This window comes from Gordonibacter pamelaeae (assembly GCF_003340385.1).
GTDB lineage: Bacteria > Actinomycetota > Coriobacteriia > Coriobacteriales > Eggerthellaceae > Gordonibacter > Gordonibacter pamelaeae.
In genome coordinates, this window is sequence record NZ_PPTS01000001.1 from 115344 (window position 1) to 173014 (window position 57671).

Consider the following 57671-nt stretch of genomic DNA (forward strand, 5'->3'; position numbering starts at 1 on the left):
AGCACCTCTTCGAGATCGGCCGCCAGGGCGTGTGCGGCGTGCTTGCGGGCCAGCGCGGCCTCATCGCGCAGTACGCGGCCGACTATCCCGAGATCAACTACCTCGTGAAGATGAACTCCAAGACCAACATCGTGCCGGGCAGCCAGGACGACCCCTACTCGCCGCAGCTCTACGACCTGGACGCCGTGCTGGCCATGCGCGAGGCCGGCGTGAACGTGGTGGGCATCGGCTACACCATCTACCTGGGCAGCGAGTACGAGTCCACCATGATGGCCGAGGCCGGCGAGCTCATCGCCCAGGCCCACGCCAACGGCCTGCTGGTCGTGCTGTGGATCTACCCGCGCGGCAAGGCCGTCAAGGCCGAGAAGGACCCGGCGCTCATCGCGGGTGCGGCGGGCGTGGCCCTGTGCCTCGGCGCCGACTTCGTGAAGGTGAACCCGCCGAAGCCCGAGGACGGCACGGCTCCGGCCGAGGCCCTCAAGGTGGCCACGATGGCGTCCGGCCGCACGGGCCTCGTGTGTGCCGGCGGCTCCACGGTGGATGCCGAGACGTTCCTCACGCAGCTCTACGACCAGATCCACACGGGCGGCGCCGTGGGCAACGCCACCGGCCGCAACATCCACCAGCGCTCGCTGGACGAGGCCGTGCGCCTGACGAAGGCCATCAGCGCCATCACGCTGGCCGACTACTCCGTCGCCGACGCCCTGGCCGTCTTCAACGGCGAGAAGGATTTCTCGCTGTAGGACGACCTGCACGCAACAGCGGTACCCTTGAAGCGGACGCCTCGGCGCCCGCTTCTTTTTCCGAGGCGTATCATCGAAGCTAGGTTCACTCGATGCTCCTTAGCGTCCTAATCTTCGGCGTGTCTTTCAAACGAACACCACATCATCCCAGCTTATAGGATCTGTTTCACGTGAAACACGGAGGGCAACCTTTTCCCGTCGATGTCCCGGCACCCCCGTCGCCACATCGCCCCCTTGTCATCACTGCAGCGCTGCGACGCCACATTGCATCGGTGCGTCGCTCCTTCGCTTCACTGCTTTTTCGCGCCTTCGCTCACTCTCTTCTCCCTCCTTTCTTGCGGAATGAAAAATTTATTGCAAGTAATGAAACTATGGACTAATTGAGAATTAATATCAATTAGTATAGCAAGGTGAACTTCTCGGGTGCTATGATCGCGGAAAGCGATTACGTGAGGAAGCCCGTCCGGGCACCCATCAGGAAGGGGTCACACCATGGCCAGCGAATTCGACACCACCAAGCTTTACAGCGAGAACGGCTCGCCCGTTGCCGATAACAACCACACGCTCACAGCGGGCGAGCGCGGCCCGATGATGCTCCAGGACAACTGGATGATCGAGAAGCTTGCGCACTTCGACCGCGAGGTCATCCCCGAGCGACGCATGCACGCGAAAGGCTCGGGCGCGTACGGCACGTTCAAGGTGACCGGCGACATCAGCCAGTACACGAAGGCCGCCGTCTTCCAGCCCGGCGCCGAGACCGAGGTGTTCGTCCGCTTCTCCACGGTCGCCGGCGAGCGCGGCGCGGCCGATGCCGAGCGCGACATCCGCGGCTTCGCCATGAAGTTCTATACGCCGGAGGGCAACTGGGACCTCGTGGGAAACAACACGCCGGTGTTCTTCCTGCGCGACCCGAAGAAGTTCATCGACCTCAACCACGTGGTGAAGCGCGATCCGAAAACCAACATGCACTCGGCCCAGAGCAACTGGGACTTCTGGTCCAGCCTGCCCGAGGCGCTGCACCAGGTGACCATCGTCATGTCCGACCGCGGCATCCCGGCCAGCTACCGTCACATGCACGGTTTCGGCAGCCACACGTACAGCCTGATCAACGAGCAGAGCGAGCGCGTGTGGGTGAAGTTCCACCTCAAGACCAACCAGGGCATCAAGAACCTCACCGACGACGAGGCCGCCCAGATCATCGCGGGCGACCGTGAGAGCCATCAGCGCGACCTGTTCGGCGCCATCGAGCGCGGCGAGTTCCCCAGCTGGCGCTTCTGCATCCAGGTGATGGACGAGGCCACGGCGAAAAACTACAAGGAGAACCCGTTCGACATCACGAAGACGTGGAGCCAGAAGGAGTTCCCGCTCATCGAGGTGGGCACGCTGGAACTGAACCGCAACCCCGAGAACTACTTCGCCGAGGTGGAGCAGGCTGCGTTCGCACCGACGCACCTCGTGCCGGGCATCGGCCTGTCGCCCGACAAGCTGCTGCAGGGTCGCCTGTTCGCCTACGGCGACGCGCAGCGCTACCGCCTGGGCGTCAACCACAACCACATCCCGGTGAATCGTCCGCGCTGCCCCTACGCCGAGTTCCATCGCGACGGCGCCATGCGCACCGACGGCAACTTCGGCGGCGCCATCGGCTACGAGCCCAACAGCTACGGGCAGTGGCAGCAGCAGGCCGACGCGGCCGAGCCGCCGCTGGACCTGTTCGGCCCGATGGACGCGTGGGATCCGGCCGACGACCCCACCGACGACACGTTCTACCAGCCGGGCGACCTCTATCGCCTGATGGAAGAGCCGCAGCGCGCCGCGCTCATCGGCAACACCGCGCGCAACATGGAGGGCGTGACCGAGAACATCCGCCTGCGTCACGCCGCGCACTGCTACAAGGCCGACCCCGAGTACGGCGACCGCCTGGCCGAGGCGCTGGGCGTTGACGCCGTCCGCGTGCACGAGCTGGCACAGATGACGCACGAGGAGCGTATGGCCGCCACCGGCCAGCAGGTTCCCACCCGGAAGAAGGGCGGCGTGATTCGCGCGTAAATCGTCCGAAGGGGCAGCCCTCCTTCGAGGCATCGAGCGGGGCCCGTCGTGTTCGGCGGGCCCCGCTCGCGTGTCGTCACTGAAAGCATCACTCGCGTCACTGCAAATCGTCACTGAAAATATCAGTGACGATTTGCAGTGAGAAGTGAGTAATTGCAGTGACGATCGATAGTGACGTTTTCTTCTTTCAAGCGGTAGTCGGGTTGTGAGCGGGTTCGACACGGTTGGGGAATGCGCGTAACGCGGTAGGCAGTTCGGCGTATGATAGTCCTTTCGTCAAGCGAAAGGAGCCGTCATGCGCGAGATATCGGGTTTGGCCAAGTTCGGGTACTTCTGCGTGGGCTTGTTCGGCGGGCTGTTCGGCGTGCTGGCCGCGTGGTTCATGGGCAAGGACGGTTGGGGCTGGAGCGAGGGCGGCAAGCTGTTCGCGTGGTTCGGCTGCCTGTTCTGGCTCATCGTGTGGGTGATCATGGTGGTGACCGGCGGCATCGCGACGTTCCTCGCCTTCCTGTTCTAGCTTCCCGACAATCGGGCGCGTTGGATCGTGTTACCCTGCGAAGGAACGAACGCGATCGGCGCGCTGCGCCGTTGGGGAAGGCGGGGAGCATGCGGAGAAAAAGAGACACGCAGATAGAACCGAGCGTGCGTGCGGCGCGCATGCAGGCGAAGGCAAGCATACGTGAGGCAAGTGCACAAGCGCAGGCGGAGGCAAACGCCCAGGCGCGCGCAGGCATACAGGTCGAGTTAGGCGTGTTGGCCAAGACGGGCATGCAGGCGAACGCGAAGGCGAAGTCCCTGCGCAAGGCCATGTTTGCGACGGTGCTCGCGCTGGCGGCCGCCTTGGCGCTGACTGCCTGCACCCAGACGGGGGACGCGCCGCAACCTTCGGGGTCGGACTCCTACGAGGGAGTGACCACCGTCGCGCGCGCCGAGCTCCCCGCGAAGCCAGCCGCCGACGACTACGAGGCGCAGGACGAGCTCTTGGGCGCGAACGCGCTGGACGGGTCGTTCGCAGACGGCCTCTCCGCATTCTCCTACCGCAGCGCCGCCGCGGTGCTCGGCGAGGAGCCGCAGGCCAACGGCAACTTCTCGCCGGTCAGCCTGTACCTGGCGCTCGCTATGGTGCAGATGGGCGCTGCCGGCGAGACGCGCGACGAGATCGCGGGGGCGCTGGGCTCCGCCGACGCGGCGGCCACGGCGGTGCAGTGCGGCAATCTGATGCGCCTGCTGGCCACCGACCCCCAGTCCGATGTCAGGCTGGCCAACTCCGTGTGGATGCGCCCCGATGCGCAGTTCGAGCAGCCGTTCGTCGATGCCATGCGCGACCAGTTCTACGCTTCGTTGTTCCTGGCGGACTTCGGCACCGACACGGCCGACAAGGCCATGGCGCAGTGGATCGCCGACAATACCGAGGGCACGCTGAACCCCACGTTTGAAAGCCAGGAGGGCCAGCTGCTCTCGCTGATAGACACCGTGTACTTCAAGAGCGAATGGGCGAAGGCCTTCGACGCGGAGGCCACCGAGCCTGGCATGTTCGCGGCCGAGGGCGGCGCCATGCAGGCGGCCTTCATGGCGCAGCGACTCGACCGTCCGCAGGAGATCCGCCAGACCGAAACCTACACGCGCGCGAGCCTCGGGTTCATGGATGGCAGCGAGATGACGTTCGTGCTGCCCGCCGAGGGCAAGGGCGTGCAGGACCTATTGGCCGACGGGGCCCTGCTCGAGGAGGCGTTCGCGGGCGAGACCACCGGCGAGGCGTTCGTCACCTACCGCGTGCCGAAGTTCGGCTTCGACAGCTCCTACGGCCTGATCCCCGCGCTCGAGCGTCTGGGCATCACGGCGGCGTTCGGCGACCGGGCAGACTTCTCCAACCTCTCTCGCACTCCCGCCTACGTGTCGAGCGTGGCGCAGGAAAGCCACATCGGTTTGGACGAGAACGGCGTGGAGGCGAGCGCCTACACGAAGGTGGACATCATGGAGATGTCGGCATTGCCCGACCCTTCGGTGATAGGGGAGCTGGAGCTCAACCTGAACCGGCCGTTCCTGTACGAGATCCGCACGCGCCAGGGCATCCCGCTGTTCATCGGGGTGTGCACCCAGCCCGATGAAGCCGCGTAAAGCGCGCGGGCTCGCATTCGCGACACGATCGGCCAAGGCCGGCGAGCGGATTCGCGCTGCCGGCAACAAGAACGGCCCCCTGACGGGGGCCGTTGGGTGCGAAGTGGTGCCCGAGGCGGGATTTGAACCCGCACGTCTAGGACAACGGTTTTTGAGACCGCCGCGTCTGCCATTCCGCCACTCGGGCGCACCGTGAAAGTATACCGGAAGCCCCGGGGGCCGTCGAGGGCAAACTGGCGCGAATTGTGCGCCAGCGCTCCCTGCACTCGCAGCGCCGCTACGGTCAACATATGCATGACGATCTGGCGCACCGATGCTGCTTGGCGCATAATGGAGGGAACGTTGCCGGACGGCGCAAGCGCCGCTGCGGCCTGCAAACGCATCCTCGGATCGAGAGGCGGACACGCAATGGACCAAACGGAACTAACCAAGAAGATAGACGCCTACCTTGAGAAGAACTGGGACGCCATGGTGGACGACATCGCCACGCTCGTGCGCATCCCCAGCTTCCAGGAAGACGACAAGAAGGCCGACGGTGCCCCGTTCGGCCCCGGCCCCAAGAAGGCGCTCGCTGCGGCGCTCGAGCTGGCGGGCGGCATGGGCTTTACAACCCACGATGCCGAGGGCTACATCGGCTTCGCCGACTTCCCCGGCGCCTCGGACACGCAGCTGGGCATCATCGGCCACATGGACGTGGTGCCGGCCGGTCCCGGCTGGACCTTCGAGCCCTACGAGGTTACGCGCAAGGACGGCTACCTCATCGGCCGCGGTACGCTGGACGACAAGGGTCCCAGCGTCATGGCGCTGCACGCCATGAAGTTCTGGAAGGACCTGCAGGACCAAGGCGAGGCCCCGCAGTTCCCCTACACCGTGCGCTTCCTGTTCGGCGCGAACGAGGAATCCGGCATGGCCGACGTGGCCTACTACCACCTGCACTACGATGATCCGGCCTTCCTGTTCACGCCCGACGCGGAGTTCCCCGTGTGCTACGGCGAGAAGGGCGGCTACGACGGCATGCTCATGAGCAAGCCCATCGAGCCGTGCGCGCGCGTCATCGTGGAGTTCGAGGGCGGCGCGGCCACGAACGCGGTGCCGGGCCTGGCCCACGCTATCGTGAACGCCGACGCCCACGAGCTGAAGAGCACCGACCGTATCGTCGTGACCGAGGCCGGCCCCGGCCGCGCGCGGCTCGAGGCCACCGGCAAGGGTGCGCACGCCTCGCTGCCCGACGACGGCATCAACGCCATCGGCCTCATCGTGGACTACCTGCTGGAGAACGGCTTGTGCGGCGCCGACGAGCGCGCGTTCCTCGAGTTGGACCAGAAGCTGCTCAACCACACGGACGGCAGCGGCGTGGGCATCAAGAGCTCCGACGAGTACTTCGGCCCCCTCACCGTCATCGGCGGCACCATCGCCCTCAAGGACGACCGTTTCGTGCAGACGGTGGACAGCCGCTTCCCCACGTCCATCACGGCGGACGAGATCACCGAGCGCCTGCGCCAGCTGGCCGAGGAGATCGGCGGCTCGTTCGAGAACACCCTGCTCATGGAGCCGTTCCTGGTGAAGCCGGACAGCCCCGTGATCCAAGCGCTGCTCAACGCCTACAACGAGGCCACGGGCGAGGACGCCAAGCCCTTCACTATGGGCGGCGGCACTTATGCGCGCGAGTTCAAGAGCGGCGCGAGCTTCGGCCCCGAGAAGCCGTGGGAGAAGAACCCGGACTGGGTGGGCACGATGCACGGCCCCGACGAGGGCGTGAGCGAGGACCTGCTCCGGCAGTCGTTCAAAATCTACGCGCTCACGTTGGACAAGCTCATGCAGCTCGACCTGAAATAGAAACCCTGCGCGAGCGCCCCGCCGCCGGTTCGGCGCGCGGGGCGCTTCCGTCTTTGGAAGGAGCATCGCCATGGTCGACACCGTGCCCGATGATTTCTCCCCCTCGCTCGGCATTGCCGACGCGGAGGGGCTCGAGAAGGAGTCCGACGGCCATATCGAGCTGGAGGGCCTGCCGAACACGCGCGACATCGGCGGCATCCGCGCCGCGGACGGCCGCTACGTCAAGCATGCGCGCCTGCTGCGCTCGGGCGCGCTCGCCGGCGCCACGGAGCGCGACCTGGAGGTGCTGCTGGACGACTTCGACGTGCGCACGGTCATCGACCTGCGCACGGAGGAGGAGCGCCGCGAGAAGCCCGACCCCGAGGACGGCCTGGAGGGCGTGCGCTTCGATGACGCGCCGGTGCTGAACACGTCCACCCTCGGCGTGACGCGCGAGGGCGGCATCAAGGGCGCGCTCAAGATGCTGCGCGCCGTGCAGGACGATCCGGCCCAGATCATGATGGACATCTACGAGCGCATGGTGCTGGACGAGGCCAGCCAGCGCGGCTTCGCCTCCTTCTTCGACGACGTGCTGGACACCCCGGATGGCGCGGTGCTGTGGCACTGCACCATCGGCAAGGACCGCGCGGGTCTGGCGGCCATGCTGCTTTTGCACGTGCTGGGCGCCTCGCACGAGGACATCCTGCGTGACTACGAGGCTACGAACCGCTACGTGGCGTCGCGCACCGAGGACATCATGGACGCGCTGGCAACCTACCATCTGGCCGGCAAGCTGGACAAGAGCATCCAGGTCATCAACGCGGCCGATCCGCGCTTCCTGCAGGCGGCGCTCGACGCCATCGACCGGGAGTTCGGCGGGTTGGACGCCTATGTGGAGAAGGCGCTGGGCATCACCGACGAGAAGCGCGACGCCCTGCGCGCCCGCTATCTGACAGCCGACCCGAGGGGGTAGGGGCGCGTGCGGCGGCGCCTCGGGCCCGCGCGCCTGCGGAAGCCGATGCGCTCTGCCGCCGGGTTTCCGCCACGGCCCCGCACCGCCACGCGCCGAGCCGCCTCTCGTTCCGCATGACGTTCGCCGCTTGAAACCGTCGAGTTAATTCGTATATTCGGGCTTCTCCGCAGTTTCCGGCTCCCTTGATTTATAATGGCCGAAAGAGGCTACTGTATGTCGGGGTTCGGAAGCGAGGAGGTTCACGTGTTGAAGGCCATGATCGTCGATGATGAGGCTCCTGCGCGCTCTGAACTGAAGTTCCTGCTGGACGAGTTGGGGCAGACCGAAGTGGTCGCCGAGGCTGCCAGCGTGCGCGAGGCTATCGAGAAGCTGAAGGAATATCCGGTCGACGTCATGTTCCTGGACGTGAACATGCCCGAGGCCACGGGCCTGCAGCTGGCCGAGGCCCTGCAGCACCTCAAGTTCCCGCCTGCCGTGGTGTTCGTGACGGCGTACAGCGAGTTCGCGCTCGACGCGTTCAAGGTGAGCGCCATCGACTACCTGGTGAAGCCGGTGGAGACGGAGCGCCTTTCGCAGGCTATCTCCCGCGTGCGCGAGCACGTGTCGCTGCACGTGGCCGCCCAGAAGTCCGAACGCATCCCCGTCGAGAAGGGCGGGAAGAAGATCCTCATCGGCATCGACAAGATCCGCTTCGTCATGGCGCGCGACGACTATGCCTACCTGCAGACCGACACGGACCGCTACTTCTCCACGGTGAGCCTGGCCCAGCTGGAGAAGCGCCTGGACGGCCACGGGTTCTTCCGCGTACACCGCGGCTACCTGGTGAACCTGTCCATGGTGGAGGAGATAGAATCGGTGTCCGGCGGCACCCTGCTGCTCACGCTGAACGCCGTGGACGAGAAGATCCCCGTGTCCCGCCGCCGCGTGTCCGCCCTGAAGAAGGCCCTGGGGCTGTAGGGCGAGAAACGGGATCGCCGCCTGCGTTCCACGCCCTCCCATTTCCAAAGAAACGAAAAAACGATCCGTCTGGTTTTGGTCAGGCGGATCGTTTTTTCGTTGCGCGATGCTTTCCTTTCCCCGATTTTCGCTCTCGTGTGCTCCTGGTCCGAATGTTTCACGTAAAACATTCGTTCGCTTGAGGGAAGGGGGAGGGCCCGGATGCGGCGGGCGCATCCGGGCCCTTCATGGGAGAGACCCCGTTAAGGGCGGGTCGCGTAAGCCTAGTATTCCTTGAAAGAAGCCTTGGGCGCCAGGCAGATGGGGCAGGCGGTAAAGTTCTCGCCCTTGTGGATATAACCGCAGATGGGGCAAAGGTAGTATTTGTCGTCCGTGGGCGTGTCGATGGTGTTGTACGCATCCAGGTAGCGCTCGGCATGGTATGCCTCGGCCAGCTTCGCGCGGGTGAACACCTGCACGGCCTCGTTGTTCTGCTCCTCCTGCGCCACCTTGATGAACGAGGGGTACATGTCCGACGTCTCGTAGATCTCGCCGTTCGCGCCGGCGATGAGGTTGAGGTCCACCGTGTGCTCGGGAACCTCGGGCGGCTCGGGCTTCTCATAGCCCGGGTCCAGCTTCTGCACCAGCTTGTACTCCAGCTCGATGTGGATCTTCTCGGCGTCCGACGTGCAGGTGAACAGGCGCGCGATATGGTCGTAGCCCGCCTTCTCGGCGACCTTCGCCCACGCGGCGTACTTCGTGGTGGCGCCCGTCTCGCCCTCGATGGCCGTCTTCAGGTTTACGAGCGTGGTTCCCACGGCGGTGGCGCTTTCCTCAACCACGTTGAAGTTGCTGGCCGTGGTCGCGTCGGGCATGGTCTTCGGGTCGAGCACGTACGCAGTGGCGCCGTCGGCGGGAGCGTCGGCGTTCGCCTGCGGCGCGGGCTCCTCCTGCTTGGGCGCGCATCCGGCCATCAGGCCGAGCGTGCCGACGGTTGCGGCCCCGATAGCCGCGTTCCTCATGAAGCTTCGCCGGGAGATATCGGACATGGAAACCCCTCCTGTTCCAGCGGCGGCGCTTTCTGCACCGCCCGATCCGCATGAACGCTGCTCTCGTCTGCGCTCATCTAATAATTGATACTTTATATCAATAAATAATAAAAATCAATAAGAAATATAATCGAATTGGTGGACTTTCGGGAAGGAGCCGCTGGGCGGTCTCACGTACACAACTCCGTCACAAGCCGAGGTGGGCGCGGGCACTTCTCGCCGCCGTTTGCTAGAATGAGCGGAACTCCGCTGAAAGAAGGTTTCATGATTTCGGGTGATATGGAAAAGCTGTATCCCTCCGCGAAGACGCTCGTGAAGGAATGCGTTGCCAGCCGCGTCCACGCGAAGGACGCGACCCTCTACGATTTCTCCGAACAGGCCCAGGCCTGTGCCGAACGGTACATGGGATGGACGGACCTTGCCAGCAACCCGCCGTACTCGCTCGCCGACATCCAGGCGTTCGCCGATTCCATCATCGAGCAGGGCCTCAAGACGGTCGTGCTCATCGGGCAGGGCGGCTCCACGCAGGCGCCCATGACCATCACGAAGTACAACAAGCCCGATTCGTCGCGCATCGTGTTCAAGACGCTCGACTCCGACTCGCCCGTGCGCGTGCGCGCCATCCTGGCCGAGGCGAAGCCCGAGACCACGCTGTTCGTGATATCCTCGAAGAGCGGCGGCACCATCGAGCCGCGCCTCGCCCTGCGCGCCGTGCGCGACGCGGTGGGCGACGCCCTGCCCGAGGAGGAGCTGGTACAGCACCTGGTGGCCATCACCGATCCCGGCTCGGACCTGGAACGCCAGGCCCGCGAGGAGGGTTGGGCGGCCGTGCTGCCCGGCGAGCCCTCCGTGGGCGGCCGCTTCTCGGCGCTGTCCGTGTTCGGCCTGCTGCCCGCCGCGCTCGTGGGCATCGACCTGGAGGAGCTGCTGGAGCACGCCGTGGAGGCCGAGCAGCGCTGCAGCGAGGACGCCATCGACAACCCGGCCATCGGCCTGGCAGCGTTCCTGTACGACAACTACCTGCAGGGACGCAACAAGTTCTCGTTCCTCACGCCGAAGCGCGGTCGCGTGCTGGGCCTGTGGATAGAGCAGCTGGTGGCCGAGAGCCTGGGCAAGGACGGCCAGGGCATCCTGCCGAACATCGAGATAGACTCGCTGCTGCTCACGAACGATCCGGGCGACCGCAGCGTCATCATGTACCAGACGAAGACCGACCTGTGGGACGAGCGCAAGAACTTCGAGATGAGCCTGTCCTACATCGACCCCACCATCCCGCGCGCGAACTTCAAGATCGACTCGGTGGAGGAGCTGGCCGAGCACTTCGTCATGTGGGAGTACGCCGTGGCCATGTGCGGCTACCTCATGCGCGTGTGCCCGTTCGACCAGCCCGACGTGGCCTCCGCGAAGGCCGTGGTGCTGGATATCTTGAAGGAGGGCCAGCCGGCGCCCGACTTCGTGCAGGATTACATCGGCGACGTGCACATGGGCGAGGTGGAGGTGCGCCTGGCCCCGTGCTTCAAGGACTGCACCGATGTGCAGGGCGCCCTTCGCGCACTTCTGACCAGCATCCAGCCGGGCGACTACTTCGCGCTCAACGCGTTTCTGCCGTTCACGGGCGAGGGGCGGCGCGAGGCGCTCGAGCTCATCCGCCATGGCGTGGCGGCCAGCCGGCACACGGTGTCGTGCCTGGAAGTGGGGCCGCGCTACCTGCACTCCACGGGCCAGCTGCAGAAGGGCGGCCAGAACAACGGCGTGTTCCTCATCTTGTCGGCCGACGAGCTGAAGGACATCCCGCTGTCGGAGGAGGCCGAGAGCCTGGGAACGCTGGCGAAGGCGCAGGCCTCCGGCGACCTGCTGACGCTTGCCGACCGCGGCCGCCGTTGCGTGCATCTGCACCTCCCCGACAACTCCGGCGTGACGCTGCGCGCCCTGTCCGAGGTTATCACGGGGATACTCGCGACGTTGGACTAGGTAGGTTCCGACCGCAAAGCTATTGGGAAGGCGCATTATGATCGAAGCGCTCGACATACAGGTGAAAGGCATAGTGCAAGGGGTGGGATTCCGCCCCTTCGTCTATCGATTGGCGAAGAAGTACCTGATAAACGGCTGGGTGCTCAACGCGACCGACGGCGTGTTCATCCATGCCGAGGGCGAGGCCAAGCTGCTCGACGAGTTCGTCATCGAGCTGTCGGAGAACCCGCCGGCGGCCTCGCGCGTCGAGGAGGTGGCGCTCAAGGAGGTCCCGCTGGAGGACTTCGACTCCTTCGAGATCCGCTTCTCGGACGCCGGCGCCGTGGAGAAGACCACGCTCGTGTCGCCCGACCTGGCCACCTGCGACGACTGCGCGCGCGAGCTGTTCAACCCCAACGACCGCCGCTACCGCTACCCGTTCATCAACTGCACGAACTGCGGGCCGCGGTTCACCATCATCGAGAAGCTGCCCTACGACCGCAAGAGCACCTCCATGAAGGACTTCCCCATGTGCGAGCGCTGCGCCCGCGAGTACGGCGACCCGCTCGACCGCCGCTTCCACGCGCAGCCCGACGCGTGCTTCGAGTGCGGCCCGCACGTGAGCTGGCGCGAGCACGAGGGTCTGCCCGGCGCGCTGGGTGCGAACCCGGAAACACAAACAGATGTTTCACGTGAAACATTGCGCGCCGCCGATGCCATCGCCGCGCCGCTCGGTCAGATGACCTGGGGCAGCACGCGCGCGGAGAGCGATGCCATCCTCGCACGCGCCGTGGAGCTGCTGTGCGCGGGGAAGATCCTGGCCGTTAAGGGCCTCGGCGGCTTCCACCTGGTGTGCGACGCGAACAACGCCGATGCCGTGGCGCTCCTGCGCGCCCGCAAGCGCCGCGAGGGCAAGGCGTTCGCGGTGATGGCCGCCACGACGGACGACGTGCGCCGCGTCTGCGAGGTGAGCGACGCCGAGGCCGCCGCGCTCGAGGGCTCGCAGCGCCCCATCGTGCTGCTGAAGAAGCGCCCGGACGCCGCCTTTGCGCCGGGGTTGGCCGACCGCCTGCCCGAACTGGGCGTCATGCTGCCCTACACCCCCCTCCAGCACCTCCTGCTCCACGACTTCGCCGGTGTGACAATGGGACGTGCCGGTGTGACAATGGGACGGGGATATTGTCACATTCCCCTGCTCGTCATGACGTCCGGCAACATCCACGACGAGCCCATCGTCATCGACGACGAGGATGCTTACGAGAAGCTGTTCTCGGTGGCCGACGCGTTTCTCGGCCACGATCGCGCCATCTGCGCCCGCTACGACGACTCGGTGGTGCGCGTTATCAATGCCGGCAGCGCGGGAGAGGCGCTTCAGTTCCTCCGCCGCGCTCGCGGGTTCGCGCCTCTTCCGATTCCTCTGTCGCTGCCCGCGCCCGCCGCCGAAGAAGTTTCACGTGAAACATTCGTTCGTCCTCGGGCGATCCTCGCCGTGGGCCCCGAGCAGAAGAACACGTTCACGCTCACGCGCGACGCCGAGGCGTTCGTGTCGCAGCACATCGGCGACATGGAGAACGCGGAGACCTACGACGCGTGGCTCCAGGCGAAGGACCGTTACGAGGCGTTGTTCGAGATCGAGCCCGGCCGCCTGGCCTGCGACCTGCATCCCGAGTACCTCACGTCGAAATGGGCCCACGATCAGAGCCGCGTGCACGGCCTGCCGCTCTCGGAGGTGCAGCACCACCATGCCCACATCGTGTCGGTGATGGGCGAGCATGGCCTGCCCGGCCCTGTGTGCGGCATCGCGTTCGACGGCACGGGCTACGGGGTCGACGGCGCCATCTGGGGAGGCGAGGTGCTGCTCTCCAACCAGCGCGCGTTCGAGCGGTTCGCGAACTTCGCCTACGTGCCCCTGCCGGGCGGTGCGGCTGCGGTCAAGCACCCGCTGCGCATGGCCTACGGCGCGCTGTGGGCGTTCGACCTGCTGGAGCATCCGGGCGCGGCCGACGCTCTCGCGGCCTTGGGCGAGCAGGCGGACGTGTGCGAGCAGATGATCGACCGCGGCCTGAACACGCCCATGACCTCGTCCGTCGGCCGCCTGTTCGACGCGGCCAGCGCCCTTCTGGGCGTCTGCACCAACCCGCTGTACGAGGGCGAGCCTGCCATTCTGCTGGAGGCCGCGATGGGCGAGGCCGCTGCCGGCGACGAGGCGGACGCGGAGGCCGCCGACCGCTACGCCATCGCCGTCGTCAAGAACACCGCCACGGCGGAAAGCACGGCGCAGGACACCTCGGTCGTGCTGTTCGATGCGGCGCCCACGTTCCAGGCGCTGCTCGACGACAAGGTGGCCGGCGTGCCCGTGCCCGTCATCGCGCGACGCTTCCACGACGCGTTCGTGCAGGCTGTCGTCACGGCGGCCGAGCTGGCGCGCAGCGTGTACGGCATCGAGACGGTGGCGCTGTCGGGCGGCGTGTTCATGAACCGCTACCTGGTGGAGCATGCGCTGGCGGCGCTTGAGCGCGTCGGCTTCACGGTGGCCGTCAACCGCGATCTGCCGCCCAACGACGGCTGCATCTCGTTCGGCCAAGCTGTGGTAGCATGGGCCTCGAACGAAGAGGGCGCCGCCGAGGGCGGTGCGTAAGGCGCGATCCGCCGCGGACTTGCGCCGCAACCTGAAAGAAGGCATGAACCTATGTGCTTGGCCATACCCGCGAAGATCACCGAGCTCAAAGACGGCAACCTGGCTACGGTCGACATCCTGGGCGTCACGCGCGACATCGCCGTCGACCTTACGCCGCAAGCCGGCGCGGGCGACTTCGTGCTCGTGCACGCCGGCTTCGCCATCGAGGTGGTGGACGCCGACTACGCCCAGGAGACCATCGACCTCATCAAGCAGTTCCCGGAGCTTGCCGGCGAGGACATCCCCGACGTCGAAGGGGGCACCCGATGACCGTCGACCCCGCCGCGCTGGAGGCCGAGCTCGCGGCGTTTAAGGACCCTAAGCTCGCACGCGGCCTGGTCGATTCCATCCAGAAGCTCGCGCCCGCAGGCGGCGCCACGCTCATGGAGGTGTGCGGCACGCACACCATGGCCATCGCGCGCAACGGCATCCGCAACCTCATGCCCGAGGGCACGCGCCTCGCGTCCGGCCCCGGCTGCCCGGTGTGCGTCACGTCGAACCGCGACATCGACACCGTCATCGCCCTCGCGCGCACCGACAACGTCACCATCGCCACGTTCGGCGACATGACGCGCGTGCCCGGCTCCACGTCGAGCCTGCTCAAGGAGCAGGCCGCCGGCCGCAGCGTGCAGATCGTGTACTCGCCGCTCGACGCGCTGCGCCTGGCCGAGCAGCATCCCGACCGCGAGATCGTGTTCGTGGGCGTGGGATTCGAGACCACCACGCCGCTCGTGGCCATGGCCATCAAGCGTGCGGCCGCGGCGGGCTTGAAGAACTTCAGCGTGTTCGGCGCCCACAAGAACATGCCCGGCGCGCTGGAGGCCATCATCAACGACCCGCAGCTCAAGCTGGACGCGCTCATCCTGCCCGGCCACGTGAGCACCATCATCGGCGCGGAGCCCTACAAATTCCTGGCCGAGAAGTACGGAATCCCCGGCGTCATCACGGGCTTCGAGCCGGTGGACGTGCTGCAGGGCATCGCCATGATCATGCGCCAGCTGCACGAGGGACGCGCCGAGATAGAGATCGCCTACGCGCGCGGCGTCATGCCCCAGGGCAACCCCGTGGCGATGGCCGCCATCGACGAGGTGTTCGAAACCTGCACGGCGCTTTGGCGCGGCCTGGGCGAGATCCCCGGCTCGGGCTACCGCATCCGCGAGGAGTTCGCGCAGTTCGACGCCGTCCGCCGCTTCAACCCGCAGGTGGAGCCCACGCAGGACCCGAAAGGCTGCCGCTGCGGCGACGTGCTGCGCGGCATCATGGCCCCCAGCGAGTGCCCGCTCTTCCGTCGCATCTGCACGCCCGAGAATCCCGTGGGCCCCTGCATGGTGTCGAGCGAGGGCAGCTGCGCCGCGTACTACCGGTATTACTAGGGGTTCGGCTTCGCGGGCGCGTGGGAGGCGTCGGCCCGACCGCCTAACCGACCCGGCTGCAGTGTCTCCAATAAGCTTATTCGCGTGGCCGGAGTCGGCAGGTGCGCCGAGAAGCGCGCCGTGAGAGCAGACTCCCGGACGAGGTAACCTCCCGCTTCGCCGTCGCTGCGAGGGCTGCGCACGCGGCGAGGACGGCGAGGGCAAGCGCTCCGATTGCTGCCGGCACTGCGGTATCGCCGGTTCGCACGAGGGCTCTCGCTTCGTCGCTGCCTCCATTGCCGCTGTCCTCGGTGTCCGGGCCCGCGGGCGAAGGGGGGCCGTCTGGTTCGACAGGCGTGCCAGCAGGATTGGTGAACGCCTTCACGGCAACGTTGCCCACGGGGCTGCCGGTGCGCGCGGCAAGGTCGTCGGCTACGGCGGCCACGTCGCTCCAGACACCGTGCTCGAACACGAAGCTTTGGCCGGCATCAACGTGCGGAACGCTGTCGTAACGGGGCGTCCCGTCGGGGTTCTCGCCCACCTGGCGTGCGCCTTCGAGCGGTATGGTGGACGACATAAGGGCCCATCCCTGCTGGTCGTAGAGTTGCGTCTCGGTCACGACGACGGCGAACGCCTGCCCCTTTTTGAGGTCGACCGCGTTTGCCAGCGCGGGCGTGAGGTAACCGGCGTTCAGCGCGTCGAGCTCCGTGTGGGCGGCTGTGACCTGCGTGCCGCTCTCGGGGTCCGTCGGGTCGGCAAGGCCGGTGTACACGTCGATGGTCACGCGCACGGCAGGCGACGTGACCCAGACACCTACGCCTTCCAGCCGCTCGTCGCCCGATGAGGTGAACACGTTGGCGGCTTTGGCGGCATCTCCCCACGAAGCCTGCAGGCCCACGGCGTGCAGCGAGTCGTACTGGTAGTTCTTGGCGTAGTCGAACGTGTTGTCGCGCCCGCTTTCGGCTGCTAGGGCCACCGGGGCGCGGATGGCACGCTCCTCGTAGGGAACGTACAGGTAGCCGCCGTCGCCGAAACCCTCCCCGCGGTTGTTGCGCAGGATCCAGGCGCCGTTGTTTGCGGGTGTGTGCTCGACGCCGTCGACAACGATGGCGAAGTTTTCCTTGGGATAGGCGTCGTCCCAGCCCACAAGCGACAGGGAGTGATTCACCGTGTAGTTTGCCGTGTCGGCGTCGTAGAACCAATGGTGCTTCCAGATACCCTGCTCAACGTCGGCATCGGCCCAGTAGCCGTCTCCCTCGAACGGCTCGTGCATGCCGAAGTCGAGGGCTCCGTACTGGCGCAGAGCCTCTTTGATCTTCTCGCAGGCCAGCAGGTCGATGGCGACGCCGGCGCCGGAGGAGGCGTCGCCCGCGTAGCTGCTCGCCGGCTCGTTTATCTCGCCGCCGGCGGGCCCTGTTCCGCCGCTTCCGGTCGCAAAGGGGCTGGGCAGTTCGATTGCCTGGTCGAGTCGCACGGCATCGCTGCCTACGGTCGTGCCCGCCGCCGCATCCATGGCGGCAGCGGCCTCCTCGTAGTCGCCCGGCTCGCTGGGCGGCAGGTAGGGGCAAGCCCCCTCGTCGGCCGCGCCCTGCCAGCGCGCAAGCGTGCTCACCGCATGGCTCCACGTGCCGCCCGTCAGCAGCCCCCGTGCTCCCAAGCCCTCGTCCTTCGTGGAAACGGCATACCGGTCCAGCGCAGAGGGGTCTCCCTCGCCAAGCGCGCGGTGCTGGTAGGTGAGCATCGCGAGCGATGCCTCCGAAAGGTCGATCGAGCTGTCCGCGTTCCCCTGAGCGATGCGGTTCGATTCCAGCGATGCCAAGGCGGCGAAAGCCCAGCATGTGCTGTATACGCCCTGATCACGCAGGGGGGCGAGTGCGCCGGTCATGCGCAGGTCGAAGCTGCTCGGCAGCGCCTCAGCCGTTCGTGCGCTCATCTCCACGGCCTCCGATGCGAAGGCCCCCTCCTGCAGCGCGGCGGCATCGACCCTTCCGTCGTCCGTCCTCTCCGCGTTCTTCGCATCTCCGCCGTCGGAACCCAAGCCGCCTTGGCCGGCTCCTCCGGGCATCACGGCGGCCTTGCGCACTTGGAACAGGTAATCGGTTTCCGGCTGCAGGTCTCTGAACAAGCACGAGCTCTGCCAGCCGTCGTGCTGCGAGCTACCGTCGGCCAGGCGGTACTCGAGCTGCTGTCCATCGGGTTGGAAGGCGAGCGTTATTGAGGTCGACGTAGCCTCGCGCACGGCGACCTCGGTGGGCGCTGCCGGTCGTGCGGGCACGTCGAGGTAAGAGATGCCCGTCGAGTCGAACCGGCCCGACAGGCCGCCGCTTCTGAAATACAGCCTGCGCCCCGGTTCCAAGGGGGTGTCCTCGAATAAGGGGAACGAATCGCTCATGTCTGCCTGGTACGAGGCCTTGAGGGATTTGCTGCTTGTATTGATGTTGGGCGTCTCGCGTGTGAAATCTATCGTTATCGCCCCGGGGGTAGGGTCGGGCTCGCGGGTGGGAACGGGCACGCGGTACCGTGGTTCGCCGTCTGGGTCGTTGCGGTCGAACACGCTTAGGTGGTGTGGTTGCAGTCCGTCGACCACCGACCAGGCCGACACACGGTCGCCGTTGGAGAGCCAGGTGCCGTCGGGTGCCTGCACGCTCAGGCGCGCGTCATCGAAGCCCACGGTCTCCGTTGTGTTGTCGAAGGTGAGGCCGGATAAGCACAGGCGCAGCTCGTAGGTGGTTGAACCTTTCAATCCAGCTGGATCGTTGCTGGTCAACGTTATGGTATGCGTTCTTGAGACAACATCGTCCAGGGCCACTTCCCGCCCGAACCGACCGTTTTCCAGCGGCTCGGGCGCTCCGCCGTCAAACGACATCGCCACCTTCTGGTTCGAGGTGGGCAGGACGGACACCGAGTAGGAAAAGCCTTCTGCGGAGGATGGGGCGGCAGGCAAGAATACGTCGAAGCTCGTGCGCAAGCCGCCCTCCTCAAGCGTGCTTCTCAAATCCAGGTATTCGTAGGCGGGCAGATCAAGGGGAAATTCGCCCTGCGTCTCATGCAGCGTGCTCCTGACGGTGATGCCGTTCACCTGTGATGTGTCTGGTTCTTCGGGTGGCCAGACGGCTCCGCTGCCGCCCGCTTCGCGCGTGAGGGCTTTAAGGCAGACGTTCGTGGCGTACACGGATGTTCCCTTTGAGTCCATCAGTGATTTTCCCAGCGTCGTCCACGATATTCCGTCGGCGGACACATAGCTGACTTCCTCGTTTCCGGCGGCGTCCTTGCCTACGTACACGGGTTGGAACGCAGCGCCGCGCCCGATGACCGCCTCGGCGGGAACCACGTTCTTGTAGAAAGGATTCTCCAGCTTTACGACCAGGGAGAACGTATCGCCTTTCTGCAAAGAGGAGCGCAGGTCGGCGTCGAGTTCCACCGTGTGATAACCGGGGTAGGCCTCGCTGCCCGTCTGGGTGCCGCCCATCTTCGTGCCCGAGGTGGGGTCTCCCTCGGCAGGGTTCAGGTAGACGTCGATGGCGTACGACGTGCCCTCGTCGGTGGTATAGAACGAGGCGGCCTCCAGCGTCTCGTTCCCCGCGGCCGTGAAGACGTTGGCCAGGTACGCTGCAGCTCCTTCGCCGCTGGAGGGTGCGTCGGGATCCTCGGCGCCCGCGCCGGAGGACACGGCCAGGCTTGTGCGCCAGCCCATGGTGTCGAACTGGTAGTTGCCCGTGTAATTGTCTTTCGATTCCAGTTTCAGCGTGGCGCCGTAGATGGCGGAATGATCCTCGTAGGAGAGCCAGAAATAGCCGCTCTCGCCCCAGTTCGCGCCCCAGCTGTTTTTCACGAGCCATGCGCCGTCGTTTTCGGGCAGCTCGGTTTCCGGTCCGCCGAAGTTCGCGCGGCTGAACGTGTCGTCCCAGCCCACGATCAGCACGGCGTGGTCGATGTCGATTTTCTGGCTTGCGTACATGGTCTGGCGCGAAACGCCTTCAACGAATTCGGTGCCGTGCCAATGATTGCCGTGTGTGGCGATGGATACCGTGACGGGGCCCTCGTCGTGGATGATGCGTTTGACGGTGTCGATACTGGGCTTCATGGCGGCGCCGGTGATGCCGTTGAGCGACGTGGGCAAGTAGTAGGCATCTTGCAGGTGAAAGTCGGCGGCGTAGCGCAGGCTCTCGTCCACGTACGCTGCCTGGAACGGTACCCGAGACGACAGCACCGGCCCTTTCCATGCGGCCAGCGTGCCGATGGCCTGCTGGTCCCAGGCACCGGTGTCGTAAGCCTGTTGGGGGTAGCTCTTCGCACCCTCCACTTCCTGCTCCTCGTTGCCATTGTAGGTGAACCAGGCCAGGTGCGCGCGAGAGAGCTGAGCGGTGGGGTAGTAGGGCAGCACGCTGCTCTCGGCGGCTCCCAGGTTGGCGAACGCCCAGCAGTTCTGGGTTTGGGACTGGTCGAGCACCGGCCCTACCACGCCCCGCTCGCGCAAGTCGAAGGATTCGGGAAGGAGGTCGTTCGCGAACGTAGTTGCCACGCCGCTTGCAAGGGTGTCGCCCAAGTAGGACAAGTCGAGCGTCGATGCCTTGACGTCGGTTTCCCCGTTCAGGTAAGCTAGGTAGTCCGGATTGACGTCGGAGGCCGTCAGCTCAATGGCCGCACTCTGCGCTGCGGCGCCGTCGTTCGGCTCCGTCGCGTGGGCCGGAAGGGCTGCGCCGGGCGCCAGTCCTCCAACCAGGGCCGCTGACAGCAGCAATGCGAGCATACGACGCACGATCATGGCAACCTCCCGACGCAGGACCTCTTGTGCAGTATACCGTGCGACCGGCTGGTACGCGCATCGCCTCGGCCGAAATGCCCTACATGCCGGCCTGTGCGCCGAGAAAGCGCCTCCTCCTCGCTCTCTCACGCCGCCGCGCGGCCGAGGCTGCGGAAAAGAGCATCCCCTCCGTCAACGATTCCGTGCCGAAACGGGAACGACCGCAGTGCACGGCCCTACAATCGGCAGGAGGGGGCAGGCAACCGCTTGGAGCCGAAAAATGATCGGAGCAGGCATAGTATTTTCATATAAATGGTGCTAGTATAGTATCAATTAAAAGCGCGCCGATTCCCCAGGGCCGGCGCGGAGGGCAAGGCGAGACATAAAGGGGGTGTGCCATGGATATCTTTTCCGATCCCGTGTTGCTGGCGCGTGTGCAGTTCGCCCTGACGGCGGCCTACCACTTCTTCTTCGTGCCGTTGACCATCGGTTTGGGATTGATCCTAGCCATCAACGAAACCAAGTACTACCGCTCGCGCAACGAGAAAGACGCGGCGGCCTCGAGGTTCTGGGTGAAGATCTTCACCGCGACGTTCGTGATAGGCGTGGCCACGGGCATCACGATGGAGTTCTCCTTCGGAACGAACTGGGCCGACTATTCCCGCTTCGTGGGCGACATCTTCGGCGCGCCGCTTGCTGCCGAGGCCCTGCTGGCCTTCTTCCTGGAGTCGGTGTTCCTCGGCATCCTGCTGTTCGGCCGCAAGACCGTGTCGCCGAAATTCTACCTGGTGAGCGCCTGGCTCGTGTGGTTCGGTTCCTGCCTCTCGGCGCTGTGGATCCTCATCGCTAACTCGTGGATGCAGACGCCGGCCGGCGCGGAGCTTGCGGCCGACGGGTCGAAGGCCGTCATCACGGACTTCCTGGGCGCCGCGCTCAACCCGTCGCTCATGGCCCGCTACAGCCACGTGGTGGTGGCGCTGCTCATCATGGGCGCGTTCGCCGCCATGGCCGTGAGCGCGTGGTACCTGATCAAGGGCCGGCACGCCGACTTCGCCATGAAGACCATGCGCATCGGCGCCGTGGTGGGCATCGTCACCAGCTGCGTCATGATCTTCACGGCGCATGCGTCGGCCGTGGTCGTGGCCGAAGAGCAGCCCACGAAGCTCGCCATGATGGAGGGCATGTACGACGACGAGGTTCCGCCGCTGTACCTGTTCGGCTGGGTGGACGAGGAGAGCCAGCAGGTCATCACCCCGTTCTCCATCCCCGGCGGTACCAGCTTCCTGGCCACGGGCACCTGGGACACCGAGTACCAGGGCTTGAACTCGCTGGCCGAGACGGAGCAGTACGGCGCGCTCGACCCCGAGACGGCGCCCGTGAACTTCGTGTTCCAGACGTACCATATCATGGTGGCTATGTACGGCCTGATCATGATCACGGCCATCCTGGCCATCGTGTTCACGTACCGCAAGGGCGGCCGCATCAAGAACATGAAGTGGCTGCAGCGCCTCGTGCTGATCTCGCCGGTGTTCCCGGTCATCGCCATCCAGACCGGATGGTTCACCGCCGAGCTCGGCCGCCAGCCGTGGGTCGTGTACCCGTCGGCCACCGGTCCCGAGGGCGTGGCGCTCGCCACCGGCGACGCGGCTTCGGCCTCGGTATCGGCACCCGAGCTGCTGATCACCATGGCGCTGTTCTTCCTGGTGTACGTGTTCCTCATCTTCGCGTGGGCGCGCGTCATGGGCCGCTTCATCAAGGAGGGCCCGGTGGTGGCGCCGGCCGAGGCCGACGATGCCGCATCCGACGAGGCCAAGCGCAAGGACGCCGTGCCCGGCTTCGCGCCGGTGGACGATCCTGCGGTCGCTGCGAAAGGCGGTGAGTAGCCGTGGAGATGACTTTCTTCAACGTGCTGTGGTTCTTCCTGATCTTCGTGCTCATCGGCGGGTACTTCGTGCTCGATGGGTTCGACCTGGGCGCGGGCGTGCTGTACCCCTTCGTGGCGAAGGACGACCGCGAGAAGGCCGTCGTGCGCCGCAGCATCGGTCCGGTGTGGGACGGCAACGAGGTGTGGCTGCTCACGGCCGGCGGCGCGCTGTTCGCGGCGTTCGCCCCCGCGTACGCCGCCACGTTCAGCGGGTTCTACCTGGCGGTCATGCTGGTGCTGTTCGGCCTGATCGTGCGTGCGGTGTCGCTTGAGTACCGCGGGCACGACAAGAAGTACGGCAAGGTGTGGGACGGCTGCTTCTTCGTGGGGTCGCTCTTGCCGGCGCTGCTTCTGGGCGTGGCCGTGGGCAACATCTACGCGGGTATCCCCATGGATATGAACGGCGATTACGTGGGTGTCCCGCTGCTGGGGCTCATCACCCCGTTCACGCTGCTGTGCGGCCTGCTCGGCCTGGCCATGTTCATGGCGGCGGGCGCCGCGTGGATCGCGCTCAAGGCGCCGAAGCCGTCCGCCCTGCAGGCGCGTGCGGTCGGCCTGCGGCTGCCGCTCCAGGTGGCGGCGCTCGTGCTGTTCCTGGCGGTGTCGGTGTACGGGCACTTCGTCATCCAGCCGGCCATGGACCCGGCGCTCGGCATCGTGCGCTGGCTGTTCGCCATCCTGGCCGTGGGCGGCATCGTGGCCTCCATCGTGCTGGCGCGGCGCGGCGAGGGCAGCGACAAGGGCGCGTTCCTTGCGCAGTCGGTGTCGGCGTTCTGCCTGGTGGGGCTTCTGGCCGCCTCGATGTTCCCGAACCTCGTGGTGGCGTCGGCCGGCAGCGTGGGCCCGTCCATCACGCTCATGAGCGCCGCGTCGTCCGAGCTCTCGCTCATGTGGATGACCATCATCACGTGCGTGGGCCTGCCGCTGGTGCTGGTGTACCACGTGATCATCTACCGCACGTTCCGCGGGCGCATCGAGGACGACGACCTGGCGCACTACTAGCGCGACAGCTGCGGAAACCTTGGCGAAAGCAGAATCGAAGGCCGACCCGATTTGCGGGTCGGCCTTACTTTACTATAGTATTGTGGTAGAGTATTGAGCAACAACGAGCCTGATCAGAGAGGAACGACCATGGCAGAAGATCAAGATCGGACGGTACCCTTGCCCGAGAACCCCGAGCCGCAGCAGCCGGATGGCGCGGCGACGCCCGCTTCCGGGCCTGCTTCCGAGCCGATGCCCACCCCGCCGCCCCCGCCGGCTCCGGGCCAGACCCCGCCCGCGCAGCCGTACCAGGCCGCCGCGCCGCAAGGCCAGCCGCAGCAGCCTTTCGCTCCCGGTCAGTCGGTCAACCCTTACGGCCAGCCTGCGCCTGGCTACTACCAGCAGCCGACGAAGAGCGGCAAGGCTACGGGCGCGCTCGTGTGCGGCATCTTCGCCATCCTGTTGGCGTGGGCCCCGCTGTTCGGCATCATCCTGGGCATCGTCGCCATCGTGCTCGCGGTGAAGGCCGTGAAAGAGGCCGGCAAGGACGGCAAGGCAACCGGCGGCAAGGTGTGCGGCATCATCGGCATCGTGCTCTCCGTGCTATCGTTCATCCTGTACCTGGTCATCGGTTTCGGCGCCATGGCCTACCTCGCGGCGAACCCCGGTTCGGTGACGGTGGTGGACAACGCGCCCTACGCGGATTCAAGTTCCGGGCTCAATGCGACCGAGGACGAGAAGCAGGCCGAGGCCGTGGCCCAAGCGGAGCTCGACAAGCTGAAGAATCAGGACCCGGCGTTCGTGCAGCAGCTTGCGGCCCAGCTCGATGCCGAGTTCGCCGACAGCGCCGGCTACAGCTTGGCCGAGCTGGGCGTCGACCCGGTTGCGTTCGTCCAGTGGCTGCTGGCCGACTTCGACTACCAGCTTGACGGTACCTACACGAACAGCGACGGCACCGGCACCACGTATGCCGACGTGACCATGCGCGACGTGTACGCGTTCGCTAGCACCTTCATGACGGACGCCACGGCGTTCTCGCGCTCCACGGAGGCGGGCTCGATGGACGAGGCGGCCATGAAGGCCAAGCTCGGCGAGCTGTTCAATGCCGCCATGGAGAAGACCACGGACACGACCGAGAGCTATATTGGCGTTGACCTGGTGAAGCAAGGGGATGCCTGGGTCATCGACGAAGAGTCCTGGGCCGATGAGACGGAACTGCTGTTCGGCAACCTCTAAACGCCCCGCGCCGCCCGCCCTTTGCGGGACGCGCAACGCCGACTATGCGGGAAGGCGGGCCCAGCGGCCCGCCTTCCCGCATTTTAGAGATAATAAGACTAAGGTAATCATTAATATTTGGGAAACATCTTCTTAAGAAACACTCAAGGCTGAAACCATTGCTATTAACGCTGCCGGTTTGTAATCTCATCGAAAGGCATCGAGAAGGTGCTGCTCCAAGGGGAAGCACGAAAAAGGAGGGAAGAGATGGCGAGCTATATGGAGAAGGTTCGGCAGTCTTCGGAGCTGAGCAGAAGGGGCTTCGTCAAAGCCAGCGCCGCTGCCACGGCCGCCCTGGCCGTAGGCGGCTTGGCCGGCTGCGCGCCCAACAAGGTCGAGCCGGCGAAGGAGGACAAGGCGCCCGACGTCCGCAACGTCACGGACGGCACCTGGGTCACGGCGGCCTGTTGGCACAACTGCGGCGGTCGATGCCTCAACAAGGCGCTCGTGAAGGACGGCGTGGTCATCCGCCAGAAGACCGACGACACCCACGAGGACAGCCCCGACTACCCGCAGCAGCGAGCCTGCGTCCGCGGCCGTGCGCAGCGCAACCACGTGCTTTCGTCCGACCGCCTGAAGTACCCCATGAAGCGCAAGTCCTGGCAGCCGGGCGGCGGCGAGAACTCCCACGGCGATATGCGCGGCAAGGACGAATGGGAGCGCATCACGTGGGACGAGGCTTATACGTATATCGCCGACGAGATCAAGCGCATCAAGGATGCCCACGGCAACCGCGCGTTCTTCGCCGACGGCGGCCCCGTGTCCAAGTTCTTGAGCCTCTACGGCGGCTACATCGGCCACTGGGGCACCACCTCGCGTGGCGCGTGGACGTACACGCCCGACGTGGTGGGCATCGCCCCGCAGCCGAACGAGGGCATCAACGACCGCCTGGACATGCGTAACAGCGAGGTCGTAGTGATGTTCGGCACGAACCCGGCCTGGTCCTCCGCCGGCAACCCTGCCTACCACCTGTTGCAGATGAAGAAGGCCGGCGCGAAGTTCGTCGCGGTCGACCCCTTCTACAACGACTCCTACGCGCTCGTTGACGCCGAGTGGATTCCTTGCCGCCCCTCGACCGACATGGCGCTGTTTTTAGGCATCGCGAACGCCATGCTGGAGCTTGACGGCGAGAAGGGCCTGATCGACTGGGATTACCTGAACGCGCACACCGTAGGCTTCGATGCCGATCACATGCCCGAGGGCGAGGATCCGGCCGGCAACTTCAAGGACTACGTCTTGGGAACCCACGACGGAACCCCGAAGTCGCCCGAGTGGGCTTCCAAGATCTGCGGCGTGAGCCCCGAGAACATCCGCTATCTGGCGGAGCTCGTGGGCAAGGACAACAAGGCCGCCATCCTTATGGCCTGGGCCTCCGCTCGCACGCACAACGCCGACTGCCTGCCCCAGCTGGTCATGACGCTGGGCGCGATGGGCGGCCACTTCGGCAAGTCGGGCCACATGTGCGGCCTGTCGTGCCACTCGCGCTCCTTCAGCGGCGGCACGTACCTGATCGGCGCGGGCTCCAACGGCCTGCCTTCCATCAAGAACCCCCTGGCCGCCACCGAGAGCATCAACGACACGGAGATGTGGAACGCCATCGTCGACGGTAAGTACACCTATGCGGGCGGCTCCACGAAGAAGGTTCCCGGCGAGCCGCGCGAGGTGGACATCAAGCTCATCTACCACGATAGCATGAACGCGAAGCTCCAGACCACCGACGGGCAGGCCAAGGGCATCGAGGCTCACCGCAAGGTCGACCTCGTGGTCACGCACTCCCTGTTCATGACCACGAACGCCGCCTACTCAGATTTCGTGCTGCCCATCGAGTCCTACTGGGAGAAGGAGGGCGGCTTCCTCCAAGGCAACCGCGAGGCGCTCATCTACCACTCGAAGGTGATCGACCGGATGTACGAATGCCTGTCCGACGAGGAGATCGCCAGCGAGATAGGCAAGCGCCTGGGACTCAACTCCGAAGAAGTATTCCCCTTCGGCGTGAAGCAGCAGCTGTTCAACCAGTTCGCGGGGGCCTATATCGTCGACGAGGCAGGCGAGAAGCAGCCGCTCGTCACCATCACCGAGGACGACATCAAGGAATGGGAGTGCGAAGGCGAGCCGCAAGAGGGCGTCTTGGGAATGAAAGAGCTCATCGAGCAGGGCATGTACCAGATACCCCGCTCGCCCGATGACGGCTACACCTACATCGCCTACGAGAAGTTCGTCCAAGACCCTGAGGCGAACCCGCTGAAGACGGCCAGCGGCAAGCAGGAGATATACTGCGCCCCCTTGCGCGATGCCATAAACGGCATCGGCTACAGCAAGATCGAGGCCATCCCCACCTATGTTCCCCCGCAAGAGGGTGTCGAGGCCACGTATAGCGACTTCGAGGTGGGCGTGAAGGGCGACTATCCCTTCCAGGTGTACAACCCGCATTACCTGCGCCGCTCCCACACCGTGTTCGACAACGTGCAGTGGCTGCGCGAGACCTGGCCGAACCCTGTTTTCATCAGCGTTCAGGACGCGAAGGAAAAGGGAATAGAAGAAGGTGACACGGTGCTGCTCACCAGCCCGCACGGCAAGTGCCTGCGCACGGCCTGCCCCACGCAGCGCTTCATGCCGGGCGTCATCGGCCTGCCCCATGGCGCATGGGTCGATATGGACGAGGAAAAAGGCATCGACCGTGCCGGATCGGACAACATCCTCACCGGGCAGATTCAGTCGGGCCAGGGCGTGTCCGGTTGGAACACCTGCATAGGCAACATCGAGAAGTACCAGGAAGAGCTCGCACCCGACTGCGAGCAGCCCATGCGCATCCCCGAAGCGCAGATGTAGGAGAGGTGATCGACGATGGGAAACGGATTCTACTTCGACATGACCGCCTGCATCGGCTGCAGAACGTGCCAGGTTGCGTGCAAGGACAAGAACGACCTTGAGATGGGCGTGATCTTCAGGAGGCTGTCGGACTTCGAGGTGGGGGAGTACCCCGCCGTGCAGACCTACCACTACTCCGGCTCGTGCAACCATTGCGAGAAGCCCGAGTGCGTGGCGGCCTGCCCTAACGCTGCCATGTACATCGACGAGGAAGACGGCACGGTGCAGCACGACGACGAGAAGTGCATCGGCTGCCAGTACTGCGTGAAGGCGTGCCCGTACGGCGTGCCGCAGCATATCGAATCGATCCAGAAGACGCACAAGTGCGACGGCTGCATCCAGCTTCGCGCGAACGGCGAGCAGCCGGCCTGCGTGGCAGCGTGCCCGATGCGCGCCCTCGAGTTCGGGCCGATCGACGAGCTGCGCGCCGCGCATCCCGATGCGGTGAACGCCATCGCGGTGCTGCCCGAGCCCAAGACCGAGCCGAGCATCGCCATCGAGGCGAAGCCGGCGGCGCTCGAGCCCGACCCCGTGTCGGCGCTCATGTAACATCCGATGACAAGCTGCAGCGGCCTCCTCCCTCCCAGCCGCTGCAGCTTGCCCGTAAGGGGGACGACATGCACTACGATGATACGGCGGGCACCATGCTCGCCAACAGGTGTTTCCTCTACCGCTACCTCTGGCGGGCCTTCGCGGCCGAGCCCGACGACGCGCTGCTCGATATCGTGGCCGATGCGCACACGCGAGAGGAATGCGCGCTGCTCGACGGCGAGGACGGCGAGGGCGCGCGCCTGCAGGATGCGCTCGCCGAGGTGGCGGCCGCAAACGGCCTCGGGCAGCTGCGCAGTGTGTACACGAAACTTTTCATCGGCCCGGCGAAGCTCCCCGCCCCACCATGGGAGTCGGTGTATGCTACCGGGGAGCCGCTGCTGTTCCAGGAGAGCACGCTTGCCGTGAGGGAGGCCTACCGCCGGGCGGGCTACGCCGCCGCGGGTTACCCCCACGAGGCCGATGACCACCTGGCCGTGGAGCTCGACTTCATGGCGACGCTCGCGTCCGACGCACGCGCCGCATACGAGGCGGGCGACAAGGGGCGCAGTGCGGATCTGCTCTCGGTGCAGCGTGATTTCCTGCGCGAGCACCTGCTGGCATGGGTCGGGGCTTTCGCGGAGCGGCTGGCGGACAGTGCCGGTGCCGGGGCCTTCTACCCGCGGTTCGCAGAGCTGGCGGCCCTCGTGTGCGCCCGCGACGCCGAGGTGCTGGAGGAGCTGCTGGCCGCGGGGTAGGGTAGCCGCGACCGCCTGGGGAGGGGCAGCGTCATGGGGAACATAAAGCTGAAGACGAAGTTCGCGGGCCTGATCATCGTGCTGATCGCCGTATCGCTCGTGGCCAACCTGGCCTGGACGTCCGAGAACAAGCGCGCCCAGATGGAGAACGAGTTGCGCGAGAAGGGCATGGTTCTCACCCAGCAGATGGACGCCGTCTGGGAGTTCATGGCCTCGAACCAAGACCGCCTCGAACAGATATCCTACACCGATGACGGCGTGTACCAGGGCCTCCACTGCGCTATCGCCGGCCGCAGCATCGGGCAGCTCTTCACGTCGCAGTCCAGCTACACCACGCGGTTCGTGAACTTCAACCCGCGCAACCAAGCCGACGAGCCGGACGCCTTCGAGGCCCGCGCGCTCGACGCGTTCTACGCCGACTCCTCCTGCCGCGAGTTCTACGAGATCACGCAGTACCAGGGCGAGGAGGTGTTCCGCTACCTTGCGCCCATGCGCATCGAGAAGAACTGCCTCGACTGCCATGGCGAGCCTGCCGGCGAGATCGACGTGACCGGCTATGCCAAGGAAGGATGGCGCTCGGGCGACGTGGGCGGGGCTATCAGCATCGTCATACCGCTCGACGTGTACATGGACAGCGAGAAGGGCGCCGTGGTGCAGGACGTCATCTTCTTCGGCGGCATGCTGGTGGCGTGCCTGGTCATCATGTACCTGGCGCTCACCTACCTTGTCACACGGCCGCTCAGCAAGATACAGGCGGGCGTCGAGCGCATCCAGACGGGCGACTTGGACGTGGAGCTGGCGCACACGGAATCGTCGCGCGAGATGAACACGCTCATGACCGAGTTCAACGAGATGGCGCACGAGCTGGCTGGCATATACAGCAACCTGGAGGCGCAGGTGCAGGTTCGCACCGCGCAGCTGGCCGAGGCGAACGCCGTGCTCGAGCGGCAGCGCGCCCAGCTGGAGGAGGCCAACGGCCGCCTGCGCGACGAGAACCGCTACAAATCCGAGTTCCTGGCCATGATGAGCCATGAGCTGCGCACGCCGCTCACGTCCATCATCGCCTTCACGGAGCTGCTGAACCGCAACAGCGAGCCTGCCGACGAGAAGGAGGCGGAGACGCGGCGCGAGATCGAGGCGAACAGCCGCGCGCTCCTGCTGATGATCAACGACATACTGGAGATGAGCCGGCTCGACGCCGGAAGGATAGAGATGAACAGGGAAACGGTGGACTTAGGAGACATCGCGGGCATGGTGCAGGCCGTGGTGCAGCCGCTGGCGAACCGCAAGGGCATCGCGTTCGCCTGCGAGATAGACCCCGACGTGCCGCTCGTGACGGCCGATTTCGAGAAGCTGCGCCACGTGCTGGAGAACCTGTGCGGCAACGCGGTGAAGTTCACGCCGGAGGGCGGCGACGTGCGCCTGTCCATCAGCTGGCATCCCGAGTGCGGCCAGGTGTGGCTGCGCGTCGCGGACACGGGCATCGGCATCGCGAAGAAGGATCAGCGGCGCATCTTCGACCGCTTCGTGCAAGCCGACTCGTCGGCGTCGCGCCGCTACAACGGCACCGGCCTGGGGCTCTCGCTGGCGAAGGAGTACGCGGAGATGCATGGGGGTACCATCTCGGTGGAGAGCGAGCTGGGGCACGGCAGCGTGTTCACGGTGCGCATACCGGTGGATGGGCCGGACGGGATCTGAGCACGGCAAGGGCGCGGCGTGCGGGCGGGCGCGTGCGGGCGGTCGCCGGCGGGTGCGGTCGGGCGCGGCGACGGTGGGAACCAAGGGGAAGGGGAGGAACCGTATGGGAAATGCAGCGAAAGTGATGCTCGTCGACGATGACGAGAGCCTGCACGTGCTCATGAGGCGCATCGTGGAGGATGCGGGCTATGCGTTCTGCGCGGCGTTCGACGGCGAGGAGGGGCTGGCGCTGCTGGCCGACGAGAAGCCCGACCTGCTGCTGCTCGACGTGATGATGCCCGGCATGAACGGCTTCGACGTGTGCCGGCGCATGCGCGAGGAAGGGCGGCGCATACCCATCGTCTTCCTGTCGGCGAAGGGCGACATCGTGGACAAGAGCATCGGCTTCAAGGCCGGCGGCGACGACTACGTGGTCAAGCCGTTCAGCCCCGACGAGCTCTTGCTGCGCATCGAGGCGCATCTGAGGCGCCACAAGGACGACCTCGCGTTTGCGAAGGCCGTGAACCGCGAGGGCAGCTCCACGACGGGCGACTTGGAGGTGTTCTTCAACCAGTACGAGGCACGGTTGCACGGGCGGAAAGTCGACCTTACGGCCAAGGAGTTCGAGATCCTGGCGCTTTTGGCCGCGAATCCAGGGCAGGTGTTCACGCGCCAGCAGATCTTCGCGCACATCTGGGGCGAGGATAGCGAGGTGGACGAGAGCAGCATCACCGTGTTCATGCGCAAGATCCGCGAGAAGATAGAGGAGAACCCCTCGCAGCCGAAGTACCTGCTCACCGTCTGGCGCGTGGGCTACAAGTTCGCCGAGCGCTGTTGACCGACCGCAAGCCACGGTGTCTGCATTGGGCGGGCCACGATGCAGCAGTCAGGTATCGTGGCCCGCCTCCAACGTGCGGTTTTGGCCTCTTGCTACGACAGGCGCTGTCCCAGCTCCTTGGCGGCGGCCGCTTTGTCGAAGTTTCCGGAGGTCTTCTGCGTGAGCGCGCCCATGACGCGCCCCATGTCCTTCTTCGTGGAGGCGCCCGTTTCGGCCAGCACCTCGTCGATGAGCGCGGTAAGCTCGGCGCCCTCCACCTGCTTGGGCAGGTAGCTTTCCAGGATAGTTACCTGCTCGGTCAGCATGTCCGTGCGTTCTTGGTCGTTGCCGGCCTTGATGGACCCGTCGAGCGTCTCGCGCGTCTGCTTGATGAGCCGCTTGAGCATGGCGTCGACGTCTGCGTCCTCGATGTCGCGCCGCTCGTTCACCTCGATGTTCTTGATCTCGCCATGCACCTGCCGCAGGATGGACAGCCGAACCTTGTCCTTCGCCTTCATCGCAGCCTTGATCTCGTCCTTCAACTCGTCGTACTTCATCCGGTCCCTCGCTTTCGTTGTGCAATCTCGTTTCGTCACGAGTATACTGCACGAAACGCAACACCAAAAAACAAGAACGAGTGTTTCACGTGAAACACTCGTTCTTGTTAAGTGACAGAAGAGATCTTGGGATTTTCGACCTTTTCCCACCTGTTATTCCATTGATCGGTCAATTCCCCCATCATATACTTGTGAAGCTCTTCCGTGGTACTGATACTGCTTATCGAAGCGCTTGTAGGGGTTCCATTTTCTTTGACGCACCGATACCAGGATTGATCTATGGGGTCGTAAACGAAGTTTGCAGACCAGTTATCACCCGTTCCCTCTCTCGCAAACAACCAAGTTTCCCCTGTACTCTTAAAAAAGGGTTGCACGTTGTAGTCCTTGCCTTGGTAAGTGAGTAAAGGGGAACCATATTCTGCGAAAAATAGTTCCCTCATTTTTGAGTTGTTATTTTTTATCTTCGGGTCGGTGATACTGTCGATGAACTTGTTCCAGTCCGAGAGATAGGACTTGCTGGTTGTTATGCTCGGGTTTTCCGTTTCGTCTGGATGTTCATCGCAGGTAATGCTCCGTGTACCTGTGTCCCAGCTCCAATTTCCGCCATTCGGGCAGGTGTAACCTTTAGCCAGGCGGTCGATTTTACCGAAAACCTCCGCCTCCTTCTCCGTATCCATCGCAGTCGTCACCACTTCGGCGTACATGCTGCGGCGGTTGGCTATGCAGGTGGCTTCTTGGGCTTTTGCCAGCCGGGCTGTGAACACCGGGATGGCTATGGCCACGAGCACACCGACGATAGCCACTACGATAAGCAGTTCGGCTAGGGTGAAGCCGCCGATGCGGCGAAGCTTTGGGTTGTGCGAGGGCACGTTGTCGGGCATGCTCGGTCTCCTTTTATGCGGCAAACCGCATCATACCCGCTCCGTTGCGCGGGCACAATGGCAGAGGGGTTTAATTGCTGGTCAGGTGAATGCAAAAACCACGTTACAAGCTGGGTAAAAGAGAGGGGTGCGTGCCGGTGCTCTGGTATGATAAGGGCGCATATAGTTCGAGCGGAGGATGTTCATGAGAGATCTGCCTGCAAACCAGCTGAATCCCAAGATAAAGAACGTGTGGCGCATCAACGATGCCATCTGGCTCACGGTGGTGTTCCTATGCTGCTTCGTGCCGTTCGCCATCGCAGCGGCGGTGGAGCCGGAGGGGTGGATGTTCGTCGTGCTGGCGGCGGTGGCTGCCCTGTACGTGGCGGGCATGGTCGTGTGGCTGGTCGTGCTGCCGCCTATCCGCTTCATGCGGTGGCGCTACGAGCTCTCGGACGACTACCTGGATATCGCGCGCGGCATCATATGGCGCAAGCGCTTCGTCATCCCGTTCATCCGCGTGCAGAACACCGACACGCGCCAAGGACCCATCCTGCGCGCGTTCGGCCTGGCCAGCGTGACGGTCGCCACGGCCGCGGGCGAGCACGAGATACCGGGCCTCGACAGCGGCACCGCCGAGCAGCTGCGCGACAAGGCGGCCGAGCTCGCGCGCCTCGCGCAGGAGGACGTGTGATGGCCGTGGACCAGCAACAAGCCCCGCAGGACCGGGCGCCGCAACCGTCCCGCGGCGATTCGCAGCCCCAGCCTGACTACCCGGCTCCCTACGGACAACCGCAACCCTACGCCCCGGCGCCTTATCCCGGCCAGCCGTACCCGCAGCAGCCCCTCCCGCAGCAGCCGATGCCGCAGGAACCGCCCCGCCACCATGTGCACCACAGCTACATTTGGCTCGGCAGCATACAGGCGGGAGCCGCCATGTTCTTCGTGGTGCTCGTCTCGGGCTTCTCCGGTTTCGTGGGGGCGCTGGCCGATGGCGAGACCATCGGCGACGACCTGCCCCTGCTCATGCTGGTTATCGGCGCCATCGTGCTGGGCCTCGTGCTCATCATCGGCTTGGTGGCGCTTTTCCAGTGGCTGTCGTACAAGCATCTCTACTACATCATAGGCCCCGAGGAGTTCAACCTGTACTCGGGCATCTTCAACAAGAAGCGCGTGCACGTGCCCTACCAGCGCATCCAGTCGGTCGACCAGCGCGCATCGCTGCTCCAGCGCGTGTTCGGCGTGTGCACGGTGAGCATCGATACGGCAGGCGGCTCGAACAACAAGGCCGTGCAGGTGCCCTATGTGCAGAAGTCGCAGGCCGAGCAGCTGCGCACCGAGCTGTTCGCGCGCAAGCAGTACGCGACGGCCGTGCAGGAGGGCATGGCGCCCCAGGAGGCCGCCGTTGCCGTGGCGGCTGCGAGCGGCGTGGTGCTGCCCCAGGCGGGTGCGGCCGGGCAGGCGGCGGTCGCGGGATCTGCCGGTCAGGCGCCCCACAATGTGCTGGATGCGCCGGCTGAGATATGGACGGACGTTCGCGGCGTGTTCGGCGGTTCGGCCGTCGATACCGGCAAGGTGACGTACGAGTACGGCTTGACCAACAAGGAGCTCCTGTTCACCGGCTTGTCGAACAACACCGCGTTCGTGCTCGTCATACTGGGCATCTTAGGCGGCGCAGCCCAGTTCGCCAGCCAGATGGCACCTGTCCTCACCGGCATGGTAGATCCGCTTGTCGGCCAGTTCATGCTCTTGAGCGGCCAGCTGTTCGGCGGCAACCTCGTGGCTGCCGGCGTGGCTTTGGTGCTGGTTATTGCAGCCGTCATGTGGCTTTTGTCCATCGTGGGCAGCGCCATCTCGTTCGGCGGCTTCCGAGCCTGTCGGCGCGACAACCGCATAGAGGTGGAACGCGGCCTGCTGCAGCATCAGTTCCAGGGCGTGAGCGTCGACCGCGTGCAGTCGGTCATCGTGAAGCAGAGCTTCATCCGCCGCCTGCTGGGCTATTGCGAGCTCTCGCTCGGCAAGATCGATGCAGCAGCCGAGAGCTCCGACGAACAGCAGAAGAGCCTCAGTCAGGGTTTGGTGGTGCATCCGTTCGTGAAGATGAGCCGCGTGCCCGAGATCCTTGCCGGCCTGGTGCCCGAGTTCGCCGGCGTGCCGGTGGAGAGCACGCCCGTGGCGCCTGTGGCGCTGCGACGCGCGCTTATCCGTCGCGGCATCATCCAGGGAACGGGGCTGTGGCTCGCCGTCATCATCGCCATCGGGCAGCTGTGCTCGAACGCGTTTATCGTCCCTGACGGGGACGGCGTCATCGCCCTCTTCTATATCAACACCGGCGCCTTCATCGGCTATGCGCTGTGCCTCGTGCTGTTCGTGCTGGACCTGGTAGGGGCGGTGCTGTGGTTCCGCGGGTCCGGGTTCGCGTACAACGAGCATTTCATGCAGGTGAGCAACGGCGGCTTCGCCCGCGAGACCGTGAGTTTCCCGCGCAAGAAGATCCAGTTCGGCTATACGAAGACGAACCCGTTCCAGCGCCGCGCCCGTACGGCCACCGTGAGCGCCCGCACCGCGGCCGGCGTCGGCGGCACCACGATTCGCCTGATCGACGTCTGTGAAGAAGATGCCCGCAGCTGGCTCGATTGGCTCAAGCCGCGGGGAAATGTGGTAGAGTGAGGCATTATGAGCGCACAGGTAACACCCGATGCATCGGATAGTCGAAGTAGCACTTCCCCTTTGCCGGAGCCTCCGGACGAAACCCCTGCGGCCTGCGAGCCAGCCGTGCCGCCCGCTGCGGCAACGGCGTCCGCCGTGCCCCATTCCTCGGTAAGCGCGTTGAGTGCGGATCACGTCGTCCGCGAGTACAAGGCGGGCGAGGAGATAGCCAACTCCATCTCGCACGGCCTCGGCATCGTTTTCGCCCTGGCGGCAATTCCGTTTCTGGCCGTGCGTGCGGCCGCGCATCCTGAAGTCGTCTACCTGGTGGGTGCGCTCGTGTACGCCTACTCCATGCTGCTCGAGTACACCATGTCCACGCTGTACCACGCCATCGCCGTCGACAAGGCGAAAAAGGTGTTCAAGGTGCTCGACCATAGCTGCATCTACCTGTTCATCGCTGGCTCCTACACGCCGTTCTGCCTCATCTCGCTCGCCGATTCGGGCGGCCTGTGGCTGTGCGCGTTCGTGTGGGCCGTGGCGTTGGCGGGCGTGGCCAGCGAAACGTTCTGGGTGTTCCGTCCACGTTGGATATCAGCCGTGCTCTACCTGCTCATGGGATGGTGCGTCGTGTGGTTCCTGCCGCCGCTCATCGCAGCCCTCTGGGGGCCGGGCCTGTGGCTGCTCGTGGGCGGCGGCGTGTGCTATACGATAGGCTGCATCTTCTACGTGCTGAAGAAGATTCCCTATATGCATTCCATCTTCCATCTGTGGGTGCTGGCCGGAACGGTCTGCCAGTTCTTGGCCATCGCCTTCTATATTATGTAAGCGGCGCGTGCACGAGCGCGCGGGCATGACAGCCCCACGGTTGCCGGGGTGGAGGCGGCTTCGTATCCGCACCCCATTCTCCGGCGAGGCGCGAAAGCGCGAACACGGGCCGCAGAGGCGGCTCCGCACGCATCCGCAACGCTAAAAGGAGTGAGTTTCGCTTTCATGGACATAGGGATAAGCATCGTCGTCACGTTTTTGCTCGTTCTGGTTAACGGCTACTTCTCCATGTCGGAGATGGCCCTGGTCAACGCCAAGCATGTGCTGCTGCAGAAGGATGCCGACGAGGGCGACAAGAAGGCCCAGCGCGCGCTTAGCCTGGCCAGCGACTCGGGGCAGTTCCTGGCCACCATCCAGGTGGCTATCACGCTCGTGGGCTTCTTCGCGTCCGCCGCGGCAGCCACGAACCTGTCGGACCCGCTTGCACAGTGGCTGTCCGGCTTCGGCGTGGGTTGGCTCTCGGTCATCGCGCCCGGCCTGGCACCCGTGCTCATCACGCTCATCGTGTCGTACCTGAGCATCGTGGTGGGCGAGCTCGTGCCGAAGCGCATGGCATTGGCCGACGCCGAACGCGTGAGCAAGACGGTGGCCGGCCCCCTGATGGTGTTCCAGAAGGTCGCGCGCCCGCTGGTGGCGCTGACCTCGGCCTCGGCCAACGGCTTGTCGCGCCTGCTGCGCATCAAGAACGCCGACGAGCGCCAGAGCGTGTCCGAGGAAGAGATCAAGTACATGGTCACGGACAACGACGAGCTGCTGCCCGACGAGAAGCGCATGATCCACGACATCCTGGACCTGGGCGACATGACGGTGCACGAGATCATGCAGCCGCGCGTGGACATGATCCTCGTGGAGGATACGGAAACCGTGCGCCAGGCCGTCGACCGCATGCGCGGCACCGGCTACTCGCGGCTGCCCGTGTTCCATGAGGACATCGACCGCATCGTGGGCATCGTGCACTACAAAGATCTGGTCGGGCCCCTCATGGACGGCAAGGAGAACGAGCCGGTGGCGGACTACGCCTACGAGGCTCTGTTCGTGCCCGAGACGAAGGACCTGTTCCCGCTTCTTTCCGAGATGCAAACGAATAGGCAACAGATGGCCATCGTGGTTGACGAGTACGGTGGCACCGATGGTTTAATTACCGTCGAGGACATTGTGGAGGAGATCGTCGGCGAGATCATCGACGAGTCGGACATCGAGAACAAGTTCATCACGCCGCTGTCGGACGGAACGTGGCTCGTGGACGGGCGCTTCCCCGTGGAGGACGCGCTGAAGCTTGGCTGGCCCGTCACGGAGTCGGACGACTACGAGACGATGGCCGGGTGGCTCATGGGCATGATCGATTTCGTTCCCCAGGTGGGCGACGAGTTCGAGTTCGGCGGGTACCGGTTCAAGATCCAGGCCATGCGGCGCAGGCGCATCTCGAACATCCGGGTGACGCGCGAGGTTGGTGCGGACAACGCGCCGGCTGTGCAGGCCGAGGACGATGCGGGCCGCGATCCCGCCGAAGCTGCCGCCGAGAACGCCGAGCATCCTGCCTCCCACTGATAGTGCAGCGTCGACGGTTCGACCAGGAGGCAGCGTGAACACCGAGAAGCGACTCTACCGCTCGCGCAACGCGCTCGTCGGGGGCGTGTGCGCCGGTGTGGCCGAGTACTTCAGCTTCGACCCGCTGGTCGCCCGCATCCTCACGGTGGCGTTCACGCTGTCCACGGCGGGGTTGTTCGCCGTTGCCTATGTGGCGCTGTGGGTCATCCTGCCCCTGGCTCCCAACGAGGCTGGTCCTGTGGAGGTGGAGCCCCACTCCGTGCACTCGGACACGTACGGCTCCGTGGACGTCGGCGCGTCGCGCACCCGCGCCGACGACGCCGCCCGCGCTGCCTCCGAGGTGGCGGCCGCACGGCAGCACCTTCCTTACGACGCCTATGCGGGCACGGGGCACGTGCCTCCCGAACCGCCCACGGCCGAGGCCGCCGCATGGGCGCAGCGGGCGCAGTGCCAGGTGCCGTCCGGCTGGCAGGCGCCCGGATGGGAGGCACCAGGGTGGCAGTCTCCCAACTGGCAGGCGCCGCCCCGCGCAGATCACGCTCCGGCGGGAGGGGGAGCGTCCTCGGTGCCGGGCGGCTCTGCAGAACCGCAGCAAGCCGGAGTGCCGAACGGCTGGCGTGCACCGGATGCCGCGTCCGCACCGCCGCCTGCGTGGGGCCCGCAGCGGAACGCCGGGGTGAAGGCGGCCGTGTTCGTCGGGTCGTTCCTGCTGTTCTTCGGCATAGCCGCGCTGCTGGCCGAGAACATCGACGGCATTGCGTGGTGGCAGTTCTGGCCGCTTGTCCTCGCCATCATCGGCATCGTGCAAATGGTGGTTCCTGGGCCGCCGGGCCACCGCATGATCCAGTTCGTGGACGGCCTCATGCTCTTCAGCTTGGGCAGCACGCTGCTGTTCTTCAGCCTGGGCTTGGTGGGGTGGGCGTCCTTGCAGCTCATGTTCCTGAACCTATGGCCGCTGCTGCTCATGATGGTGGGGTTCTTCATTATCGGCGGCGCGCTGCATGCGCCGTGGTGGACGTTGCTCGCGGGGCTGTGCTTCGTGGCGTTCTGCGTCCTGGGGATGCTGTGGTTCTCCGTGCCGGGGCCGAACGACCTCATTGTGCTCACGCTACCCTACGGCCGTGAGTTCGTCATCCCCTTCGAAGTGGGCGTCGCCGTGGTTCGCTAGCGCTGCCGCTTACCTCCCGTGCTTCGCCTACGGTCGCTTTGTTCGAAAAACGAACACGCGGGGAAGATGCATGATCACCTGCGCATCTGCGGCTTCCTTGTTTGTTAAGCGAACAAAACGTGGAGGCCGTCTCCACACTTTTTTGCTCCCGTAGGGCCCCATGGGCTAAAATACACCTCGACAAAACAGCATATCGGCCCTTCGGCAGCAACCACCCCTCATAATCTACCACGCTGTCACCGCTTCGGCGGCCTGGTCGTGCGCTGTTCATTGAAAGGTAACCAAGGTTTGACTGACAGACGATACAAGCAGCGGAAGTCGAGCATTGTCGCGAAGATCGCGGCGGTCGGGTGCGCGTCCATCGTGCTCGCCGGGTGCATCGGCTTCGGCATTGCCTCCGCAGGCGGCAGCGCGCAGGAAGTTGACGCGTTCGGCATCGATGCCTTGAGCGCCCCTGTGTCCGAGGCCGATACTGCAACGTTCGCCGAGAACGCGACCGATTCCTCCGCGCGCGAGGCCACGGTGCTTGCCAGCACGGCGAAGCGCGACATCTCCAAGGGCATCGAGGCCATCGAGGCCGAGGAGGAAGCCGCCCGCATCGCCGCCGAGGAGGCCGCTCGTGCCGAGGAGGCCGCCCGCGTGGCCGCCGCCGAGGCAGCGAAGGCCGAGCAGCAGGCGCGTGCCGCCCAGGACAGCGCCGCTTCCGCGCTGGCCAGCCTGCCCGACGTGGACTTCTCCGTGGGCAAGGAAGCCTTCATCTCCACATGGACCGACCGCATCGACGCCTACCTAGCCGGCTCGCCGCTGGCGGGGCAGGGTGCGACGTTCGCCACGGCCGCTTGGGACTACGGCGTGGACCCGCGCTGGTCGCCCGCCATCTCCAACACCGAGAGCTCGAAGGGTGCCGTGTGCTTCAAGCCGTATAACGCCTGGGGTTGGGGCCAGTCGGGCTGGGGGAGCTGGGAAGAGGCCATCAACGCCCACGTGGCCGGCCTTGCGAGCGTTTACGGCTATTCCATCACGTACGGCGCTGCCATGAAGTACTGCCCGCCGAACTACGACCACTGGTTCAACGCAACGCTGGGCCAGATGATGATGATCTAAACGTTTCGCCGGCCGCCGGGCCGGCGAAACTGTTTTTCCGCCCCGGAACCGATGATGCCAGGCTGCCTTTAGCTCCCCAACGGGCGTGTATCGCCGCTTTCCCGCGCGCGAGGCTTGCAGTATGCTAGGGCGCGGCAGGAAATCGGCGCCGCACGGGCGCGTGGTGAAAGGATCGGTATGAGCAACGTGATCGTCGTCGGCTGCGGCCGCGTGGGCTCGCAGTTGGCGAACATGCTGTCGGACAACGGCAACAACGTGTGCGTCATCGACAAGAACGCCGACGCGTTCGCGAACCTGGGCCGCAACTTCAACGGCTCGACGGTGCAGGGCCTCGGCTTCGACGAGGAGACCCTCGTGAAGGCCGGCGTGGAGGACTGCGACGTCATCGCGGCCGTCACGCAGTTCGACAACACGAACCTCATGGTGGCCGAGGTGGGCAGCCGCCTGTACGGCGTCCCCCATGTCATCGCCCGCCTGTACAACCCCGACCACGAGCGCGCCTACATGCAGCTGGGCATCGACCACGTGTGCGGCACGTCGCTGGTGGCCGAGGACGTGTTCAGCAAGATCGTGTCGGGTCACGGCGCGCACATCGACACGTTCGGCGAGTTCGAGGTGCTGCGCTTCTCGCTCGACCTGAGCTGGCGCGACACCGACCATCCCACCATCCGCGTGTCCGAGATGGAGCGCGACCACGACATCCGCATCATCGCGTTCGAGCGCGCCGACGGCTCCGCCTCATCCATTCCCACGCGCGACTCGATCCTCTACCAGGGCGATTCCGTGCTCGCCTGCGTGCGCCACGAGCTTATCGGTGCGTTCTCGCGCTACATCCAAGACTAGGAGAATCCCATGTACATCGTTATCGCCGGCGGCGGCAAGATCGGTGAGTACCTGGCCAACGTGCTGCTGCAGAGCGGCAACGACGTGGCCGTGATCGAGGAGAACCTGCAGACAGCCGACCATCTGTCCATTGTGCTGGAAGGGCGCTACCTCGTTATCCACGGCGACGGGTGCGACTCGAAGTACCAGGAGGACGCCGGCATCCGCAAGGCCGACGTGTTCGTGGCCACCACGGGCCAGGACGACGACAACCTGGTATCGTGCGAGATCGCCCAGCGGGTGTTCAACGTACCGCGCTGCATCGCGCGCGTGAACAACCCGAAGAACCTGCGCATCTTCCGCGAGGTGGGCATCGAGAGCGTGTCGTCCACCACGCTCATCGCGACCCTTATCGAGGAGGAGACGCTGCTGGGCAGCGTGAGCGTGGCCTCGTCGCTCACGCATGGCAACGTAGTGCTCACCGAGATCACCGTGCCGCGCATGCGCTACCACTCCAACGAGGCCGGCATCCTTGCCTCAAGCGTGCCGCTGCCGGAGAACAGCCTGATAGCCGCCGTGTCTCCCAAAGACGACGACAACGTGGAAGTGGTGGGCGAGGAAACCGTGCTCTACCCCGGCGACAAGGCCATCGTCGTAGCCGACACCGAAGTCCTTGACGAGGTGCGCTCCCTGTTCAAGGGGCTCTAGGTTCCGGCGGCCTACCTGCCGGCCTCGCAGGCTTCTCGGCGCCAACCCGGCGTGCTCCTCCTATCCCTCGCGCGCCGCGCGCAGCTCCTCGAGGGCTTCGGGCGGGGTGTGGGCGCAGGTGCCGTCGCCCAACGCGACCACCTGCACGGGGTCGCCGGGCTTCACCTCGCCGTCCTCCAGCGCCACGAAGAACACGCCCTCGCGGGGGAAGATGCAGTCGCCGGCCAGGTGGTAGATGGCGCACTTCGTGTGGCACACCTTGCCGATCTGCGAGAGCTCCAAAAGGGCCCCGCCCACGCGCACGCGCGTGCCCAGCGGCAGCGCAAGGAGGTCGATGCCCTCGGTGGTGACGTTCTCCGCGAAATCGCCCTCGGCCACGTCAAGGCCCATGGCCTGCGCCTTCTCGATGGACTCCCATGCCAAGAGCGACACCTGCCGGTGCCAGTCGCCGGCGTGCGCGTCGCCCGCCACGCCCCGGTTCGCCTCGATAGCGGCACCGCCCGCGCACGGCGTCTTGCGTCCGCCCTTGCGCCGCGACGTGTTCACCGACCGCACGCGGCCCTCCCTGCACTCCTCCATCTTGTCCGCCCTTCTCCCGAATGCCTAGTATTTCTATAGGAAAATATACTACTTGATCGAGGATAAGCAAGTCAAGCGCGCCGCGCCCAAGGCTCGACACTTTCCGTGAAGTGCGCCGCTCGGGGGCTGGTTTGCGGTATGCTGGTTGCCATCAGGTACGACGTGGGAAAGGGACCGGCGTGATCAACCGTTACACGCGCCCGGCTATGGGCGCCATCTGGGAACTCGAGAACAAGTTCTCCATCTGGAAGGAAATCGAGGTGCTGGCGTGCGAGGCGCAGGCCGAGCTGGGAAAGTCCGGTATCACGAAGGAGGAGGCCGCGTGGATCCGCGCGCACGCCGATTTCACCGTCGAGCGCATCGATGAGATCGAGAAGGTGACGAACCACGACGTCATCGCGTTCACCACGAACATGGCCGAGTACATCGACGCCGACGTGCCCGAGGGCCAGGAGCCGCCCAGCCGCTGGGTGCACTACGGCATGACGTCTTCCGACCTGGGCGACACCGCGCTGTCCTACCAGATCACGCAGGCTATCGACATCATCCTGGAGGACATCAAGCAGCTGGGCGAGACGTGCAAGCGCCGCGCCTTCGAGTTCCAGGGGACGCTGTGCGTGGGCCGCACGCACGGCATCCATGCCGAGCCGATGACGTTCGGCATGAAGTTCGGCAGCTGGGCCTGGGCCCTCAAGCGCGCCCAGACGCGCATGGAGGAAGCCCGCAAGGTGGCCGCCACGGGCGCCATCAGCGGTGCCGTGGGCACGTACTCCAGCATCGACCCGTTCGTCGAGCAGTACGTGTGCGAGCACCTGGGCCTCTCGCCCGACCCGCTGTCCACGCAGGTGCTAGCGCGCGACCGCCACGCGCAGGTCATGGCCGGCCTCGCGGTGACGGCGTCCACGCTGGAGTCCATCGCCATGCAGGTGCGCCTCTTGCAGCAATCCGACGTGATCGAGGCCGAGGAGCCGTTCACGAAGGGCCAGAAGGGGAGCAGTGCCATGCCGCACAAGCGCAACCCCATCACGGCCGAGCGCGTCTGCGGCCTGGCCCGCACCGTGAAATCCAACGCGCAGGTGGCCTTCGACAACGTGGCGCTGTGGTACGAGCGCGACATCAGCCACTCCGGCGCCGAGCGCGTGGCGCTGGCCGACAGCTTCATCGCGCTCGACTACATGTTCGGCAAGATGCAGTGGATGCTCGACGGCCTGCAGACCTACCCGGCCAAGATGGAGCACAACCTGTGGCGCACGCGCGGCCTCATCTTCAGCTCGAAGGTGCTGCTGGCGCTCGTGGACACGGGTATCAGCCGCGAGGACGCCTACGTCATCGTGCAGCGCAACGCCATGAAGGTGTGGGAGGACATCCAGAACGCGGTGGACGGCCCCACCTACCGCGAGAACCTCGAGGCCGACCCCGAGGCGAACCTTAAGCCCGAGGTGCTCGACGAGATCTTCGACCCGTGGGACTTCCTCACCCGCAAGGACGTGGTGTTCGACCGCCTGAAGGAGCTGGAGTTCTAGCGCCCGTTTCCCTCAGCAGCTTTCTTTTGCAGGGCCTCCGATGGAGGCCCTTTTTTCTCATCATAGATTGATTAAAAAGATTAGTAAGATTAGAGTGAGGAAAAAGCGGAGGAAGAAGGGGGGCGCGATGTTTTCCGAGGGGCCGATGGTCGAGTTTAAGCGCGAGTTCTCGAAGCGGGCGCTCAAAACCGTCGTGGCGTTCGCGAATACGAACGGCGGTGTGCTGTACCTTGGCATCGAAGACGACGGTTCCGTATGCGGGCTGGATGACCCGGATGCCGTCTTGCTGGCGGTGACCAACGCCATCCGAGACTCCGTGAAGCCGAACCCGTCGATGATCGCCGAGTGCGAGAAGGTGGAGTTCGAAGGCAAGACGGTGGTGGGCGTGCGTGTGGAGCGCGGGGTGGATCGGCCGTACTACCTGGCCGACAAGGGCATGCGTCCCGAAGGCGTGTACGTGCGCGAAGGGGCCGCGTCGTACATGGCATGCGAGGCGGAGATCGCCACTATGCTGAAGGCGTCGCGCAGGGAGTCGTTCGACAGCGGGCGCAGTTTGCGCCAGAATCTGACGTTCGAGGGAACGCGGGCGTATTTCGAGAGGGAAGGCCTCGAATTCGGCGGCGCTCAGATGCGCTCGCTGCGCATGGTCGATCAAGACGGTCAGTTCACGAACTTGGCCTGGCTCTTGTCCGACCAGTGCGACGCGGTTGTCAAGCTGGCGGACTTCTTTGGCGTGAACCGCACGACGTTCAAGGACCGGCTTGAGGTGACCGGGTCGGTGCTCGTGCAGTTCGACCAAGCGCTCAAGTTCCTTGCAAAGCATTTGCACTACAAGACGAAATTCGTCGACATGCGTCGGGTTGACTACGAGGACTTCCCGCCCGACGCGGTGCGCGAGGCGCTCATCAACGCCATCATCCATCGCGATTACGAGATTGTGGCTCCGACGCTCGTCAGCGTGCTGGAGGATCGCATTGAGTTCACGTCCCACGGTGGCCCGCCGGTTCAGCTTTCGCTCAGCGAGTTCGAGTGGGACGTCTCGGTGCCGCGCAATCCGCTGTTGGCCGAGGTGTTCTACCGTGTGCGCCTCATCGAGGCATATGGCACGGGCATCAAGCGCATCTTCGAGGCATACGAGGGCAGCGGCGTGTCCCCCGAGTTCAACATGTCGAAGCACCTCGTGCGCGCGCGGCTGCCCAATCGCAACTACGACGGCGACGACGCGTTCTGGCGGCGGGGGAGCGACCCGGTTATCACCGTGAGCAGGGGTGGGGCGGCGGGGGCTGACGAGCTGCGCGACCAGGAGCGTCTGGTGTTCGCCATGCTGGAGGAGTTCGGCCCCATGCGGCGCGCCGACCTCCAGGAGCGCTTCGAGTTCTCGCAGGCCACGCTTTTGCGCATCCTCGGTCGGCTGAAGGACAAGGGGCTCGTGCGGGCCGAGGGCAACACGCGCCGGCGCGTGTACCGCGTCGCTGTGGAAGGCAGCTCGGCAGCCGGCTAGAGGCACCCGGCTAGAAGCGTTCTGCACCGTGGCGAGGCCGGGCCGCCTGCCCGCTGCAAGCGCGGATGCTCCTTAACCGACCGGCTTCCACACCCTTACCAGGCAGTATTTCTTCGGGTCGCCGTCGATGGGCTTGTCGTCGATGTTGGCGTAGGTGACGATGGAGCCTTGCGAGCCGGTGGTGGCCAGGTACTCGCCATAGTCGTCGGCGCCGTTCTCGGGCTGGAGGGCGAAGTACTCGTTCGTCTTCAGGTCGATGCCGCACACGGTACGCTTCGACTTCACGATGAAGCAGCCGCCGCACCAGGCAGGGGCTGCCGTGGGCGCGAGGCTGAACGAGAACCAGGGCGCGTCGCTGTAGTTGCCGTCCGTCACGCGGGACGCGGGCGTGTAGGTGCCGATCTGGGAGATGCCGTCGCCGTAGTTGTACCAGGCGTCGAACGAGAACGAGAACCCGTTGTCGCCGTAGCCTGCCTCCAGGGGGCGCATGGAGCGGGGCAGCACCATGGTGTCCAGCACGTTGCCCGATGCGGCATCCAGGTGCGTGAGCTGGTAGTAGGTGCCCGCGGTGTCCGCGCGCGGCGTGATGACCACGGAGTCGGCCAGCGCGTAGGGCGGCGTGCAGGGCCTGCCATGGGACGTGTAGACGGTATCGACGTCGCCCGATCCCAGGGATGCGCGCTTGACCAGCGAGTCCTCGGCGCTGTAGTCGCCGTCGACCTTGGGCAGGACCTGCCAGAACGCATAGGCGCCGGCCGCCGCGATCGTAGGGGTCTCCCACTGGCCGTCTCCCTCGTCAACCAGGTGCGGATCGCCGGCCACGCCATCGGCCAGGCGCGCCGTGTACACGCGCCAGAGGCCGTCGAGGATATCGGCCTCCGTCCACACGAGGCCCGACGCCGTGGCGCGCACGTCGTAGATCTCGAAACCCTCTTCCTGGCCCACGGCCCTTTCCAGCACCGTGGACAGGTTTCCGCTGCCAAGCGACAGCAGCCCCACCTGTGCGAGCGGCTTCGCCTCTTCCGTGGGCAGCAGGCAGGCGGCCACGTCGTCGCCGCTCGCCCAGACGAGCGAGCCGTAGGGCAGCTCGGCTCGCACGGACAGGCCCATACGGGCAGACGCGTCCTCCACGAGGGTGAACGCGCTCTCGGAGGCAGATGTGTTCAGCGCGGTCACGGCCGAGGCGGGCACTTCGAGCACCGTCACGTTGCCGGCAGCCTCCTCGCGCTGCTTGAGGACCACCGAGGCTGCGCCGCCGGCCGCCGCGAGGGCGGTCACGCCGATGGCGCCGAACAGGAAGTGGCGGCGCGTGAGAAGGACCTCCCCGCCGTTCGGCGTGGGAACGTGGATGCCGCCCCCGCCCGAGCCGCCGGAGCCGACCGAGCCGGAGCCCGCGCCGCCGGCACCGCGCCGGTGCACGCCCCCGGAGCCGAGTGCGCCGCCGGGCCCGACGGAGGCCTTCTGCGCCGCGTTGCGCCGGGCGGCCGGTCGCGATGCGCCCGATGCCCCCAGCCCGCCGCTGCCGAAACCGCCCACATTCCCCACGTGCCCGCCGCAGGAATCGGGTTTGCCCCCGGCGTAGGTGCCGCCGCCCGGCATTGCGTTGCGGCGCTGGGCGTTGCGCGCGCCGACGCGGCTGGGTTTCGCGTGGTGGGCATGTGTTGATCTGCGGGTTACCATGGTGGATATTGTGTCATTTCCCGCACAGGTTCCAGCTGCTTCAGGGGTAATTGCTACAATAAACGCAAACACGACCTGAACGCTCGGAGCGGAGCGCGTATGGGATACGCGGCCAGGTGGGATCCGAGCCGGTGACGACTTGAGGTGGTATCCATGAGCAACGAGACGCGACGTATACTGCTTGTTGAAGACGAGAAGGCCATCCGTGACGCGGTGACGGCCTATCTCGAGCGCGAGAACTACTGGGTGACGGCGGTCGGAGACGGCCAGGAGGCCCTTGAGGAGTTCTCGAAGCACCACTTCGACCTGGTGATCCTGGATCTCATGCTGCCCCGCGTGCCGGGCGAGCGCGTCTGCCGCGCCATCCGCGACAACTCCGACGTGCCCATCATCATGCTCACCGCCAAGGGCGAGGTGGAGGATCGCATCATCGGTCTGGAGCTGGGCGCCGACGACTACCTGGTGAAGCCCTTCAGCCCCCGCGAGCTCGTGGCCCGCGCCCGTGCCCTGCTGCGCCGCGTGCACGCCGACAGCGAGCCGCAGCGCGAGGTGCTGGAGTTCGGCGAGCTCACCATCGACGTGTCGGGCCACAAGGTGCTCGTCAACGGCGAGGAGATCGACCTCACGGCCAGCGAGTTCAAGCTGCTCACCACGCTGTCGCGCTACCCTGGCCGCGTGTACTCGCGCATGGAGCTGGTGGAGAAGGTGCTCGGCTACGACTTCGAAGGCTACGAGCGCACCATCGACAGCCACGTGAAGAACCTGCGCGCGAAGATCGGCGACAACCCGCGCAGCCCGAAGTGGCTGCACACCGTGCACGGCGTGGGCTACCGCTTCGAAGACCCGACCAAAGTCCAGCAGTAAGCACCGCGTGAGCGCCTCGAGCGTGATCGCATAACCGTGCAGGAGGAGCGAAGCGTGCAAGACTCGGCGACGACCGGACCCATTGGCAAGGCGGGCGCGGACGACGCCGGTGCGGGCAAGCGCAAGCGTCCGGGCTGGGACAACCTGTCGTACACGACGCGCGTGACGGCGGCGTTCGCCTTCATCGCGGCCATGACCGCGCTCGTGGCCATCGGCGTGGTGTCGTTCGTGTGGGAGCAGCACTTCCAAACGTACACGCGCGAGAACATGGTGTCCACGGCCGAGTCCGTGGCCAACGACATCGCGGCGAACTACGAGAAATCGGGTACGTTCGACGCACAGACGCTCGCACCCGCCCGCTACATGGTCAACGTCACGCCGAGCATCGGCATGCGCGTCGTGGACAACACGGTGCCTGCGAACACCGACCAGTCGGTGGTGTTCGACTCCACGCTCGTCGAAAACGGCGAGGACGCCGCCGGCGGCGTGTCGCTCGTGCCCAAGCACGCCAAGCCCGAGCAGATGGTCACGGTGCCCATCGAGGTGAAGAGCCCCGACAACGAGATGACCCAGGCCGTGGGCTCGGTGAGCGTGTGGGTGCTCGGCTCCGACACGCTGTTGCGCTCCACCGACGAGGAGTTCCGCAACAAGTCCTACCAGGCCATGTTCTTCGCGGCGGCCATGGCCATCCTGTTGGCCTCGTGCATCGGCTTCCTGTTCGCCCGCAACCTGGTGGGCCCCATCAACCGCATGACCAAGACGGCTAAGGCCATCAAGGAGGGCGACCTGTCCGCCCGCACCGATCTGCACGGCGAAGACGAGATCGCCCGTTTGGGCGAGACCTTCGACGAGATGGCCGACTCGGTGGAGAAGGACCGCGAGCTGGAGCGGCGCCTGACCACCGACGTGGCGCACGAGCTGCGCACGCCGCTCATGGCCATCCAGTCCACCGTGGAGGCCATGGTGGACGGCGTGTTCGAGGCCGACCCCGAGCACCTGGAGACGGTGAACTCGGAGGTGCAGCGCTTGAGCCGCCTGGTGGACTCCCTGCTGAAGCTCTCGCGCCTGGAGAACCGCGCGAACCCCATGAAGGAGGAGGTCGTGGACGTGGGCCAGCTCATCAGCGGCATCATCGCCACGCACGATGCCTTCGTCACCGACTCGGGCCTGACGCTGGAGTACCAGGCCGACGAGGGGGTGCGCGTGCTGGGCGACGCCGATATGATACGCCAGGCCACGGCCAACCTCATCTCGAACGCCGTGCGCTACACGCCCGAGGGCGGGCACATCACCGTGCAAGTGAAGCGGGGCGATCTCATGGCATCCATCGCGGTGCGCGACACGGGAATCGGCCTGACGCCCGAGGAGTGCAAGATGGTGTTCTCGCGCTTCTGGCGCGCCGACGCCGGACGCAACCGCGAGAGCGGCGGCTTGGGCATCGGCCTGGCCGTGGTGAAGGAGATCGTCGATCGCCACGGCGGCTGGGTGCAGGTGGAGGGCCGCAAGGACGAAGGCGCCTGCTTCACCATCCACATCCCGCTGTACGACGAGGGCCGCACGCCCAAGGCGCGCCAGCAGAAACCCAAGCAGACAAAGGTGCCGAAGGCTGCGAAGGGCAAAGAAAAACAGCGCCCGAAGGGGCACAGATAGCCAAACTGCGCGATAATGAAGCGCGCATGAAAAACGCCGCCGCCCGAGGAGAGCGCCCGGCGTGTCGATGAAAGGACAGAGCAGCAATGACCGGAATGGACATCAAGCCCGACGCACAAGGTAAAGTGCGCGACCTCTACGACCTGGGGGACAAGCTCTTGCTGGTGGCGACGGACCGCATCTCCGCGTTCGACTACATTCTGGAGGACGAGATCCCGCACAAGGGAGCGGTGCTCACGCAGCTGTCGTGCTTCTGGTTCGAGCTTCTGGACGGCGTGGTGGAGAACCACCTGATATCCGCCGACGTGGCCGACCTGCCCGAGCAGTTCCGCCCTTACGCCGACTACCTGCGCGGTCGCTTCATGCTGGTGAAGAAGGCCGACATGTTCCCCGCCGAGTGCATCGTGCGCGGCTACCTGGCCGGCAGCGGCCTCAAGGAGTACCAGAAGCAGGGCACGGTGTGCGGCATCGAGCTGCCCGAGGGCCTGGTGAACTCCTCGAAGCTGCCCGAGCCCATCTTCACGCCGTCCACGAAGGCCGAGATCGGCGACCATGACGAAAACATCAGCTTCGAGCGCCTGGTGGAGATCATCGGCGAGGACGATGCCTCGCAGCTGCGCGACCTCGCGCTCAAGGTGTACACCACGGCGCGCGACCATGCGGCCGAGCGCGGCGTGATCATCGCCGACACGAAGTTCGAGTTCGGGCGCCTGAACGGCCAGATCATTTTGGCTGACGAGGTGCTGACGCCCGATTCGTCCCGCTTCTGGCCGGGCGACGAGTACGCCGAAGGCAAGGACCAGCCCAGTTTCGACAAGCAGTTCGTGCGCGACTGGCTCACCGCCAACTGGGACCGCCAGGGCAACCCGCCCCGCCTGCCCCAGGACATCATCGACAAGACGAGCGAGAAGTACATCCAGGCCTACGAACGTATCACCGGACGCAAGTTCGCGTACTAAAGGAGTGTCAGTCGAGCGGAATGCGTGCGGCCAAAGGGGCTGCGCGCATTCCGTCGTTGAAGGAGCAACAACCCATGTCCCAACGCAACCCCATGAACGACCGTTACCAGACCGACGAGCACCGCGGTCAGACGCGCAAGAGCGCAGCGGCCATGAAGCCGAAGTCTAAGGCGGCCGCGTCGGTGCGCGTGCAGCCCAAGGAGAAGACGAAGCAGCAGAAGAAGGCCGAGAAGAAGGTGGCCCGGCAGAAGCAGGGCGAGCTCGACCGCAAGTACTACAATCCGCCCACGCCGCAGTACAAGCGCCTGCGCAAGATATGGTGGGCGCTGCTCATCGGCGCTATCGCCGCGACGGCGCTGTCCTGGATCGGCCGTTCGTGGTTCCCCGACGCCGTGAGCTACGTCATGCTGGGCGCGGCCTACGTCTGCATCATCGGCGCCCTGTACGTGGACTTCTCGAAGATCCGCAAGGTGCGCCGCGCCTACCAGGAGGAGATGGAAGGCCGCAAGTCCAAGGAGCAGCGCGCCCTGGAGAAGCAGCAGAAGGCCGCCCAGAAAGCGCAGCAGATCGAAGGTGCCGAGGCTTCCGCCGAGGAGGAGAAGCCGAAGAAGCGCAGCCTGTTCGGCAGCGGCTTCCGTCTGTCGAAGGCCGAGCAGGCCAAGGCCGAGAAGCAGGAGGCCGAGGCGGCCGATGCCGCCAAGGGCCAGTCCCCTAAGGGTTCGAAAAAGTAAGGGAGAGTCTTCATGGTTTCTCGCGTGTATGTGGAGAAGAAGCCCGGCTTCGACGTGGAGGCGCAGCAGCTCGCCCACGAGCTGCGCGACATATTGGGAATCGAGCGGCTCGAAGGCTTGCGCCTGGTGAACCGCTACGATGTGGAGGGAATCACGGGCGAGCTGTTCGCCCAGTGCGTGCCCACGGTGTTCAGCGAGCCGCAGTCCGACGTGGCGACGCTCGAGATGCCGGCCGCGGACGGCGCGGCGGTGTTCGCGGTGGAGTACCTGCCGGGGCAGTTCGACCAGCGTGCCGACTCGGCCAGCGAGTGCATCCAGCTCATCAGCCAGGGCGAGCGCCCCGAGGTGCGCAGCGCGAAGGTGTACATGCTGGAGGGCGCGCTCGCCGATGACGACGTGGCCGCCATCAAGCATTACGTGATCAACCCCATCGAGGCGCGCGAGGCGTCGCTCGAGCCGCGTGAGACGCTGCACATGGAGCAGCCCGTGCCGCCCATGGTGGAGACGGTGGAGGGCTTCCTCGATCTGGACGAGGCGGGGCTCGCGGCGTTCATTGCCGACCGCGGCTTGGCCATGGATCTGGCCGACCTCGCGTTCTGCCAGCGCTACTTCGCGGAGGAGGGGCGCAACCCTACCATCACCGAGATCAAGATGATCGACACCTATTGGTCCGACCACTGCCGCCACACCACATTCGGCACCGTGCTGGACGACGTGCGGATCGACGACGAGGCCGTGCGCGCCGCCTTCGAGAAGTACCTGGCCATGCGCCATGAGCTCGGCCGCGACGAGAAGCCGGTGTGCCTCATGGACATGGGCACCATCGGCGCGCGCTGGCTGAAGGCGAAGGGCATCCTCACCGGGCTCGACGAGTCCGAGGAGATCAACGCCTGCACCGTGAAGGTGAAGGTGGACGTGGACGGCGAGGAGCAGGACTGGCTGTACCTCTTCAAGAACGAGACGCACAACCATCCCACCGAGATCGAGCCGTTCGGCGGCGCGGCCACCTGCGTAGGCGGGGCTATTCGCGACCCGCTTTCCGGGCGCAGCTACGTGTACCAGGCCATGCGCCTGACCGGCGCGGCCGACCCGCTCGTGCCCGTGAGCGAGACGCTGCCTGGCAAGCTGCCGCAGCGCAAGCTGGTGACCACGGCGGCGGCGGGCTATTCGTCATACGGCAACCAGATCGGCCTGGCAACCGGCCAGGTGAACGAGCTGTACCATCCCGGCTACGCCGCCAAGCGCATGGAGATCGGCGCGGTGGTGGGCGCGACGCCGGCCGACCACGTGCGGCGCGAGACGCCGGCCCCGGGCGACGTGATCGTGCTTCTGGGCGGGCGCACGGGCCGCGACGGCATCGGCGGCGCGACGGGTTCGTCGAAGGCGCACAAGCTGGAGTCGCTCGAGACGTGCGGGGCCGAGGTGCAGAAGGGCAACGCGCCCGTGGAGCGCAAGATCCAGCGCCTGTTCCGCCGCGGCGACGCGTGCCGCATGATCAAGCGCTGCAACGACTTCGGCGCGGGCGGCGTGTCCGTGGCCGTGGGCGAGCTGGCCGATGGCCTGTTCATCGACCTGAACAAGGTGCCCAAGAAGTACGAGGGCCTGGACGGCACGGAGCTCGCCATCGCCGAGAGCCAGGAGCGCATGGCCGTGGCGCTGGCGGCCGGGGACGTGGACGCGTTCATCGCGCTCGCGCACGAGGAGAACCTCGAGGCCACACCTATAGCCGAGGTCACCGAAGAGGCGCGCGTGCGCATGGTGTGGAACGACGCCACCATCGTGGACGTGAGCCGCGACTTCCTCAACAGCAACGGCGCGGCCAAGCATCAGGACGTGCATGTGCTGTCGGGCAGCGGCTACGAGCGCACGTGGGAGGGCGAGACGCTGGCCGAGCGCATGCGCGCGCTGGTCACGGATTTGAACGTATGCTCGAACAAGGGCCTGTCGGAGCGCTTCGACTCCACCATCGGCGCGGCCACGGCGCTCATGCCGTTCGGCGGCTCGCGCCAGCTGACGCCGGCGCTGGCCATGGCGGCGAAGCTGCCCGTGTTCGGAGAGACCACCACGGTGAGCGGCATGGCCTGGGGCTTCAACCCGTACCTCACGGCGGCGAACCCGTTCACGGGCTCGTACATCGCCGTGGTGGAGAGCGTGGCGAAGCTGGCGGCCGCCGGTTTCGCGCGCGAGGACATGTACCTGACGTTCCAGGAGTATTTCGAGAAGCTGCGCGACGAGCCCGAGCGCTGGGGCAAGCCCGCCGCGGCCGTGCTGGGCGCGCTCATGGCGCAGGTCGATCTGGGCGTGGGGGCCATCGGCGGCAAGGACTCCATGTCCGGCAGCTTCGAGCAGCTGGACGTGCCGCCGACGCTCGTGTCGTTCGCGACGGCCGTGGGCTCGATCGACCGCGTGACGTCGCCCGAGTTCAAGGGCGCGGACCATCGCGTGGTGCGCATCGTGCCCGCTGGTTACGACGGCGTGGTGCCCGAGGCGGCCGGCCTGTTGGAGGCCATCGCGCTGGTAGAGCGCCTCATCGGCGAGGGCGCGGCGCTCGCCGTGTCGACGCCCGGATACGGCGGTGCGGCCGAGGCCCTGTTCAAGATGTGCGTGGGCAACGGCATCGGCGTGAAGCTGAGCGACGGCGTGACGCCCACTGCGCTGTTCGCGCCCTCGTACGGCAGCTTCTTTGTGGAACTGACGGACGGCGCGGAGCTGCCTGCGGCGAGCGATGCGGTGCTCATCGACGAGGTGGGCGAGACGACGGAGGCCTACGAGCTCTCCGCCTGCGGCGAGACGATTTCGCTTGCCGACCTGCAAGAAGCCTGGGAGGCCCAGCTGGAGCCCGTGTTCCCGTACCGCGCCGGAGGCGACGCGGTGGAGCCGGTGTCCTTCGGCAGCGCCACGCCCCTCACCTACAACGGAACCATCGCGCGCCCGCGCGTGGTCATCCCCGTGTTCCCGGGCAACAACTGCGAGTACGACTCCGCGCGCGCCTTCGAGCAGGCGGGGGCTGTGGTGGACACGTTCGTCATCAACAACCTCACGCCCGACAAGGTGGCCGAGAGCACGGCCGAGCTGGTGCGGCTCATCAAGAACAGCCAGATCATCATGCTGCCGGGCGGCTTCTCCGGCGGCGACGAGCCCGACGGCTCCGCGAAGTTCATCACGGCGTTCTTCCGCGCCCCCGCCGTCACCGAGGCGGTGCGCGACCTGCTGCAGAACCGCGACGGTCTGATGCTGGGTATCTGCAACGGTTTCCAGGCGCTCGTGAAGCTGGGCCTCGTGCCGTTCGGCGACATCCGCCCGATGGACGAGGACTGCCCCACGCTCACGTTCAACAACATCGGCCGCCACCAGAGCCGCCTCGTGCGCACGCGCGTGGCGTCGAACCTGTCGCCGTGGCTCTCGCGCTGCGAGGTGGGCGATGTGCACACGGTACCGATCAGCCATGGCGAGGGCCGCTTCGTGGCGAGCGAGGATCTGCTCGTGCAGCTGCGCGACGCCGGCCAGATAGCCACGCAGTACGTGGGCGCCGACGGGCGGCCGTCCATGGACCTGGATGTGAACCCCAACGGCTCCGCATGGGCCATCGAGGGCATTACGAGCCCCGACGGCCGCGTCTTCGGCAAGATGGGCCACAGCGAGCGCCGCGGCGCGGGCCTGTACCAGAACGTGCCCGGCGACCTGTTCCAGCCCCTGTTCGAAGGCGGCGTGGGCTACTTCACCGACTAATGTCACAAAAGGGGACAGTCCCCTTTTGTGACATTCCGGGCGGCGCGTCCTTCGGGGCGCGCCGCTTTCTCGATCGCAAAGGACGGAGATGCCCATGGAGCCCGAATTCGTCAACCTCACGCCGGAGAACCTGGCCAACGAGCATCTCTCCTGCATTATCCGCGTCAAAAAGCCCCATCCAGGCGTCGAGGCGAAACGTGCGTGGCTCGCCGACCGCCTGCGCGAGGGCCACGTGTTCCGCAAGCTGCAGGTGAAGGACCCGGTGTTCATCGAGTACGCCCCGCTCGAGACGGCATGGGTTCCCATCGTGGGCGACAACTACCTGTACGTGTACTGCCTCTGGGCGTATGGCGCTTCCAAGGGGAAGGGCTATGGGCGCGCGCTCATGGAGTACTGCCTTGCCGACGCGCGCGAACAGGGCAAGGCGGGCGTGTGCATGCTGGGCTCGAAAAAGCAGAAGTCGTGGCTGTCCGACCAGTCGTTCGCGAAGAAGTTCGGCTTCGAGGCGGTGGACGCCACCGACGACGGCTACGAGCTGCTCGCTCTGTCGTTCGACGGCACCGTGCCGACGTTCACGCCGCGCGCCAAGGCACAGAGGATCGAGCGCGACGAGCTGACGATCTACTACGATTTCCAGTGCCCCTACGTGCCCGGGCATATCGCCACGGTGCAGCGGTACTGCGAGGAGAACGGGGTTCCGCTGACGTTGATCCAGGTTGATTCCCTGCAGGCGGCGAAGGACCTGCCCTGCGTGTTCAACAACTGGGCCGTGTTCTACAAAGGCAAGTTCGAGACCGTGAACCTGCTGGATACCGCATATTTGAAGCGGATACTCAAGAAGTAGGTGAAACTCCGGTAAAGGAGGTGTGGAATGGGTTTTCTCGAAAGCTTCAACCGTGGACTGAGCGGGAATGACGGTTACGAGTTCGCGGACAGGCAGGTGGCGTGCGCGCACTGCGGCGGCACCGCGTTCGACGAGCGGTCGGCGCAGCTCAACACGATGGGCCTCACGTTCCTCGACCTCGATTGGGCGAACCGGAGCGCCACGGTCCTCGTCTGCCAGAACTGCGGCCACCTCGAGTGGTTCTTGTGATACGAACCGCGATATTCATCAAATAGGATTTGGGGAGCGCAGCGCTTGGCATCTGCGGCGCACGGGTTCGCTTGGGGCGTCAAAAAAGCGGAGGATTCATTAATTCTCCGCTTTCATCTGGGGAAATAATATCACAAAACGGGTGAAAAGTCGAGTCGTGCATGTGCGCGGGGTTCGCGGTATAACCCTGTGCGAGGTGATGCGCATGGGTTTCGATCTGACGATTCCGCCGCAGCTGCAACGGGCCGCTGCGCGGGAGGATCTGGCCGTCTGCAACGAGGCGACGGCGAAGCACGGCCTGCGGCTAACCGAGCCGCAGATGATGGAGCTGGTCGAGCGCCGCGGCGAGGCGCTGCGCGCGACGGGGCGCGTGGAGTTCGGGCGCGGGGTGGTGCGCGAGCTGGTGCGCGGGTTCTGCGACTCGCCATACCTCTCGCAGGAGAACTACGCCGAGGTCATCGCGGACGTGCAGGACGTGTTCTACCGTCGCAAGGAGGACGCCGAGGGGGGCAGGCGAGCCGATGGCCGACGACGACCTGGTGGAAGCGCTGCGTTACACGTTCGATGGCGAGGCGGCGGGATCGGCGGAGCTGCTGGCCGATGTTCCGGTCGCAACGCTGCGGGCGTATGCGGCGCACGGCCGGGCGGGCGCGTACGACGAGAAGACGCAGAGCGAGGAGTTCGAGGAGGAGGCCGCCTATGACGGAGCCGAGGAACGCGTGCGCGACGAGTTCAGCCGCGTGCTGGACGACGAGCGATGGGAGCGCCCCGGCAACGAGTACGCCGACGGCTTCTACGACGGCTATCACGAGCTCTACCGCGTCGGGTTCGACTCCAACAGCCGCATCGGGGGATCGTCCCTCGGCTGACGGGACGGTGGGCGGCGAGGCGCGCCAGGTTGTCGGCACGCGCGACGCAGGCGCCACGCGCGAGGCCGGAGAGCGCACGCAGGGCCTTGGTCCCATGGCGGCGGCAGGCGGCGAACCTGCCCATGCCGCGTCTTCTGTCGAATACGTGCAGCTGGCGCTCTGGCAGGTGCTCGCCAAGCAGGTCGCGCTCTACACGATGGGCGAGAGCAGCTCGCTGCCCGAATACGACGCCCATCGGCTGCTTGCCTCCGCATGCTTCGTGCTGGGCGTTGATCCCGACGACCCGTGCTCCGACGCAGCCCTCGTCCAGGCGCTTGCGACCGAGGGCCCGGAAGCCGTGTTCGAGCGAGCCGTCGCGCAGGTCGAGCGCGAGGCCGCGCGCACCGAGGCGCTCTGGAAGGACGCGTGCCTGTCCGCGCCGCTGCTCGAGAGCATCGCGCTCAAGGACACGCTGGAGAGCCTGCGCGGGTTCCGCGCGCGTTACGTTCCGCGGTTCTTCGCGCACGAGGTGCCGGCCGACATCGACTACCCGCTGGCGCAGCCGGTGCCGGAGTCGCTGCAAGGCGTGGACTACGTGAACGCCTATTTGGAGCGGCTGCTGATGGAGAACCGCTTCCTGCAGCGGTTCGATGTCGGGAGATGCCGGCGCCTGCTGCGCGCGGTGCATCCGCAGTACGGAGAGTTGATACTCAACCTGTTCGAGCCGGTCGCCGCGAACGCCGTGGGCTGCGCGCTGGCAGGCTGCGACGTGCGCGGCCTGCAGCTGGACGAGGCAGGCTACGTGCGCATCGCCGACGGGCTTGCAGGGTGCGCCCCGCGCGTACTGGCAAGGAAGCTAGAGGAGGCGGCGGACGCGGCCTGCGACGACCTTGCCATTAACGACGGGCCCATGCGCGCTTCTGTGCGCCGGCTGGCGGGCCAGCTGGCGCCGCGCGTGGCCACGGCCCTGCGCTGCCGCAGCCTGGAAGGCGTGTTCGTCCGCTGGGGCTAGGCGCCTGCGCTGCGCTCCGCGGCTTGC

45 protein-coding genes, 1 tRNA gene and 1 pseudogene (2 of these 47 cut by a window edge) are annotated in these 57671 nt (G+C 65.7%); 39 read left to right on the top strand and 8 right to left on the bottom strand.

Annotated elements, in window-relative coordinates:
• From C1877_RS00490 to C1877_RS00505, 4 genes are all read left to right on the top strand, one after another.
• On the top strand, positions 1 to 743 hold the 3' portion of the coding sequence (locus tag C1877_RS00490; protein ID WP_041239148.1) for a beta/alpha barrel domain-containing protein. 196 nt of this gene lie to the left of the window's left edge; 743 of the gene's 939 nt are visible here — the last part of the coding sequence; its start codon lies beyond the left edge, outside the window; its stop codon occupies positions 741 to 743.
• A gap of 492 nt (positions 744 to 1235) precedes the next feature.
• A complete protein-coding gene (locus tag C1877_RS00495; protein ID WP_015539206.1) occupies positions 1236 to 2789 on the top strand; it encodes a catalase in 1554 nt (517 codons plus the stop codon).
• Positions 2790 to 3084: 295 nt separating this feature from the next.
• On the top strand, positions 3085 to 3306 hold the full coding sequence (locus C1877_RS00500) for a hypothetical protein (RefSeq protein ID WP_015539205.1): 222 nt from the start codon (positions 3085 to 3087) through the stop codon (positions 3304 to 3306).
• Between the two features lie 233 nt (positions 3307 to 3539).
• Positions 3540 to 4907, top strand: a complete 1368-nt coding sequence (locus C1877_RS00505) for a serpin family protein (protein ID WP_181813759.1) — start codon at positions 3540 to 3542, stop codon at positions 4905 to 4907.
• Positions 4908 to 5011: 104 nt separating this feature from the next.
• Here C1877_RS00505 and C1877_RS00510 read toward each other — a convergent pair.
• Positions 5012 to 5094, bottom strand: a tRNA-Leu gene (locus tag C1877_RS00510).
• A 221-nt stretch (positions 5095 to 5315) separates the two neighbouring features.
• Here C1877_RS00510 and C1877_RS00515 point away from each other — a divergent pair.
• From C1877_RS00515 to C1877_RS00525, 3 genes are all read left to right on the top strand, one after another.
• Positions 5316 to 6743 (top strand): Sapep family Mn(2+)-dependent dipeptidase, encoded by a 1428-nt coding sequence (locus tag C1877_RS00515; protein WP_015539203.1) that lies wholly within the window; start codon positions 5316 to 5318, stop codon positions 6741 to 6743.
• Between the two features lie 70 nt (positions 6744 to 6813).
• A complete protein-coding gene (locus tag C1877_RS00520) occupies positions 6814 to 7695 on the top strand; it encodes a tyrosine-protein phosphatase (protein WP_227154820.1) in 882 nt (293 codons plus the stop codon).
• A gap of 243 nt (positions 7696 to 7938) precedes the next feature.
• Positions 7939 to 8652 (top strand): LytR/AlgR family response regulator transcription factor, encoded by a 714-nt coding sequence (locus C1877_RS00525; RefSeq protein ID WP_041240131.1) that lies wholly within the window; start codon positions 7939 to 7941, stop codon positions 8650 to 8652.
• Positions 8653 to 8915: 263 nt separating this feature from the next.
• On the opposite strand, the gene ngr is transcribed toward C1877_RS00525, so the two are convergent.
• Positions 8916 to 9680, bottom strand: a complete 765-nt coding sequence (gene ngr / locus C1877_RS00530; RefSeq protein ID WP_114568078.1) for a nigerythrin — start codon at positions 9678 to 9680, stop codon at positions 8916 to 8918.
• A gap of 264 nt (positions 9681 to 9944) precedes the next feature.
• Between ngr and C1877_RS00535 the strand changes: the two genes are divergently transcribed.
• From C1877_RS00535 to hypD, 4 genes are read left to right on the top strand one after another with little or no spacing between them, the layout of a single operon-like run.
• Positions 9945 to 11651 (top strand): glucose-6-phosphate isomerase, encoded by a 1707-nt coding sequence (locus C1877_RS00535; protein WP_041239147.1) that lies wholly within the window; start codon positions 9945 to 9947, stop codon positions 11649 to 11651.
• Positions 11652 to 11688: 37 nt separating this feature from the next.
• On the top strand, positions 11689 to 14268 hold the full coding sequence (gene hypF, locus C1877_RS00540) for a carbamoyltransferase HypF (protein ID WP_114568079.1): 2580 nt from the start codon (positions 11689 to 11691) through the stop codon (positions 14266 to 14268).
• Positions 14269 to 14319: 51 nt separating this feature from the next.
• On the top strand, positions 14320 to 14577 hold the full coding sequence (locus tag C1877_RS00545) for a HypC/HybG/HupF family hydrogenase formation chaperone (RefSeq protein ID WP_015539198.1): 258 nt from the start codon (positions 14320 to 14322) through the stop codon (positions 14575 to 14577).
• Positions 14574 to 15680 (top strand): hydrogenase formation protein HypD, encoded by a 1107-nt coding sequence (gene hypD / locus C1877_RS00550; RefSeq protein WP_015539197.1) that lies wholly within the window; start codon positions 14574 to 14576, stop codon positions 15678 to 15680. Before C1877_RS00545 ends, hypD begins: the two co-directional genes overlap by 4 nt.
• Positions 15681 to 15756: 76 nt before the next feature.
• On the opposite strand, the gene C1877_RS00555 is transcribed toward hypD, so the two are convergent.
• Positions 15757 to 20424 (bottom strand): lectin like domain-containing protein, encoded by a 4668-nt coding sequence (locus tag C1877_RS00555; protein WP_114568080.1) that lies wholly within the window; start codon positions 20422 to 20424, stop codon positions 15757 to 15759.
• Positions 20425 to 20801: 377 nt separating this feature from the next.
• Here C1877_RS00555 and C1877_RS00560 point away from each other — a divergent pair, with 377 nt between their 5' ends.
• The 8 genes from C1877_RS00560 to C1877_RS00595 all read left to right on the top strand — a co-directional run bounded on the left by C1877_RS00560 (position 20802) and on the right by C1877_RS00595 (position 31252).
• A complete protein-coding gene (locus C1877_RS00560) occupies positions 20802 to 22286 on the top strand; it encodes a cytochrome ubiquinol oxidase subunit I (RefSeq protein WP_015539195.1) in 1485 nt (494 codons plus the stop codon).
• A gap of 8 nt (positions 22287 to 22294) precedes the next feature.
• Positions 22295 to 23329, top strand: coding sequence for a cytochrome d ubiquinol oxidase subunit II (gene cydB, locus C1877_RS00565; RefSeq protein ID WP_015539194.1), 1035 nt, complete (start codon positions 22295 to 22297; stop codon positions 23327 to 23329).
• Between the two features lie 129 nt (positions 23330 to 23458).
• Positions 23459 to 24544 (top strand): DUF4190 domain-containing protein, encoded by a 1086-nt coding sequence (locus C1877_RS00570; protein ID WP_114568081.1) that lies wholly within the window; start codon positions 23459 to 23461, stop codon positions 24542 to 24544.
• A gap of 246 nt (positions 24545 to 24790) precedes the next feature.
• Complete coding sequence (locus tag C1877_RS00575) at positions 24791 to 27412, top strand: molybdopterin-dependent oxidoreductase (protein ID WP_015539193.1); 2622 nt, start codon at positions 24791 to 24793, stop codon at positions 27410 to 27412.
• Between the two features lie 15 nt (positions 27413 to 27427).
• A complete protein-coding gene (locus C1877_RS00580; protein WP_015539192.1) occupies positions 27428 to 28000 on the top strand; it encodes a 4Fe-4S dicluster domain-containing protein in 573 nt (190 codons plus the stop codon).
• Between the two features lie 68 nt (positions 28001 to 28068).
• Positions 28069 to 28737 (top strand): TorD/DmsD family molecular chaperone, encoded by a 669-nt coding sequence (locus tag C1877_RS00585; protein WP_114568082.1) that lies wholly within the window; start codon positions 28069 to 28071, stop codon positions 28735 to 28737.
• A 33-nt stretch (positions 28738 to 28770) separates the two neighbouring features.
• Positions 28771 to 30435: an ATP-binding protein gene (locus C1877_RS00590; RefSeq protein WP_015539190.1), complete on the top strand. Its 1665-nt coding sequence runs from the start codon at positions 28771 to 28773 to the stop codon at positions 30433 to 30435.
• A 103-nt stretch (positions 30436 to 30538) separates the two neighbouring features.
• Entirely contained in the window at positions 30539 to 31252 is a 714-nt protein-coding gene (locus tag C1877_RS00595; protein WP_041239145.1) for a response regulator transcription factor, read from the top strand.
• Between the two features lie 92 nt (positions 31253 to 31344).
• Here C1877_RS00595 and C1877_RS00600 read toward each other — a convergent pair whose 3' ends face one another.
• Both C1877_RS00600 and C1877_RS00605 read right to left on the bottom strand, forming a co-directional pair.
• On the bottom strand, positions 31345 to 31788 hold the full coding sequence (locus C1877_RS00600) for a GatB/YqeY domain-containing protein (protein WP_015539188.1): 444 nt from the start codon (positions 31786 to 31788) through the stop codon (positions 31345 to 31347).
• 107 nt (positions 31789 to 31895) lie between these two features.
• A complete protein-coding gene (locus tag C1877_RS00605) occupies positions 31896 to 32669 on the bottom strand; it encodes a prepilin-type N-terminal cleavage/methylation domain-containing protein (protein WP_015539187.1) in 774 nt (257 codons plus the stop codon).
• Between the two features lie 184 nt (positions 32670 to 32853).
• Between C1877_RS00605 and C1877_RS00610 the strand changes: the two genes are divergently transcribed.
• From C1877_RS00610 to C1877_RS00645, 8 genes are all read left to right on the top strand, one after another.
• On the top strand, positions 32854 to 33342 hold the full coding sequence (locus C1877_RS00610) for a PH domain-containing protein (protein ID WP_041240121.1): 489 nt from the start codon (positions 32854 to 32856) through the stop codon (positions 33340 to 33342).
• The gene (locus tag C1877_RS00615; RefSeq protein ID WP_114568083.1) at positions 33342 to 35318 is read left to right on the top strand and encodes a PH domain-containing protein; all 1977 of its coding nucleotides are present in this window, start codon (positions 33342 to 33344) and stop codon (positions 35316 to 35318) included. The genes C1877_RS00610 and C1877_RS00615 overlap by 1 nt, the downstream gene beginning before the upstream one ends.
• 135 nt (positions 35319 to 35453) lie before the next feature.
• Positions 35454 to 36125 carry a PAQR family membrane homeostasis protein TrhA gene (gene trhA / locus C1877_RS00620; RefSeq protein WP_227154824.1) on the top strand — a complete coding sequence of 224 codons (672 nt, stop codon included), beginning with the start codon at positions 35454 to 35456 and terminating at the stop codon, positions 36123 to 36125.
• A gap of 165 nt (positions 36126 to 36290) precedes the next feature.
• Positions 36291 to 37673: a hemolysin family protein gene (locus tag C1877_RS00625; RefSeq protein WP_015539184.1), complete on the top strand. Its 1383-nt coding sequence runs from the start codon at positions 36291 to 36293 to the stop codon at positions 37671 to 37673.
• Between the two features lie 34 nt (positions 37674 to 37707).
• Complete coding sequence (locus C1877_RS00630; protein WP_181813760.1) at positions 37708 to 38841, top strand: PspC domain-containing protein; 1134 nt, start codon at positions 37708 to 37710, stop codon at positions 38839 to 38841.
• A gap of 288 nt (positions 38842 to 39129) precedes the next feature.
• Complete coding sequence (locus C1877_RS00635) at positions 39130 to 39945, top strand: CMP-2-keto-3-deoxyoctulosonic acid synthetase (protein ID WP_114568086.1); 816 nt, start codon at positions 39130 to 39132, stop codon at positions 39943 to 39945.
• 177 nt (positions 39946 to 40122) lie between these two features.
• Complete coding sequence (locus tag C1877_RS00640; RefSeq protein ID WP_015539183.1) at positions 40123 to 40788, top strand: potassium channel family protein; 666 nt, start codon at positions 40123 to 40125, stop codon at positions 40786 to 40788.
• A 9-nt stretch (positions 40789 to 40797) separates the two neighbouring features.
• Positions 40798 to 41475 (top strand): potassium channel family protein, encoded by a 678-nt coding sequence (locus C1877_RS00645; protein WP_015539182.1) that lies wholly within the window; start codon positions 40798 to 40800, stop codon positions 41473 to 41475.
• Between the two features lie 60 nt (positions 41476 to 41535).
• Here C1877_RS00645 and C1877_RS00650 read toward each other — a convergent pair whose 3' ends face one another.
• Positions 41536 to 42054 (bottom strand): MOSC domain-containing protein, encoded by a 519-nt coding sequence (locus C1877_RS00650; protein WP_015539181.1) that lies wholly within the window; start codon positions 42052 to 42054, stop codon positions 41536 to 41538.
• A gap of 179 nt (positions 42055 to 42233) precedes the next feature.
• Between C1877_RS00650 and purB the strand changes: the two genes are divergently transcribed.
• The gene (gene purB, locus C1877_RS00655) at positions 42234 to 43577 is read left to right on the top strand and encodes an adenylosuccinate lyase (RefSeq protein ID WP_114568087.1); all 1344 of its coding nucleotides are present in this window, start codon (positions 42234 to 42236) and stop codon (positions 43575 to 43577) included.
• Between the two features lie 145 nt (positions 43578 to 43722).
• The gene (locus C1877_RS00660) at positions 43723 to 45078 is read left to right on the top strand and encodes an RNA-binding domain-containing protein (protein WP_167536604.1); all 1356 of its coding nucleotides are present in this window, start codon (positions 43723 to 43725) and stop codon (positions 45076 to 45078) included.
• A 72-nt stretch (positions 45079 to 45150) separates the two neighbouring features.
• Here the strand turns inward: C1877_RS00660 and C1877_RS00665 are convergent, their stop codons facing one another.
• Entirely contained in the window at positions 45151 to 46758 is a 1608-nt protein-coding gene (locus C1877_RS00665) for a Tat pathway signal protein (RefSeq protein ID WP_227154826.1), read from the bottom strand.
• 153 nt (positions 46759 to 46911) lie between these two features.
• Between C1877_RS00665 and C1877_RS00670 the strand changes: the two genes are divergently transcribed.
• From C1877_RS00670 to C1877_RS00710, 10 genes and pseudogenes are all read left to right on the top strand, one after another.
• Entirely contained in the window at positions 46912 to 47622 is a 711-nt protein-coding gene (locus C1877_RS00670; RefSeq protein WP_015539178.1) for a response regulator transcription factor, read from the top strand.
• A 54-nt stretch (positions 47623 to 47676) separates the two neighbouring features.
• Positions 47677 to 49272, top strand: coding sequence for a HAMP domain-containing sensor histidine kinase (locus tag C1877_RS00675; protein ID WP_227154827.1), 1596 nt, complete (start codon positions 47677 to 47679; stop codon positions 49270 to 49272).
• Positions 49273 to 49358: 86 nt separating this feature from the next.
• The gene (locus tag C1877_RS00680) at positions 49359 to 50231 is read left to right on the top strand and encodes a phosphoribosylaminoimidazolesuccinocarboxamide synthase (RefSeq protein ID WP_041239141.1); all 873 of its coding nucleotides are present in this window, start codon (positions 49359 to 49361) and stop codon (positions 50229 to 50231) included.
• A 74-nt stretch (positions 50232 to 50305) separates the two neighbouring features.
• Positions 50306 to 50962, top strand: a complete 657-nt coding sequence (locus C1877_RS00685) for a hypothetical protein (protein ID WP_049784021.1) — start codon at positions 50306 to 50308, stop codon at positions 50960 to 50962.
• A 12-nt stretch (positions 50963 to 50974) separates the two neighbouring features.
• The gene (locus C1877_RS00690) at positions 50975 to 54691 is read left to right on the top strand and encodes a phosphoribosylformylglycinamidine synthase (RefSeq protein ID WP_114568088.1); all 3717 of its coding nucleotides are present in this window, start codon (positions 50975 to 50977) and stop codon (positions 54689 to 54691) included.
• A 94-nt stretch (positions 54692 to 54785) separates the two neighbouring features.
• Entirely contained in the window at positions 54786 to 55535 is a 750-nt protein-coding gene (locus C1877_RS00695; RefSeq protein WP_041240109.1) for an N-acetyltransferase, read from the top strand.
• Positions 55536 to 55562: 27 nt separating this feature from the next.
• Entirely contained in the window at positions 55563 to 55784 is a 222-nt protein-coding gene (locus tag C1877_RS00700) for a hypothetical protein (protein WP_015539174.1), read from the top strand.
• A gap of 205 nt (positions 55785 to 55989) precedes the next feature.
• Positions 55990 to 56274 (top strand): annotated as a pseudogene (locus C1877_RS15970) (DUF6323 family protein); the annotation flags it as partial.
• Between the two features lie 31 nt (positions 56275 to 56305).
• Positions 56306 to 56653: a hypothetical protein gene (locus C1877_RS15545; protein ID WP_114568089.1), complete on the top strand. Its 348-nt coding sequence runs from the start codon at positions 56306 to 56308 to the stop codon at positions 56651 to 56653.
• Positions 56654 to 56660: 7 nt separating this feature from the next.
• The gene (locus tag C1877_RS00710; protein ID WP_114568090.1) at positions 56661 to 57644 is read left to right on the top strand and encodes a DUF6179 domain-containing protein; all 984 of its coding nucleotides are present in this window, start codon (positions 56661 to 56663) and stop codon (positions 57642 to 57644) included.
• Here the strand turns inward: C1877_RS00710 and C1877_RS00715 are convergent.
• Positions 57641 to 57671: the final stretch of an Mbeg1-like protein gene (locus tag C1877_RS00715; protein ID WP_114568091.1), read on the bottom strand. 1169 nt of this gene lie beyond the right edge of the window; only the last 31 of its 1200 coding nucleotides appear in the window; its start codon lies off the right edge, out of view; its stop codon occupies positions 57641 to 57643. The two genes, C1877_RS00710 and C1877_RS00715, sit on opposite strands and share 4 nt — an antisense overlap.

Coding starts and splice junctions, on each gene's coding strand:
- C1877_RS00495 (WP_015539206.1), top strand. CDS start 1,236: ATGGCCAGCGAATTCGACACCACCAAGCTTTACAGCGAGAACGGCTCG.
- C1877_RS00500 (WP_015539205.1), top strand. CDS start 3,085: ATGCGCGAGATATCGGGTTTGGCCAAGTTCGGGTACTTCTGCGTGGGC.
- C1877_RS00515 (WP_015539203.1), top strand. CDS start 5,316: ATGGACCAAACGGAACTAACCAAGAAGATAGACGCCTACCTTGAGAAG.
- C1877_RS00520 (WP_227154820.1), top strand. CDS start 6,814: ATGGTCGACACCGTGCCCGATGATTTCTCCCCCTCGCTCGGCATTGCC.
- ngr (WP_114568078.1), bottom strand. CDS start 9,680: ATGTCCGATATCTCCCGGCGAAGCTTCATGAGGAACGCGGCTATCGGG.
- C1877_RS00535 (WP_041239147.1), top strand. CDS start 9,945: ATGATTTCGGGTGATATGGAAAAGCTGTATCCCTCCGCGAAGACGCTC.
- hypF (WP_114568079.1), top strand. CDS start 11,689: ATGATCGAAGCGCTCGACATACAGGTGAAAGGCATAGTGCAAGGGGTG.
- C1877_RS00545 (WP_015539198.1), top strand. CDS start 14,320: ATGTGCTTGGCCATACCCGCGAAGATCACCGAGCTCAAAGACGGCAAC.
- hypD (WP_015539197.1), top strand. CDS start 14,574: ATGACCGTCGACCCCGCCGCGCTGGAGGCCGAGCTCGCGGCGTTTAAG.
- C1877_RS00555 (WP_114568080.1), bottom strand. CDS start 20,424: ATGATCGTGCGTCGTATGCTCGCATTGCTGCTGTCAGCGGCCCTGGTT.
- C1877_RS00560 (WP_015539195.1), top strand. CDS start 20,802: ATGGATATCTTTTCCGATCCCGTGTTGCTGGCGCGTGTGCAGTTCGCC.
- cydB (WP_015539194.1), top strand. CDS start 22,295: ATGACTTTCTTCAACGTGCTGTGGTTCTTCCTGATCTTCGTGCTCATC.
- C1877_RS00570 (WP_114568081.1), top strand. CDS start 23,459: ATGGCAGAAGATCAAGATCGGACGGTACCCTTGCCCGAGAACCCCGAG.
- C1877_RS00575 (WP_015539193.1), top strand. CDS start 24,791: ATGGCGAGCTATATGGAGAAGGTTCGGCAGTCTTCGGAGCTGAGCAGA.
- C1877_RS00580 (WP_015539192.1), top strand. CDS start 27,428: ATGGGAAACGGATTCTACTTCGACATGACCGCCTGCATCGGCTGCAGA.
- C1877_RS00585 (WP_114568082.1), top strand. CDS start 28,069: ATGCACTACGATGATACGGCGGGCACCATGCTCGCCAACAGGTGTTTC.
- C1877_RS00590 (WP_015539190.1), top strand. CDS start 28,771: ATGGGGAACATAAAGCTGAAGACGAAGTTCGCGGGCCTGATCATCGTG.
- C1877_RS00595 (WP_041239145.1), top strand. CDS start 30,539: ATGGGAAATGCAGCGAAAGTGATGCTCGTCGACGATGACGAGAGCCTG.
- C1877_RS00600 (WP_015539188.1), bottom strand. CDS start 31,788: ATGAAGTACGACGAGTTGAAGGACGAGATCAAGGCTGCGATGAAGGCG.
- C1877_RS00605 (WP_015539187.1), bottom strand. CDS start 32,669: ATGCCCGACAACGTGCCCTCGCACAACCCAAAGCTTCGCCGCATCGGC.
- C1877_RS00610 (WP_041240121.1), top strand. CDS start 32,854: ATGAGAGATCTGCCTGCAAACCAGCTGAATCCCAAGATAAAGAACGTG.
- C1877_RS00615 (WP_114568083.1), top strand. CDS start 33,342: ATGGCCGTGGACCAGCAACAAGCCCCGCAGGACCGGGCGCCGCAACCG.
- C1877_RS00625 (WP_015539184.1), top strand. CDS start 36,291: ATGGACATAGGGATAAGCATCGTCGTCACGTTTTTGCTCGTTCTGGTT.
- C1877_RS00640 (WP_015539183.1), top strand. CDS start 40,123: ATGAGCAACGTGATCGTCGTCGGCTGCGGCCGCGTGGGCTCGCAGTTG.
- C1877_RS00645 (WP_015539182.1), top strand. CDS start 40,798: ATGTACATCGTTATCGCCGGCGGCGGCAAGATCGGTGAGTACCTGGCC.
- C1877_RS00650 (WP_015539181.1), bottom strand. CDS start 42,054: ATGGAGGAGTGCAGGGAGGGCCGCGTGCGGTCGGTGAACACGTCGCGG.
- C1877_RS00660 (WP_167536604.1), top strand. CDS start 43,723: ATGGTCGAGTTTAAGCGCGAGTTCTCGAAGCGGGCGCTCAAAACCGTC.
- C1877_RS00665 (WP_227154826.1), bottom strand. CDS start 46,758: ATGGTAACCCGCAGATCAACACATGCCCACCACGCGAAACCCAGCCGC.
- C1877_RS00670 (WP_015539178.1), top strand. CDS start 46,912: ATGAGCAACGAGACGCGACGTATACTGCTTGTTGAAGACGAGAAGGCC.
- C1877_RS00680 (WP_041239141.1), top strand. CDS start 49,359: ATGACCGGAATGGACATCAAGCCCGACGCACAAGGTAAAGTGCGCGAC.
- C1877_RS00685 (WP_049784021.1), top strand. CDS start 50,306: ATGTCCCAACGCAACCCCATGAACGACCGTTACCAGACCGACGAGCAC.
- C1877_RS00690 (WP_114568088.1), top strand. CDS start 50,975: ATGGTTTCTCGCGTGTATGTGGAGAAGAAGCCCGGCTTCGACGTGGAG.
- C1877_RS00695 (WP_041240109.1), top strand. CDS start 54,786: ATGGAGCCCGAATTCGTCAACCTCACGCCGGAGAACCTGGCCAACGAG.
- C1877_RS00700 (WP_015539174.1), top strand. CDS start 55,563: ATGGGTTTTCTCGAAAGCTTCAACCGTGGACTGAGCGGGAATGACGGT.
- C1877_RS15545 (WP_114568089.1), top strand. CDS start 56,306: ATGGCCGACGACGACCTGGTGGAAGCGCTGCGTTACACGTTCGATGGC.